The following is a 55,426-nucleotide window of genomic DNA, read 5'->3' as shown; positions in this document are numbered from 1 at the left end:
GCCGCTGCTCCAGCCACCGCTTGCCCGGCACGTCCAGGTAGTTGTCCGGCTCGTCGAGCAGCAGCACCTGCTCGGGCCCGCGCAGCAGCGCCTCCAGCACGAGCCGCTTCTGCTCGCCGCCGGACAGCGTCCTGACCTCGCGGAACCGGGCCCGCTCGAACGGCACGCCGAGCGCGGCGACGGTGACCACGTCCCACAGCACCTCGGCCTCGTAGCCGCCCGCCTCGCCGTAGGCGACGAGCGCGGAGGCGTAGCGCATCTGGGTCGGCTCGTCGTCGGCCTCCATGAGGGCCAGCTCGACGGCGTCCAGCTCGGCGGCGGCGGTGCGCAGCGCGGCCGGGGACGCGGAGAGCAGCAGGTCGCGCACGCTGCTCTCGTCCCGCACGGACCCGACGAACTGGGGCATCACCCCCAACCCGCCCTGCACCCGCACCGAGCCGGCGGCCGGGGACAGGTCCCCGGAGATGATCTTGAGGAGCGTCGACTTGCCGACGCCGTTGGCGCCGACCACCGCCACCACGGAATTCGCGGCGACCTTGAACGAGACGTCGCGGAACAGCTCCCGCCCGTCGGGGAGCCGGTAGGCGAGACCGTTCGCATCGAGGAAACCCACGGGCCCCATGCTCGCTCACCGCGCGAGCGCGGCGCGACGCATTTCCGGCCGGGGCGGGGTTGGTGACCCGATCGTCACCGGGAGCGGTCGCTCGGACGGGTGAGGCGAGGGTCTTCAGGACGGGCCGTCGCGGCGGTCGACAACCGCGACGGTCCCACGCGCGATCCGGGAGCCGAACCCCTCCCCGGTCCACCTCGGAGCAGGCGCTACTTCCAGGTCGTGTGGCTGAACAGCAGCACGACGAGACCGAACGAGATCGACCCGACCCCGTCCCAGAAGGCGCCCAGCGTCATCAGGACGATCCCCAGCGCCAGGAACGCGGCGGTGAGCGCGTAGCCGACCGTGGGCCTGGTCGGCTTGCCGTCGACGAGCGCGGAGGCGAGCGCCGGTTCCTCCCCCGCGAGTCTGGACTCGATCTCCTGCAGCGTCTTGCGTTCCCGCTCGCTCAGCATCGGCGCTCCTCCCGCGGACTCCCAGGCCCCGCACGAGTACCCGGCGGGAAGCGCGCCGACACTCGTCCATCAGCGGGAAAGCGCGACCAGCCTGGACACCGCCCGCAGGTACTTCTTGCGGTAACCGCCGGTGAGCATCTCCTCGGTGAACAGCTCCGACAGCGGCTGCCCGGAGACGGCGACCGGGATGTCCCGGTCGTAGAGCCGGTCACCCAGCGCGACCAGCCGCAACGCGACCGACTGATCGGGCGCGGCGTGCACGCCCTTCAGGTGAACCGCGGTGACCCCGTCGAGCAGCCGCCCGTAGCGGGACGGGTGGACCTTGGCGAGCTTCGCGCACAGCGCCCCGAAGTCGTCCAGCGTCGAGCCGGGCGTGGCCTCGGCCCTGGCGACCAGCTCGTCGTCGCCCATCGGGTCGGGCGCGTCGGGCAGCCCCCGGTGCCGGTAGTCGGGCCCGTCCACCCGGACCACCTCGAACCGCGCGGCCAGCTTCTGGATCTCCCGCAGGAAGTCGGCGGCGGCGAACCGGCCCTCGCCGAGCTTGTCCGGCAGCGTGTTGGAGGTGGCCGCGACCGCGACCCCGGCCTCGGTCAGCTCCTTGATGAGCCTGCCGACCAGCATGGTGTCGCCGGGGTCGTCCAGCTCGAACTCGTCGATCGCGAGCAACCGGTGGTCGCCGAGCCTGCGCACCGTCTCCACGAACCCGAGGGCCCCGACCAGGTTGGTGACCTCGACGAACGTGCCGAACGCCTTGGGACCGGGCACCGCGTGCCACAGCGAGGCCAGCAGGTGCGTCTTGCCCACCCCGAACCCGCCGTCCAGGTACAGCCCCGGCGCGGGACCGCTGTCCCGCTTGCCGAACAGCGACCCGAGCCACCCCTTGCGCTCGCCACCGGCGCCGATCCGCCCGGCGAACTCCGCGCAGGCCGCGACGGCCGCGGCCTGGCTGGGCTCGTCCGGGTTGGGCGCGTAGGTGTCGAAGCGGACCGCGTCGAAGTGCGGTGGCGGGACCATCGCCCCGACTAGTTCGTCCGGTGCGACCTGCGGATCGCGTTCGACCAGGCTGGGGGCGGGCATGGCGGGGAGCCTAACGCCGTGCTGGGATGGGTCGGTGCAGAAGCTGTGGCCGGGGAGCGGCGCGGAGAGCAACATCACGGACGCGGAGCTGGAGCGGCTCTACGACCACCCTGCGGACCTGGACCGCCCGTGGGTGCAGGTCAACTTCGTGGCCAGCGCCGACGGCGCGATGACCGTGGACGGCCGCTCCGGCGGCCTGGGCGGCGCGGCCGACCAGAAGGTGTTCGCCCTGGGCCGCGACCTGGCCGACGTCGTCCTGGTGGGCGCGGGCACCGCCTCGGCCGAGGGCTACCGGGGCGTGGTGGCCGGGAAGGCGCGGGCCGAGCGCAGGGCGCGGCTGGGCCTGGCCCCGATCCCGCCGATCGCGGTGGTGAGCGGCCGGTGCTCGCTGGAGCCGGACTCGCCGCTGCTCACGGACACCCTGGTGCCGCCGATCGTGCTGACCACCTCGGAGGCCCCGGCCCGGCGGCGCGCGGAGCTGTCCGAGGCGGGCGCGGACGTGGTGGTGGCGGGCGAGTCCTCGGTCCACCCCGCGCTGGCCCTGCGCGCGCTGGACGAGCGCGGCCTGCGCCGGGTGGACTGCGAGGGCGGGCCCGCCCTGTTCGCGTCCCTGATCGCGGCGGACCTGGTGGACGTGCTGTGCCTGACCGTGGCCCCGCTGCTGGTGGCGGGCGGCGCGGGCCGGATCGGCGCCGGTGTGCCGTCGGCGGTGCCGCGCGGCATGGAGCTGTCCTCGGCGCTGCACGACGAGGGCTACCTGATGCTCCGCTACGCGCGGGCCAGGTAGCCCACGATCCCGCGCGCGCCCGGACGTCCCGTTCCGGACCGACCGAGTCAGGAGACCGAGTGCCGCTCCCGCTGACCCCGCCCGTGCAGCCGATGCTGGCCACCAGCGCGGACGCCATCCCCGCCACCTCCGACCTGCTCTTCGAGCCCAAGTGGGACGGCTACCGCTGCCTGGTCTTCCGCGACGGCCCCGAGGTGGTCCTCCAGTCCCGCAGCGGCAAGCCGCTGAACCGGTACTTCCCCGAGGTGGAGGCCGCCCTGCGCGACTCCGCGCTCCCGGCCCGCGTGGTGCTGGACGGCGAGCTGGTCGTCTCCCTCGGCGGGCGGCTCGACTTCGACGCCCTCACCGAGCGGATCCACCCGGCGGCGAGCCGGGTCGCGCTGCTCTCCGAGCGGACCCCGGCCGGTTTCGTGGCGTTCGACCTGCTCGCCCTGGGTGACGAGGTCCTGCTCGACCGGCCGACCTCGCACCGGCGGGCGGCCCTGGAGGACGTGCTCACGCCGTCCGGCTCGCTGCACCTGACCCCGTGCACCGGGGACGTCGAGCTGGCGCGGCGCTGGTTCGGCCTGTTCGAGGGCGCGGGCCTGGACGGGGTGGTCGGCAAGCCGGTGGCCGGCGCCTACCTGCCGGGCAAGCGGGCCATGGTGAAGGTCAAGCACGCCAGGACCGCCGAGTGCGTGGTGGCCGGGCTGCGCTGGCACAAGGACACCGAACCCGGCACGGCGGTCGGCTCCCTGCTGCTCGGCCTGCACGACGACGCCGGGGTGCTGCACCACGTCGGCGTGGTCGGCTCGTTCAAGGCGGCCGAGCGCCGGGCGCTGGCCGAGGAGCTGTCCCCGCTGATCACCGGGGGCGAGCACCCCTGGGTCGGCCACTCGGACGGGCGCCGCTCGCCGGGGGAGGAGAACCGCTGGCGCAAGCAGTCCGACTGGACCCCGCTGACCCCCGAGCGCGTCCTGGAGATCTCCTACAGCCAGACCGAGGGCGCGGCGCCCGCCCGGCTGCGCCACAACGGGCAGTTCCGCCGCTGGCGCCCGGACCGGGAGGCCGCCTCCTGCCGCTACGACCAGCTCGACCAGCCCGCCCGCTACGACCTGGCCGCCGTGCTCCGGGGCGAGGTCAGGGAGGCGCCGGACCTCAGCGCCGAGCGCTCCGGGTAGCCCCCACCGACGCGGCCACCACGCACCCCACCGCCACCCACTGCGCCCAGTCGAGCCGCTCCCCCAGCAGCACCAGCCCGGCCAGCGCGGCGGCGGCCGGGCCCAGGCTCATCAGCACCCCGAACGTCTTCGACGGGATCCGCCGCAGCGCCTCCAGCTCCAGCGAGTAGGGCACCACCGACGACAGCAGCGCCACCCCGAGCCCGACCAGCAGCACGTGGGGGTCGACCAGCTGGGCGCCCGCCGACCCGATCCCGAACGGCAGCGCCACCAGCGACCCGACCACCATCGCCAGCGCCAGCCCGCTCCCCCCGCTGGTCCGCCCGCCCACGGCGGCCGACAGCAGGATGTACGCCGCCCAGCACGCGGCGGCGGCCAGCGCGAACGCCACCCCGGCGAACGAGAGCCCGCCGTCCGCCCTGGCCAGCATCAGCACCCCGCCCCCGGCGAGCACAGCCCACACCCCGTCCACCCAGCGCCGGGACCCGAGCACCGCGACGGCCAGCGGCCCGAGGAACTCGATGGTGACCGCCGCGCCCAGCGGGATGCGCTCGATCGCCTGGTAGATGAGCAGGTTCATCGTCCCCAGGACCACCCCGAACCCGCCCACCACCGCCCAGGTCCGCGCGGGCATCCGCACCGACGGCCGCCACACCGCCAGCAGCACGAGCGCGGCCAGCACCAGCCGCAGCGTGACCGCGCCCGCCGACCCGACCTGGGCGAACAGGTTCTTGGCCACGGCCGCCCCCACCTGCACGCTGATCACCCCCACCAGCAGCAGCGCGGTGGGCGGGACGGCGGCGGCCCCCCTCGCCAGCGCGGCGGAGGCGGCGCCCAGGGGCGAGCGGGGGGCGGGACTGCTGTCGACGTGCGCGGTGACCACGCCCCATCCTCCCCCGTGGCTCTCACTGAAGTCTCACCTGGACTGTGTGACTCTTTGCGATGTCCGTCGTCTGAGAGGTGGGAACGACTGTGCCGCGTCGGCGTCACGCCGCCCTGTTCCTGGTGGCACTGAGCGCGCTGGCGGCGTGCAGCGCGGGCCCGTCGACCCGGCCGGTGATCGCCGTGCGTGGTGGCGGGGACGGTCAGGCGCCGCCCACCTCGGCGTCCGGGACGCGGGAGCTGCCCGGTCTGGAGGACTTCGGCGGCCGGATCGACTGGTCCGACTGCACCGCCGTGACCAGGACCAGGATGAGCGGCGACGTCCCCACCGGCGGGCTGACCTACGACTGCGCGCGGTTCAGCGCCAGGCTGGACGCGCCGAGCAGGCCGGGGCGCGGGACGTTGCAGGTCGAGCTGCTGAAGGTCGGGTCGGGCAAGAGCGCGCTGGTCGTGCTCGGCGACCCGGACGGCGAGCCGGGCACCGTCCTTGCCGCCAGGATGGCCGCCGCGCTGCCCGCCGACCTGCTGCGGACGTTCACGCTGATCGGGATGGACCGCCGGGGCACCGGCAGCTCGGACGGCGTGCAGTGCGTGCCGGGGGCGGCTCGGCTGGGGATCGTCGAGTCGGACCCCGGCGTCGCCTCGCAGGAGCGGCTGCTGGAGCACGTCGGGCGGGCCAGCCAGGAGTGCGTGCTGGACATGGAGAACCAGCTGACCGCGCTGGACAGCTGGCGCACGGCCGCCGACCTGGAGCAGCTGCGCGTCGAGCTGAAGGTCGACCACCTGAACGCGATCGGGGTCGGCGACGGCTCGAAGGTGCTGACCACGTACGCCGCGCGGTACCCGTCGGCGGTGGGGCGGTTCGTGCTGGACGGGGCGCCGGACCCGACGCTGGACGTGATGGGCGTCGCCGAGGCCAAGGCGGTGGCGGCGCAGGAGGCGTTCGAGGCGTTCGCCGCGGACTGCGCGGTGCGCGGGTGCGCGCTGGGGGCCGACGCGGAGAAGCGGTTCACGGCGCTGCTGGAGAAGCTGCGGTCGACCCCGCTGCGGGACTCGACCGGGATCGACGTGACGGCGGGCACCGCGACCAGGGCGGTGCTGGTCGGGCTGGCCGACCGGGGGCGCTGGGCGGAGCTGGCCGACGCGCTGGTGTCGGCCGAGGGCGGTGACGGGGCGCCGCTGGTGCGGTTCGTCGCCCCGCTGGTGGGCGGCACCGAGGCGGACCCGCCCCGGCTGGACGCGGGCATCGTGACGACCTGCAACGACACCTCCTCGCGGGTGCCACCCGAGCGGGTGGCGGCGCTGGCGGAGGACTGGGGGAGCAAGCACCCGCTGTTCGGGGCGTGGCACGCGCGGCAGCTGCTGGTGTGCGGGCCGTTCCCGGTGCCGCAGCTGGACAAGGCGCCGAAGCTGGAGCAGGTGCCGCCGGTGCTCGTGGTGAGCACGGCCGCCGACCCGGTGACACCCGAGGCGGGGACCGAGCGGGTCGCCCAGTCGCTGCCCGGCGGGGTGCTGGTCGGCTGGCAGGGCGGTGGGCACGGGGCGCTGGTGAACTCGGCCTGCGCGGCGGGGTTCGCGAAGGACTTCCTGGTCGACGGGAAGACGCCGTCGAACAACACCGTGTGCCCGCCGTGATCGGGACTTGGTGACGGTTGGTGACCGGTCGGGGGTGCGGACGGGGGCTTCGAGAGCCCCGGACGTGCCCCCTCCGGCGTTGTCGGGCCGGTTTTCCGGGGTCCGCTCGGGGGCGCTCGCGGTGCTCACCCCGAACCGTTCCGCGTTCTCGCGGGGTTGTGAGGGGGTGCGCGCGGTGAACGCCCGCGAGGGCTCGCCCCGGACGCGGACCGGCCCCGGCCGCGCGGGGTGCGCGACCGGGGCCGGAACCCGTTCGTCCTCGTCAGCAGCTGGAGCAGCAGCCGCACCCAGGGCCGGTGCAGCCGCCGCAGCAGCCGCAACCCCCGGCCGCGGGCCGCTCCGCCGCCGTGCTCTCTACCGCCATGATTGACCTCCCCGTGTCGAGCGGTCCTACCCGCTCCCGAAGGTATTTCGCCCTCACCGTGCGCTCTACCGCTGCGCAGGGGAAGTACCCTCACCCGATCGCGGAGTGCAGATCACCACGGAGTAGCACTGAGTGGTCACCGGGCTGAGCGTTCCGGCGACACCGGGGTCACTCGGACAGCTCGTCCAGCGCCCGCTGCGCCGCCTCCAGCTCGGTCCGCAGCTGCTCGACGCGGGCCAGGTGCTTCTCCCGCGCCGCGGCGAGCACGCCCTCGACCGCCTCGTGCACCTCGGGCAGCAGCGACCGGGCCGCCTGGGCGACCAGCGCGGCGGAGATGGGCGCCGCGCGCAGGGTGCGCTTGCTGCCGCTCTGCACGTCCACGGTCCACTCGCCGTCGGCGGTGGAGTTGAGCGTGACCGTCACCTCGACGCCCCGGACGGGCTTCTTCGGCGCGGTCTTCGCGGCGGGCTTGGGCTTGGCGGGCGGCGGTTCGGGCGTGTAGATGTGCTCGACCGGGCCCGGTTCCACCGACGCGGCAGCCACCGGGGCGGCGGCGGGCGGCGGCGGGGGCGGGGCGGGCTCCTTCTTGCGGGGGGCGGGTTTCTCCAGGGTGAGCTCGGCCGGGGAGAAGGACAGCTCGTCCCTGGCCCCGGTCGGGCGGACCTGGATGAAGTCGCCCTCGGGCGGGTCGGTGAGCGCCAGCACCTTCGCCGACTTGCCCGCCTCCATCCCCACCGCCGAGGCGGTGAACCACACCGGGGGCTGCCGACCCGCGTCGAGTTCAGCCCGCAGGTGGTCGAGGTCCTCGGGGGACAGACTCTGCTTGGCCTTGGCCATCGGCACCTCCACTGATCAACTTCTTCGGGGTGCAGCTTGCCCTACGGCACCGACATTCCCGGCGGGTGGCTGCCCCTCGCGCACGCGGGGCCACCACTGTGCGACCGCACGACTGCGGAGCGCAAGGAGGCGGTTGGCTTTGCGGCGCAAGGGAAATCGAGCCGGGATCCGCGGGCGGGCGGCCGAGGGGCCGCCGAGTCCACAGTGGATGATCACCAAGGCGGGGCCGGGACGTCAGCCCGCACACCCGCCGCCGCCGTCGTCCCCGTCGCCGCTCTCGTCCTCGCCCTCGACCCGGAGCCGGTACTCGCACCCGTACTCGACCGCGTAGTGCAGGTCGTAGTGGTGCACGATCTTGGGCCCACCGTGCAGGTGCACGTGCTTGACCGTGGGCCGAGGCTCGGGCCCAGGCCGCGCGACCGAGTCGACCCGCCCGTCGAGCGGCCCGCCGACGTACCGGACGACGTAGGAGTCCACCACCTGCCCACCTCCTCGGGACCGACCGACAACCCGGTCCATGGTACGAGAGGAGCAGCGCCCGATCGACCGCCCGACCGGGACTTCCGCCGGTCGGCGCAACTTTCGCGAGGCCGTGAGCAGGGATGACGCCGTACCCGCCTCAAACGATCTTGAAAACACGCACGCGCGCCGGGGACTTCGCCCGCCGAAGCCAAAGCACCTCACCGCGCCGGGCGGGGTCCCGTCACTCCCCGATCTTCTTCGCGCTCAACGTGATCGCGGTCGAGCAGTCCACCACCTGCCCCGCAGCGGCGCTCTGCCCGGTGGTCACCCAGTTCCGGTCGTAGAGCAGCATCCGCCCCCGCCCGGTGGCGTCCTCCTCGTGCAGCAGGTACAGCCCCGCCGCCTGCATGGTGTCCTGCGCGGTCTGGTGGACCATGCCCACCACGTCCGGCACCACGCACGTCTCCACCGGGGACGGCTCGGGCAGTGGAGCGGGCTCCGCCGCGCTGACCGCCGCCGCGCCCACCGAGGTGGCGGGCGTGGTCGTCGTCGTGGGCGTGGCCGCCGCGGTCGGCAGGACCGGCACCCCGGTGGACCGCTCGGCGACCCCGGCGCCACCGCCCCGCAGGTTCGCCACCAGCCCCAGCACGACCAGCACCCCGATCACCCCCGCGACCCACAGCGCGGCACGCGGCGGCTTCGACCCGCTCGGCGGGAACTGCTGGACCACGGCGACCTCCAGGTGAACGGGACACCCGGAGGTCGTGGGCGGCCGGACCGCCGTTACCGGCCCACGCCCCGCCCGCCCGCGTTCCCGCAGCTCACCCGAGCCACCTCCACCCGATCCAGCGACCCCGCCCCGCTCACTCCGCCTTCCGCGCCTTCGACGGCTGCACCCGAGGCGGCTCCCCCGGCATCTTCGGGTAGTCCGGCGGGTAGGGCATCTCCCCCCGCGGATCGTCCGCGTACCACCCCAGCAGCTCCTCGATCCCGAACGCCTCCCCGTCCAACCCGGCGTGCGGGTCACCCACGTCGCTCAGGTAGTCCGGCACCGTCCGCACGTCGAACGCCACCGGGTCCACCTCCCCCAACGTCCCCCACGTCACCGGCGTCGACACCGTCGCCCCCGCCGTCCCCCGCACCGACCACGCCGACGCGATCGTCCGGTCCCGCGCCGCCTGGTTGAAGTCCAGGAACACCTTCCGCCCCCGCTCCTCCTTCCACCACGACGTCGTCGCCAGGTCGGGGACCCGCCGCTCGACCTCGCGCCCCAGCGCGATCACCGCGTGCCGCACCGCCACGAAGTCCCACTCCGGCCGGATGCGCACCGCCACGTGCACGCCGCGCCCGCCGGAGGTCTTCGGGTACCCGGTCATCCCCAGCTCCGCCAGCACCTCCCGCAGCACCCCCGCCACCTCCACCGCCTCGCGGAACCCGGTGCCCGGTTGCGGGTCGAGGTCCACGCGCAGCTCGTCCGGGTGGTCGGTGTCGTCCGCTCGCACGGGCCACGGGTGGAAGTCCAGCGTGCCCAGGTTCGCCGCCCACGCGAGCACCGCCGCCTCGGTCGGCCGCACCTGCTCGGCGGGCCTGCCGGACGGGAAGCGCACCCCGACCGTCCGCACCCACTCGGGCGCGCCCTTGGGCACCCGCTTCTGGTAGAACGCCTCCCCAGCCACCCCGTCCACGAACCGCTTGAGCGTGGTCGGCCGGTCCCGCAGGACGGCCAGCAGGGGGTCCGCGACGGTCAGGTAGTACTCGACCACCTGCCGCTTCGTGATGCCCCGTTCGGGGAAGTAGACCTTGTCCGGGTTGGACACCCGGACCGCGCGCTCGCCAACGGTGAGTTCCAGAGCCTGGGCCACGGCCGGAGCGTAGCGGCGGGGACCGACAGCGGCGCGGCGGAAGATCCCGAAGTCCCGCCTTGCCGGGCCCGCGCGCCCCGCCCTACGTTGGACCGCCGGGAGCCCAACGACGGGAGGCCGCGACCGTGGACCTGAGCCTGTCCGCCGAGCACCGGCAGCTGCGCGAGGTGGCCAGGGCGTTCACCGCCGACCGGATCACCCCGCACGCCGCGCGCTGGGACCGCGACGAGGCCATCGACCGCGACCTGGTGCCCGCGCTGGGGGAACTGGGGTTCCTGGGCGTCGGCGTCGCCGAGGAGCACGGCGGCAGCGGCGGCGACCACCTCGCCTACTGCCTGGTCCTGGAGGAGCTGGCGGCGGGCGACTCGGCGGTGCGCGGCATCGTCTCGGTGTCGCTGGGCCTGGTCGCCAAGACCATCGCGCGCGCGGGCACGGACGCGCAGCGCGAGCGCTGGCTGCCGGGGCTGTGCTCGGGCGCGCTGCTGGGCTGCTTCGCGCTGACCGAGCCCGACACCGGTTCGGACGCCGCCTCCCTCGCCACCTCGGCCACGCGGGTCGCGGGCGGGTGGCGGCTGAGCGGCCGGAAGGTCTTCATCACCAACGGGACGTGGGCGGACGTCGCCCTGGTGCTCGCCCGCACCGGCGGGCCGGGCCCGCGTGGGATCACCGCGTTCCTGACGCCCACCGACTCCCCCGGCTTCACCGCGCGCGAGATCCGGGGCAAGCTCGGGATGCGCGGCCAGGCCACCGCCGAACTGCTGCTCGACGACGTCGAGGTCCCCGACGACGCGGTGCTCGGCGAGGTGGGCGCGGGGTTCGCGCTGGCGATGGCCGCGCTGGACCGGGGCCGCATGTCGGTGGCCGCCGGGTGCGTCGGCGCGGCGCGGGGCGCGCTGGAGGCGGCGCTGCGGTACGCGCGGGAGCGGGAGCAGTTCGGCAGGCCCATCGCCGGGTTCCAGCTGGTGCAGGAGCTGCTGGCGGACATGGCCGTGGAGACCGACGCGGCCAGGCTGCTGACCTGGCGGTGCGCGGACCTGGCCGACCGGGGCGAGCCGTTCCGCACCGAGGCGTCCATGGCGAAGCTGTACGCGAGCGAGGCGTCGGTGCGGGTGGCCGACCGGGCGGTGCAGGTGCTGGGCGGGCACGGGTACCTGGACGACCACCCGGTCGCCAAGCACCTGCGGGACACCAGGGTCACCACGCTGTACGAGGGCACCAGCCAGATCCAGAAGCTGCTGATCGGCAGGGCGCTGACCGGGGTCAGCGCGTTCACCTGAGGGCGTCGGCCCGCTTGGGAGGCAACGGATGGACTTCGCGCTCGACGAGGAGCAGACGCAGGTCCGGGACTGGGTGCGGGAGTTCGTGCGCCGGGAGATCACCCCGCTGGAGCCGGAGGTGCTGCGGCGCGAGCGGGCCGGGCAGCCGGGGCTGACCGGCGACGAGCTGGCCGAGCTCCAGGCCAAGGCCCGCGCGTCGGGGTTCTTCGGCGTGCTCACGCCGCAGGAGTACGGCGGGATGGGGCTGGGCGCGGTGATGGCGGCGCTGCTGGAGACCGAGCTGGGGCGCTCGTTCGTGCCGTTCCGGTTCGGCGGCGCGGCCGACAACATCCTGTTCCACGGCAACGCGGAGCAGAAGGAGCGCTACCTGCTGCCGACGATCTCCGGCGAGCGGCTGTCCTGCTTCGCGATCACCGAGCCGGGCGCAGGGTCGGACGCGAAGGCGATCCGGACGTCCGCGCGGCGCGACGGCGACGACTGGGTGATCAGCGGCGAGAAGACGTTCATCACCGGCGGGCACGAGGCCGACTTCGCGATGGTGTTCGCGGTGACCGACCGGGACAAGGGCGCCGACGGCGGCGTCACCTGCTTCCTGGTGGACCGGGACATGGGGTGGCGGTCGGAGCCGATCTCCACGATGGGCCAGTGGGGTCCGGCGGCGCTGGTGTTCGACGGGGTGCGGGTGCCGTCGGAGAACGTGCTGGGCGAGGTCGGCGGCGGGTTCCGGTTGGCCATGCAGTGGATCGGGCAGGGCCGGTACCTGCTGCCCGCGCGGGCGCTCGGGTCGTGCGAGCGGCTGGTGGAGATGGCGGTCGAGCAGGCGCGGAACCGGGTCACGTTCGGCAAGCCGATCGCCGAGTACCAGGCGATCCAGTGGATGATCGCCGACTCCGCGGTGGAGGTGGAGGCGCTGCGGTGGCTGGTGCTGCACGCGGCGTGGCTGGTCGACCAGGGCGCGGACTCGCGGCACGCGCAGTCGATCGCGAAGCTGTACGGCGGGGTGAAGGCGAACGAGATCGTGGACCGGGTGCTCCAGATCCACGGCGGGATGGGGTACACGCGGGAGCTGCCGGTGGAGCGGTGGTACCGGGAGCTGCGGCTGCTGCGGATCTACGAGGGGACGGACGAGATCCAGCGGCGCACGATCGCGCGGAACCTGCTGAAGGGACACGCGAAGGTCACCGGCTCGCTGGGGTGACCAGGGCGCCGGGTGATCCGGCGGCGGGGTGATCCGGCGGGGCCCGCGACGTGCGCGAGCGGACGGGCGGTGGCGTGGGCCGCCCGCCCGCGTGCTCAGCCCTGCTCGTCCTCGGCGTCCGCCTCGGCCCCGACGGCGGCGATCAGCTGCGCGCACACCCGTCGCAGGTGCGTCCGCATGACCTCGGCGGCCCGCTTCCCGTCACCGGCCTCGATCGCGTCGACCAGCGCCTCGTGGTCGTCCAGCGACGCGTTCTGGTGCGGCGGGTCGTCGCGCAGCGCGCTGCGGAGCAGCACCACCCGCTGCTGGACCAGCTTCACCTGCTCGGTGATCCGGGGGCTGGCCGCCGCGTCCAGCAGGGTGCGGTGGAACGCCAGGTCCAGGTGGTGCGGGAACCGCTTGCCCGCCTTGTGGGTCCGCCGCGACTCGGCGCAGACCGCGCGCATCCCGGCCAGGTCGCCGTCGCTGCGCCGGGCGGCGGCCAGCTCGGCGGCGGCGCACTCCAGCGCGGTGCGCAGCTCGAACAGCGCGGTGACCTCGGCGGCGTCGGCGACGGGCACGTACGCGCCCCGGTTCGGCACGAGGACCAGCAGCCCCTCGGACGCCAGCTGCCGGATCGCCTCGCGCACCGGCCCCCTGCTGATGCCGAGGTTCGCGGCGACCTCGACCTCGTTCAACCGCTGCCCGGCGGCGACCTCACCGGACAGGACGAGCTCGCGCAGGGCGTCCACGGTCTGGCCAGTGAGCCCCAGGGGGGTCGGCGGTGTCACGGAAGTCTCTCTAGCACATCGACTTCTCGTGCTGTTAACTGCCAACAGTTGACAGCTTGCCCCAAACGGACCAGCGCGACCGCCGTCGGACGACGACCCCGGCGCCGGGCTCCGATCACCAAGTGTCAACAGTTGACAGTCAACAGTTGGCAGTTCCAGGCGCCGGTGACCGGCGGTTCAGCGAGGAGGACGGACATGGCGCACGAGCTGGTCGCCGAGGTGTGGCGCGGGGACTTCCTGGAGTCGGTGCACCACGGCTCGGTGGTCGCGCTGGACCCGTCCGGCACGGCGGTGCTCTCGGTCGGCTCGCCCGACGAGGTGTGCTACCCCCGGTCGTCGAACAAGCCGGTCCAGGCGCTCGCGATGCTCCGCGCCGGGCTCGACCTGGACCACGAGCTGCTCGCGCTGGCCTGCGCCAGCCACTCCGGCGAGGACTTCCACGTCGACGGCGTCGAGCGGATCCTGACCGGCGCCGGTCTCGGGTTCGGCGACCTGCGGTGCACGCCCGGCCTGCCGATCGGCGAGCGGGCGCTGGTCGCGCACCACGCGCTGGGGCGGGGCGCCGAGCCCCGGTACATGAACTGCTCCGGCAAGCACGCGGCGATGCTGGCGACCTGCGCGGCGAACGGCTGGTCCACCGCCGACTACCTCGACCCGGCCCACCCGCTGCAGACCGCGATCGCCGGGACCCTCGCGGAGCTGGCGGGCGAGCCGGTGGGCGCGATCGGCGTCGACGGCTGCGGCGCGCCGCTGCTCGGGATCAGCCTCACCGGCCTGGCCAGGGCGTTCGGGGCGATCGCGAGCGCGGAGCCCGGCACGCCCGAGCACCGGGTCGCGACCGCCATGAGCGGGCACCCGGAGTGGGTCGGCGGCACCGGTCGGGACGTGACGGCGCTGATGCGCGCGCTCCCCGGCGCGGTCGCCAAGGACGGCGCGGAGGGCGTGTACGCGATCGGGCTGCCGGACGGCTCGGCGGCGGCCTGCAAGATCGCCGACGGGTCCAGCCGGGCCCGGCCGGTGGTGCTGGCGGCGGCGCTGCGCGCGCTGGGCGCGGACGTGCCGGAGGCGCTGGCCTCGGCGCCGGTGCTCGGCCACGGCAGGCCGGTGGGCGCGATCCGCCCGGCGTTCGCCGCCGTCCCGGCCTGATCGAGGACCAGGGCGTCCGCGCGCTCCACCTGGGGGTGAGCGCGCGGACGCCCGACCGGCCACCGGCCGCCACTGCCCGGTGAATCACCAGAGGCCCCGACCCCGTCGCGGAGCAGCGGCGGGCACCCGAGCAACCGGGCGCCGACGGGGCCGTCCGGAGCCGGGGAAATGTCCGCTGAACAGCGGGAACACCCCCGTTGCCACACGTTCGGCCCACACCGGCCCCACCCGGTCCCGCCGCTCCCGAACCGCTCCTCCGGCTCACTGGCGCGCGATCGCTCCCGCACTACTCTGAGCGCATGGCCAGCGCGCACGCCGCCGACTCACCCGACGACCTGCCGTCGACCAGCGTCGACGACGAGCTGATCGGCCTCGACCCCGACGACCCCGAGACCAGGGCGTTCGCCGCGCACCTCGACCGGATGCGCAGGGAGCGCCCCACCTACACCGTGGAGGGCTCGCTCGCGGGCGTGTCGGACTTCGCCGACTCGGCGAACCGGGCGGGCGGGCTGCGCAGGCAGGGGGCGGTGCTGATCGTGGTGCTGATCCTGCTCGGCGCGGGCGCGGGCGTCTGGTACAGCCTCGGCGACATCCTCGCCACCCTGTTCGACTAGCGGGGCTCGACCTGCGGCCCCGGCCGGCGAGGTCCGTCCCACAGCTCCGACCGGCGGTCGCCCGCGCCGGGCTCGACTAAAATCGGCGTCATGGAACCTGTCACCGGCACCACCCCGAAGGTGGTCCACTCCGAGCTGGAGTGGCGGGAGATCCTGACCCCGAAGGAGTACGCGGTGCTGCGCGACGCGGGCACCGAACCCGCGTGGGTCGGGGAGTACACCGACACCAAGACCGAGGGCGTGTACGACTGCCGGGCGTGCGGCGCCGAGCTGTTCCGCAGCGACACCAAGTTCGAGTCGCACTGCGGCTGGCCCTCGTTCTTCTCGCCGCTGGCGGCCGACCGGGTCATCCTGCGCGAGGACCGGGCGCTCGGCATGGTCCGCACGGAGGTGCTCTGCTCCGCCTGCCACAGCCACCTGGGCCACGTGTTCGAGGGCGAGGGGTACGACACGCCCACCGATCAGCGCTACTGCATCAACTCGATCAGTTTGCGTCTGGTCGAGAAGCCGTCGGTCTAGCAGACTGGACCGCGCTACTCACTCGGGACGTCGAGAGCGTTGGAGGGGTCATGCGCGTGTTCAAGGGGACTGACGGCGAGGGTTCGAGCGGCGTCGACGGGGGTTCTTCCTCCTGACGCGCCACGGCGCCGCACCGGGTGGGCCTCGGACCTCAAGGCTTGCCCAACTCGCTTGTGGCGGGTGTGGCGCAGCGCACACGATTGCCTCGGAACACCGCTGACCGGTTCCCGGTCGGAGGTTCGCGAGGGGGTGGTTCGTGATGCGTCCGTGGGGGCTTTCGGGCCCGGAGTTCTTGGAGCTGTACTGGATCGCGCTGGCCGTCGCGCTGGCACTGGCGGTCCTGGTGAGGTGGTGGCTGCGGGGGACGCGGGGAGCGACCCCCGCAGCCGCGCCAGGCCTGTACGAGCTGGCCCACCTGGTCGGCGGCCCGACGCGGGCGGCCGAGGTGGCCACGGCGGTGCTGCTCGACGCGGGCGCGCTGCGACCGGGCCGGAACCGGACGGTGAGCCGGGTCAAGGGTGCCCAGCCGGGTCACCCGGTGGAGGCCGCGGTGCTCACCGACGCGGCCCGCTACGAGCGGCGCACCCTGCCGCTGCTGCTCACGTCCGTCGCTGACGGCCCCGCCGTGCGGGAGCTGGGCGTGCGACTGGTCCTGGCGGAGCTGCTGATCTCCCCGGAGCGCGCGCGGCGGTGGTTGCGGATCAGCGTGCTGCCGATGCTGCTGGTCGCGCTGGTGGGGGTCGTGCGCTGGGGCAACGGGGTGCGGATCGGCGCCCCGGTCGGCTGGTTGACGTTGCAGCTGCTGCTGACCGGCGTGCTGGTGTTCGTGCTGGGCACGAGGTTCGTGCCGGGCAGGACCGCGCGGGGCGTCGCGACGATCGCGGACGCGCGCGCCAAGGGCCTGGTCGGCGGCTGGGGCTCGTTCGGCCCGACGTCGCCCGCCGTGGAGGCGGTGCTCTTCCACGGGTTCTCGGCGCACCCGGACGCGGAGGTCAGGAACGCCGTCCGGCCGACGGCGCGCTCGCGGAGCCGGGGGTCCGCAGGGCTGGGCGGTGGTGCGGGCGGCATGGCCTACTACGGCGCGGTCGGCGGTTTCGACGGCGGTGGCAGCAGCGGTGGTGGGGATGGCGGCGGCGGGGGCGGCTGCGGTGGTGGGGGCGGCGGCGGTTGCGGTGGGGGCGGCGGCAGCTGACCCCGGTGGGCGGTGGCGGTGGTCCTCGCCGACCACCGCCACCGGCTGCGCGCTACTTGGTGGGCAGGGTGGGGGTGATGGCGTTGGCCAGGGCGGTCGCCGCGTCGCAGGCCTGGTCGAGCGAGGCGTAGTAGACAGCCACGAAGTCGACCCTGGCGGTCTCGCTGACCTCCACTCGCACGGCGCAGGACGTCGATCCTGAGGGCTTGCGATCGAGGAGGGCGGCCCGACCCGCGATCGTGATGTTGCCGACCTCGCTGTCGGGACCGGGCACGGCCTCGCTGAGCCCGAGGGTCGGGAACGCGTTCATCCCCACGGTGATCCTGTTGCCATCCCCCAGGTCGTACTTGCCCACGCAGCTCTCGGGCTCCTGCTTCTTGATCTCGACCAGCGGGAGCTGACCCGCGACCCGCTCGAAGTCGGCGCACAGCTCCAGGTCAGCCAGCCCCGAGCCAGCCTGAGCCGAACCAGCCGTGCTGGTGGGTGCGGCCGGATCCGAAGTCGCCGGGGTGGCCGTTCCCGGCTCGACGGTGGAGCACGCGGACAGGGCGGACACGAGGAGCGCGAGGGCGACAAGCCGGACGTTCTGCACGGTCTTCTTCCGTCTCACTGGGAGTTGAACTTCTCGACACGCGCGTCATCGACCGCGCTGTAGTTCTCCTTGGCCTTCTGCATCGCCTGGAGAGCTTCACCCAAGGCGATCTTGAGTTGATCGATGGCAGGGATCAGCCCGATCGTGCCAGGACCGCCCAAGGCGTTCTCAAGGTTGTACTCGCTCATCCGGACCGCATCCGGACTGGTCCCCAACTTCGTCCTCTGCTGAAGGAGTTCCGTCTGGTACTGGATGCCGTCCAGCTGCTCCAACGCCGTCTTGATCGCGTGGATATAGGCATCAGCCCCGCTCTTGCTGATCGCGAACCCTCCCGATTCGGCGGTCTGCTTAAGCGCGCTCATCCCCGCTGTCATGGACTGCAACGCCGCCATGTTCAACCCCTGCGGTATCACCATCCACCCCCCCCGTGCTCAGTTATTCCAACATTTCCCGCAGGCTACCGGAGCACTTCCCGAAACACCCCCGGCTCAGCACTCCCCCCGACCTACCCTGGTCGCATGACCGACGCGGTGTTCGCCTTGGTGCTCGGCGTCCTGCTCCTCGGCGCGGTGGTGGTCGGGGCGCGGCTCAAGCGGGTCGCCGGGACGGCGCCGCAGCGGGTGCTCACCTTCGAGGAGGTCGGGTACCTGGGTGGTGGGCCGGTGCGGGCGGTCGAGGTGGCGTTGGCCTCCTTGGTCGGGCAGAACCGGGTTCGGGTGTCCGGTGGAGGCGTCGTGGCGGTGGACCTCCCCGAGGAGCGGGAGGAGCCGAGCGCGCTCGCGGCCGAGCTGCTGGCCGGGCTGGACCGGCCGCGCGGGGTGGGTGAGCTGCTGGTCGGGGCCGCTGCCTCCGGACCCGCGCGGGCCATCGGGCGGGAACTGGTGCGCGCTGGGCTGCTCGTGCCGCCGCGCGCCCGGTTGCGGCGGGCCGCGCTGGCGGTGGCGCCGCTGCTCGTCCCGGCCGCGCTGTCGGTGGTGCGGCTGGGCGCGGTCGGGGTCGTCGGGCTGGTGCTGACCGGCGTCGCTGCGGTGGTGCTGCTGCTGGGCGCTCCCCCGGTGCTGACGCGGGCCGGGTCTCGGGCGCTCGCGGACGCCACCGCCGGGCTCGCACCGGTCGGCCCCGCCGAGGTCGCGGCCCGGTTCGGGCTGGCCGCCGCGGTGCGCGGGTCGGTTCGGGAAGCGCCGCGCGAACAGCCTGGGACGCGGGCGGAAACAGCCGTGTTCGACGGCGAGCGGGCGGAACCGATCGGGGAACCGGAGACGTCCCATGGGCAGCTGCCCAGGCGCAGGCGCCCCGTCGAGGTGGAGCCGCAGCGCTGGCAGCGGGGCAGCGGTCTGCTCGCCGCGGGCGGCTGGTTCGTCGGCGGTTGGCTGGCCGCCGAGTGGGTGGAGGACTGGGATGGCGACTTCGGCGGCGGCGGCGACGCGGGCTGACGAGCTGACCACCGAGCAGCTGGCCTGCCTGGCCGGTGGGCCGAGGCGGGTCGTGGAGGTGGCGGTGCTCGCGCTGGTGCGCGCGGGCGCGGTGCGGGTCGGGCGGGACGGCGTGGTCAGCGCGGTGCGCGGGACCTCGCCGCGCACCGGGGCGCAGGCCGCGGTCCTCGCGCACGTCGGGCGCACCCTCGGCGACGTGGTGGAGGAGGCCTCGGACAGCATCGGGGCCCGCGCGGTGCGCGACGAGGTGCTGGCGCGCGGGCTGCTGCGCCCGCCCGCGTTCCAGGAGCGGGTGCGGACGGTCCGCGTGGTGCTGGTGATGCTGGCCTGCCTGCTCGCGGGCTCGCTCGTGGTGATGCCCGAGCACTTCGCGGCGAAGCTGGCGCTGCTGGTGGCGCTGCTGCTGGTGCGGTACGGGCTGGGGTTCTGGAAGGGCATGGTCAACGGCCGGGGCCGGGCGGTGCTGCGGGACGCGCCGGGCGCCATCGCCGGGCGGGTCGACTGGTCGGAGCGGGTGATCGCGCTCGTGGGGTTGCAGGGCCGGTTCCAGGGGCGGCCCGCGCACGAGTTCACCGTGGTGCCGGAGAGCGCGGTGCGCACGATGCGGGCGCCGCGCAACGCGGCGAAGGCGGGCGCGGCCTCGGGCGGTGGCGCGCACTACGCGGCGGACAGCGGGTGGTCCGGCAGCGGGTGGAGCGACCGCAGCGACGGCGGCGGCACGGACTCGTCGGGCGGGTCGGACGGAGGGTCGGACGGCGGCTCCGACAGCGGCGGCGGGTGCGGGGGCGGCTGTGGTGGCGGTGGCGACTGAGCTTCCGGTAGAAGACGCCCGAGCGGTCCGGGAGTCCCTGCGGGGGACGGCCGCCGAGCGGTGGGAGGGCTGGCGTGGCGGTGTCGGCGCGAACCGGGTGGCTGCACGCGGAGGAGCTGGCCTGCTTGGCCGGTGGGCCGAGGCGGGTGGCCGAGGTCGCGGTGGCCGGGCTGGTGCGCTCGGGCGCGGTGCGGCTGTCGCGGGACGGCGTGGTGCACCCGGTTCCGGGGGTGGGCGCGCGGACCGCGCCGCAGGCAGCCGTGCTGGGACTGGGCGGGCGCCCGCTGGCCGAGGTGGTGGCGCGGGTGGGCGCGGGCGAGGGGCGCGCGGTGCGCGCGGACCTGGTGGCGCGCGGGCTGATGCGCGCGCCGGGACCGCTGAAGGCGCTGCGGTGGGCCCAGCGGCTGGTGCTGGTGCTGATCTTCCTCGCGGTGGGCGCGGCGATCCTGGCGGACGAGCTGCTCGGGGTGTTCGCGGCGACGGGCTTCGGCGGGGTCGTGCTCGCCTGGGCGCTGTCGCTGTTCCAGGACCGGGTGCGGCGGCCGGGCAGGCGGGCGCTCCGGGAGGCGCGCGGGCAGGTGGGGCGGCGGGCGGCGGAACCGCCGGACCTGCCCGAGCGGGTGATCGCGCTGCACGGGCTGCGCGGGCGGTACCGGCTGGCGCCCGCGCACACCCTGGTCGGCGTCCCGGCGAGCGCGGTGACGTCGCTGCCGGTGCCCGGTGAGAAGCGGAAGTCCGATCCCGAGCTGGAGTTCGAGGGCGCGGACGGCGACGGGGACTCCTCGTGCGGCACCGGCGGGGACGGTGGCGGCGGTGGAGACGGTGGCGGTGGCGGGGACGGCGGTGGCGGCGGGGACTGACCGGCCGCTCCGGTGAGCTGGTCGGGACGAGCGGGAGAGGACGGGCATGGCGAGTGCGGTTCGGGCCGAGCAGCTGCACCCCGAGGAGGTGGCCTGCCTGGTGGGCGGGCCCCGGCGGGTCGCCGAGGTGGCGGTCGCGGCGCTGTCGCGGGCCGGGGTGGTGCGGGTCTCCCGGAACGGCGTGGTGAGCGCGGTGTCCGGCGGCGGCGCGCGGACCGGGCCGCAGGCCGCCGTGCTGGCGCGCTCCGGGCAGGCGCTCGGTGACGTGGTGGTGGGCGTGGCAGCCGGGGACGAGGCGCGCTCGGTGCGGCCGGAGCTGGTGCGGCGCGGGCTGATGCGGACGCCGGGGCGGCAGCGTGCGCTGTTCTGGGCGCGCCCGCTGGTGTTCCTGGTGGTCGTGCTCGCCGCGGTGTGCGCGTTCGCGCTGGAGCTGCTCGTCCCGGTCGCGCTGGCCGTGCTGGCGCTCGGGGTGGTGCTGAACGTCGTGCTGGCACTGCGCCAGGGACCGCTGACCGGTGCGGGCAAGCGGGTGCTGCGGCAGGCTCGACAGGTGCCCGCCGGGCTCCCGGACGGGCCGGAGCGGATCGTCGCGGCCAGGGGGCTGCTCGGGCGGCACGACCGGAAGCGGGCGCACGACCTGGTCGGCGTCCCCGCAGGCGCGGTGAAGTCCCTGACCAGGTCGGGGCGACCCCCGTCCAGCAGGCGCGCGGACTCCTCGTCCGGCGGGGCGTCGTGCAGCAGCGGGTGCGGTGGCGGATTCTCGTCGGACGGCGGTTCCGGCGGCGGTTCGTGCGGTTCCGGCGACTCCGGCGGCGGTGGTGGTTGTGGTGGTGGCGGCGGTGACTGACCGGTCGCCGGATCGGGAGGGGAGCGCGGTGGAGCGGCTGGGCGTTGGCATCGGGTGGCGGTCGGAGATCGACCTGACGGTGGAGCGGTTGCCCGGCGTCGACTTCGTCGAGGTGGTCGCGGAGAACCTGCGGCCGGGCCGGTTGCCCGAGTCGGTGCGGCTGCTGCGCGAGCGCGGAGTCCCGGTGCTGCCGCACGCGGTGTCGCTCTCGCTCGGCGGGGCCGACCCGGTGGACCAGGCTCGGGTGGCGCACCTGGGCGCGCTGGCCGAGGAGCTGGGCGCGCCGCTGGTCAGCGACCACGTGTGCTTCGTGCGCGCGGGCGGGCTGGACTCCGGGCACCTGATGCCGGTGCCGCGCACCCGCGAGGCGCTGGACGTGCTGGTGGCCAACGTCAAGGCCGCGCAGGCGATGCTGCCGGTGCCGCTGGCGCTGGAGAACGTGGCCGCGCTGCTGGAGTGGCCGGACAGCGAGCTGAGCGAGGGGCGGTTCCTGGCGGAGCTGGTCGAGCGCACCGGCTGCCACCTGCTGATCGACGTGGCGAACCTGTACGCGAACGCCCGCAACCTCGGCACCGACGTGGAGCGGTTCCTGGACGAGATCCCGCTGGAGCGCCTGGCGTACGTGCACGTCGCGGGCGGCGAGGAGCACGGCGGGGTCTACCACGACACGCACACCGCCCCGGTGCTGCCGCAGGTGCTGGACGTGCTGGCGCGGCTGCGGGAGCGGGTCGACCCGCCCGGCGCGCTGCTGGAGCGGGACGGGGACTACCCGTCGGACGCGGAGCTGGCCGCCGAGCTGGCCGCGATCCGGGCGGTGCTGGGGTGACCGGGCCGCAGCGGGAGCGGTTGGCGGCGGCGCAGGGCGAGCTGCTGCGGGCGCTGCTCGCGGACGGGCCCGCGCCGGGCGGGTTCGACGCGGAGCGGCTGCGGGTGGAGGCCAGGTCGCTGCTGAACAAGCGGCGGTCGGTGGTGGCCTCGATCCGGCCGGACGTCGCCGGGGAGCTGGGCGAGCGGTTCCGGCCGCTGTTCGCCGAGTACGCGCGCGGCAACCCGCGCAGGGACGGCAGCCGGATGCGGGAGGACGCGGCGGCGTTCGCCGAGTGGGCGGCGGCGCGGGGCGAGCTGGCCGCGCTGCGGGCATCCCGGTCCGAGCGGCGGCGGTGGTGGCGGTTCGGGCGGTGACCTCCCGCGTGGAAAGCGCTTGCTCACCGCGTGCGGGCAACCGCCGGACCCGGTCGTCCCGTCCTGGGGTCATGCGGAGGTCCTGGGTGGTGGCGGCGGCGCTGCTCGCGCTGGCGGGGTGCGGTGGCGCGGGTCGGGGGGAGGCCGCCTGCACGCTGATCGGCGCGCTGGCGGGGGTGAGCCTGGACGTGGACCTGCGCGGCGCCGAGTCCGGCTCGCTGCGGGTGTGCGGGGCGGACGGGTGCGCCGACCACCGCGTCGAGCTGCGCGACGAGCGGGTCGTGGTGACCACGAGCTGCACCGGGACGGGGCCGGACGACACCTGCGGCGCGGTGTCCGGGCCGGGCGAGGGCAAGGTCGGGTTCGTCCCGGTGCCCGAGCTGACCGGGGAACCGGTCACCGCGACGCTGGTGCTGCTCGACGCGGCGGGTTCGGAGCTGCTGCGCCACGAGGGCGAGCTGCGCCCGGAGGCGACCCGCCCGAACGGCGAGCACTGCGAGCCGCAGGCCGCGCAGGCGGGCCTGTCCGTTGCGGCGGACGGCGCAGTGACCGCCCGCTAGCCCCGACCAAGCCGGAACCCGCCGGACAGCGGCTGTCCGGTCGCCGCGACCTGCCTAGCGTCGGTGGGGTCAGGGGCGACGTCACGTGAGGTGCACCCGCCGCGACCGGAGGTGACGACGCCTTCCGCTCCCCGCGCAGGGAGGTCGTTCACGTGCGCAGCAGAACCCACCACCGCAGCCCGTTCCGGTCCGGGGCGACGAGATCCGCCCTCCTGTGCGCGGTGCTCGTGCTCGGCGCCGGGCCCGCGACGGCCGCGCCCCAGGAGCCGCCGTCGCGGGCCGGGACCGACTCGGCGCAGGCCCCGCCGCCGACCGAGCACCGGGTCACGCTGATCACCGGCGACCGGGTGCGGTTCGCGGGCGAGCGGGTGCTGTCCGTGGAGCCCGGTCCCGGCCGGGAGCGGTCGGTGGTGCGCTCGCACGCGCGGGACGGGCGGCTGCGGGTCGTGCCCGCCGACGCCGCGCCGCTGCTGGGCGCGGGCAGGCTGGACCCGAGGCTGTTCGACGTGACGGGCCTGGTCGAGGCCGGGTACGACGACGCGCGCCGGGACGACGTGCCGCTGATCGTCACCGGCCCGGACGGCGCGGGCGCGATCGGCGCGGCGGGCCGGGAGCTGCCGCTGCTCGGCGGGCGCGCCACCAGCGTCGCCAAGTCGACCGCCTCGGACGCCTGGCGCGAGCTGCTGGCCGGGCCGGCGGAGCGGCGGGTCTGGCTGGACGGGGTGCGCCGGGTCGGCCTCGACCGGAGCACCGGGCAGATCGGCGCGCCGAGCGCCTGGGCGGACGGGGTCACCGGGACCGGGGTGACGGTCGCGGTGCTCGACACCGGGATCGACGACGCGCACCCGGACCTGGCCGGTTCGGTGGTGGGGCGGGCCAACTTCACCGACGAGCCGGACGGCGACCTGGTCGGGCACGGCACGCACGTCGCGGCCACCACCGCCTCGCGCGGCGCGGTGTACCGGGGCGTCGCGCCGGGCGCGACCCTGCTGGACGGCAAGGTGTGCGGCGCCTCGGGCTGCACCGAGTCGTCCATCGTGGACGGCATGTCCTGGGCGGTGACGCAGGGCGCGGACGTGGTGAACCTGAGCCTGGGCGGCCCGGACACCCCGGAGACCGACCCGCTCGAAGCCGCCGTCGAACTGCTGTCGGACCGGGCGCTGTTCGTGGTGGCGGCGGGCAACAGCGGCAGGCCCGGCAGCGTCGAGTCCCCCGGCAGCGCCGACTCCGCGCTGACCGTGGGCGCGGTGGACCGGCAGGACGGGCTGGCCCCGTTCTCCAGCCGGGGACCGAGGACCGGCGACCGCGCGGTCAAGCCGGACCTGACCGCGCCGGGCGTCGGCGTCGTCGCGGCCCGCTCGGCGACCGCGATCATCGGCGAGCCGGTGGGCGAGGCGCACGCGGCGATGTCCGGCACGTCCATGGCCACCCCGCACGTCGCGGGCGCGGCGGCGCTGCTGCTCCAGCGGCGGCCGGACTGGTCGGGGCAGCGGGTCAAGGCCGCGCTGGTCGGCTCGGCCCGGCCCACCGAGGGGCTGATCGCGTTCGAGCAGGGCGCGGGCCGGGTCGACGTCGCGGCGGCGGGCGCGGTGCGGGTGACCGCCGAACCGGCGAGCCTGGCGCTGGGCTCGCAGCGCTGGCCGCACGACGACGACGCGCCGGTGACCAGGGACCTGGTGTACCGCAACGACTCCGACGCCCCGGTGGAGCTGGCGCTGGCCGCCGAGGTGCTGGCCCCGGACGGCGGCCCGTCGGCGGTGGTCTCGGTCTCCCCCACGACGCTGACCGTTCCCGCAGGCGGCCGGGCCACCGCCCGCGTCACCGCCGACACCCGCCCGTCCGCGCCGGACGGGCTGCACGTCGGCGCGGTCGTCGCGTCCGGCGGCCCGGCCCCGCTGCGCACCGCGCTGAGCGTGGAGCGCGAGCGGGAGAGCTACGACGTCGCCTTCACCGTGCTGGACGAGGGCGGCGCGCCCGCGTCGGACTACTACGCGTCGGTGATCGGCCTGGACAACGAGGTGTTCGCGTTCCCGCACGACCCGGACGGCGCGTTCACCCTGCGCCTGCCCAGGGGCGACTACTACGCGAGCGCCGACGTGACCTCGCCCGGCGGGGCGGTCGCGGTGCTGCCCAGGCCTGCGCTGTCGGTGCGCGCCGCCACCTCCGTGGTGCTGGACGCCCGCGCGGCGCGCCCGGTGGCGATCACCGCGCCGGACCCGGCGGCGCGGGAGGCGCTGGGGGACATCACGGTGGTGCGCAGGCAGGGCGAGCGGCAGGTCAGCTCCAGCACCGCGTTCCTCGGCGGGTTCGGCGCGGAGGTGTCGATCGCGCACAGCGGCCCGGCGCTGCCGGACGAGCAGGTGACCGCGCTGATCGGGGCGCAGCTGCGCGGCGAGCCGGAGGACGGGCTGCCGGTGACCTACCGGTTGGCCTGGGTCGAGCAGGGCAGGTTGCCGACCGGGTTCACCCGACGTGTCGCCGAGGGCGAGCTGGCTCGGGTGCGCGCCGACAACGGTCCGGGCCCGGCGGACCGCGCGTTCGGCCGGGGCGCCAACCCGATCACGCCGGACGGGGTCGGCGGCTGGTCCTGGCAGGCCCCGGTCAGCGCGCCCGGTTCGGCGCTGGACCTGGTCACCACCGCCGACACGGCGTGGAGCTGGAACCTGCTCCAGCACGACCCGACCGGCTCGGCGGAGGCGACGCTGACCTCGCCGGAGCGGTCCTACCGGCCGGGCAGCGCGCAGGTCGAGCGGTTCAACGACCCGGTGTTCTCGCCAGCGCTCCCGCCGTCCCGCAACCCGCTGCTGTCCCGCTCCGGGGACGTGATCGGCCTGGCGGTGCCGGTGTTCGGGGACGGCGCGGGCAACGGCGGCAGCTCCAACGCCGCGTCCGCGCGCACGGTGCTGCTGCGCGACGGCGTGCCGGTCGGGGAGAGCCCGAACGGCGCGAACGGGCTGTTCCCGGTCGAACCGGGGGACGCGCGCTACCGGGTGGAGACGGACGTGGTGCGCGCCGAGGGCGTCTCCGGGTTCACCCGGCGGGTCACGGCGGCCTGGGAGTTCGGCTCGGGCAGCACCGCCGAGCCGACCGCGCTGCCGCTGACCGTGGTCCGGTTCGCCCCGGCGCTGCGCGACGGCGCCACGCCGCCGGGGGCCACCGAGGTGCCGCTGGTCGTGCGGCAGCAGGCCGTGGAGGGCGTGCGGGACCTGGCGGCGCAGGTGTCGTTCGACGGCGGCGGGACCTGGTCGGCGGCCGAGGTCTCCGGTGGCGTGGCGAGGTTCACCGCGCCCGAGGCGGGCGCCGTGTCGCTGCGGGTCACCGGGTCGGACTCGGCGGGCAACCGGTTCGAGCTGGCCGTCGTGGACGCCTGGCGGATCGGCTGACCGGCTCAGGGGCGCTGCCTCGCGCGGCGCCCCCGAGCCGGTGAAGTGCCGCCGCCCGGCCGCTGCGCTCCCGATCTTGGTCTCGCTAGCGTCGTTCCCGGTTGAGGGGGCGGGGTTCCTCCCGGCTCGCCGCCGCCCGCACCGGCGCCGCGCCTCCCGCCGCGCGCAGACCGCGCGCGGCGCCGACACGGGAGGTGTCCGGTTGTGACGTGGAGCGGGAAGCGCGGCGCGGTGCTCGTCACCGCGACCGCACTGCTGGTGGGCGCGACGGGGGTCGCGACCGCAGACCAGCGCGGGGGGCCGCCTGCGCGGCCGGGGTCCGGGGAGCGGACCGAGGTCACGCTGATCACCGGTGACCGGGTGGTGCTGCGCGGCGGCGGGCTCGGCGAGGTCGTGGCCGGGCCGGGCCGGGAGCACCAGGCGTTCCGGGCGATGTCGGCGGGCGGGCGGTTGCACGTGGTGCCGCAGGACGCGGTGCCCGCGCTGGCGGCGGGGAAGCTGGACCCGAGGCTGTTCGACGTGACCGGGCTGGTCGACGCGGGCTACGACGACGCGCGCCGGGACAGCGTGCCGGTGCTCGTCGCGCGGGACGGCGGCGGGCGGGACGGCGGCGGGCGGGCCTCGGCGCTGGAGGTGGGCCGGGAGCTGCCGCTCGCGGGCGCGGTCGCCGCGCGGGCCCCGAAGTCCGGGGCGGCGTTCCCGGAGCTGCTGGCCGATCCGGGCGTGCGGAAGGTGTGGCTGGACGGGGTGATGCGGCCGAGCCTGGACCGCAGCACGAGGCAGATCGGCGCGCCCGCCGCCTGGGCGGCCGGGTACACCGGCGCGGGCGTGAAGGTCGCGGTGCTGGACACCGGCGTCGACGAGCAGCACCCGGAGCTGGCGGGCCGCGAGGTCGCGCGGGCGAACTTCACCGACGCGGCCGAGCACGTGGACGACGTCGGCCACGGCACGCACGTGGCGGCCACGATCGCCTCCAGCGGCGGGACCTACCGGGGTGTGGCCCCGGACGCGGAGCTGCTGGACGGCAAGGTGTGCGTGCGCGACGGCTGCGCCGAGTCCTGGATCCTGGCCGGGACGCAGTGGGCCGTGGACCAGGGCGCGGCCGTGGTCAACCTGAGCCTGGGCGGCGCCGACGCGCCAGGGCTCGACCCGGTCGAGGAGGCCGTGGAGTCGTTGTCCGACCGGGCGCTGTTCGTCGTCGCGGCGGGCAACTCGGGCAGGCCGGGCACGATCGGCTCCCCCGGCTCCGCCGACTCCGCGCTGACCGTGGGCGCGGTGGACCGGCGGGACGGGCTCGCCCCGTTCTCCAGCCAGGGCCCGCGCCTGGGCGACAGCGCCGTGAAGCCGGACGTCACCGCGCCGGGCGCCGACGTCGTCGCCGCCCGCTCCCGGCACGGGGTCGAGGGCACGCCGGTGGACGAGGGGCACGTGTCGATGTCCGGCACGTCCATGGCCACCCCGCACGTCGCGGGTGTCGCCGCGCTGCTCAAGCAGCGGCACCCGGACTGGTCGGGGAGGCGGATCAAGGCCGCGCTGGTGGCCTCGGCGACGCCGAACCCGGCGCTGGTCCCGCACCAGCAGGGCTCCGGCCGCGTGGACGTGGCGCGGGCGCTGGCGCTGGAGGTGTCGGCGGAGCCGTCGAGCCTGGCGCTGGGCGTGCGGGAGTGGCCGCACGACGACGACGAGCCGGTCACGAGGGACCTGGTGTACCGCAACGACTCCGACGCCCCCGTGGTGCTGGACCTGGCGGTGGACGCGGTCGGCCCGGACGGGAGGCCGACCACCGGCGTGCTCACCGCCGCCCCCGCGACGCTGACCGTGCCCGCGGGCGGGACGGCGACGGCGCGGGTCACCGGCGACACCCGCCAGGACGTGCCGGACGGCGCGCACAGCGGCGTGGTCACCGCCTCGTCCGGCGGTGAGGTGCTGGTGCGCACCCCGGTGTCCGTCGAGCGGGCCCCGGAGCGGCACTCGCTCACCGTGCGGCACGTCGGGCGCGACGGCGAGCCCGCCGAGGAGAGCGACACGGCCGTGATCGACCTGGACCAGCCGAGCCCCCGGTACTTCCTCGGCGCGGAGAGCACCGCGACCCTGCCGCCCGGCGAGTACGGGGTCTGGTCCTCGGTGGCCTCGGGCGGTGGCGGGACGCTGCTGACCAGGCCCGCGCTGGTGCTGGACCGCGACACCACCATCACCGTGGACGCGCGCGAGGCCGAGCCGCTGCGGGTGACCCCTCCTGACCAGGAGGCCGAGCCCCTGGTGGGCGGCTACACGATCAACCAGGTCCACGAGGGCCGCACGACGAACTACCACCACCTGTTCCCCGGCGGGTTCCCGGACCGGCTGTGGGTGGGGCGCAACGGCGGGGAGCTGCCCGCCGGGCAGCAGTCCCGGTCGGTGAGCGCCCAGTTCGCGGGCGGGGACGGCTCGTTCTACCGCTTCGGCTGGGAGGAGCCGGGGGTGGAGGCCGGGTTCGTCCGCGAGCCCGAGGCGGGCGAGCTGGCGACCGTGCGCACCACCATCGGCCCCGCGCCCGAGGGGCAGCGGGCCTCGCACGCCGGGAACCCGGTGTTCGGCGACGGCAGCGGGTGGGGCGCGTCCTCCGAGGTGGCCGCGCCGGGTGTCGTCGTGGACCACGTGAACACCGGGCCGGGGTGGCGCTGGACGTACACCCAGAGCGCGGAGGACTTCGCCTGGAGCGCGGGCCAGAGCAGCGGTGACGAGCGCTATCGGGCGGGCCGGACCCACCGGCGCTCCACCAACGAGCCGGTGTTCGGCCCGGTGCTGGCGGACTGGAGCACCCCGCCGCTGGTCAAGGACGGCGGGCAGCTCCGGTTCTCGCTGTCGCTGTTCGGCGACCGGGCGGGCAACCTCGGCGCGTCGGACACCGCGTCGGCGCGGACCGCGCTGGAGCGGAACGGGAAGCCGGTCGGCGAGAGCGCCTGGCCGGGCAGCGGCCAGTTCACGCCCGAACCGGGCGCGGCGGACTACCGGGTGTCCACCGAGGTGGTGCGGACCGGAGGCGCGTCGGACTTCTCGACCCGGCTCAGCGGCGCGTGGACGTTCCGCGCCGACGTCGGGACGGGCCGCGCCGAGCTGCCGCTGACCCTGGTCCGGTTCACGCCCGCGCTGGACCGCGACGGCGCGGCGCGGGCCGGGTTCTCGCTGCTGCCGCTGGAGTTCCAGCGGGCGGGCGGGGCGAGCGGGTTGCGGTCGCTGACCGTGGAGGCGTCCTACGACGACGGGGCGAGCTGGGCGAAGGCCCTGGTGCTGCCGGGCAGCGCGCTGCTGGTCCTGCCGCGCGACCGGGAGTTCGTGTCGCTGCGGGTCAGTGGCGCGGACGGGGCGGGCAACGGGTTCGAGCAGACGGCCCTGCGCGCCTACAGGATCAAGCGTTAGCCGGATCGCGGGGGCGCCCCGGCGTGGGCGCCCCCGCGCGGACCTCGCACGACGACGACGGGGAGCTGATCGACGTGACGGGCAGGAGACGGGGCACGGCCGCGCTGGCGGTCGCGGCGCTGCTGGCGGGTGGCGCGGCGGGACCGGTGGCGACGGCGGAAACCGCTGCCGCGCAAGGGGAGGGGACAGCGCCGACCGAGGTGGTGCTGCTCACCGGGGACCGGGTCGCCCTGGTGGACGGCCGGTTGGCGGGCATCACCCCAGGGGCGGGGCGGGAGCGGATCGCCTTCCACAGCAGCACGTCCGGCGGCCGGGTGCGCGTGGTGCCCGGTGACGCGGCGGCGGCGCTCGCGTCGGGCAAGCTCGACCCGCGCCTGTTCGACGTGACCGCGCTGGCCGCGCGACCGCGCACGGGCGGCGGAATCCCGTTGCTCATCACCAAGAACGGCTCGGACGGGCCGCGCGCCACCTCGCTGAGCTCGACCCGCGAGCTGCCCGACGCGCACGCCGTCGCCGCCCGCGCCCCCGAGTCCGGCGCGGCGTTCCCGGAGCTGCTGGTCGACCCCACCGTGCGCAAGGTGTGGCTGGACGCGGCCCTCAAGCCCGCGCTCGACCGCAGCACCGCCCAGATCGGCGCGCCGCAGGCGTGGCAGGCGGGCCTGACCGGCGCGGGCGTGACGGTCGCGGTGCTCGACACCGGGATCGACGGCGACCACCCCGACCTGCGCGGCAAGGAGGTAGCGCAGGCCAACTTCAGCGAGGAGCCCGACAACGCCGACAACACCGGCCACGGCACGCACGTCGCCGCGACCATCGCGAGCGGCGACGCGCGCTACCGGGGCGTGGCCCCGGACGCGGAACTGCTCGACGCCAAGGTCTGCGACGTGGAGACCTGCCTGGAGTCCTGGATCATCGCCGGGATGCGCTGGGCCGTCGACCAGGGCGCCGACGTGCTCAACCTCAGCCTGGCCTTCTTCGTCGACGAGCAGGGCGAGAGCCCCCTGGAGGACACGATCGACTCGCTGTCCGCGAGCAGCGGCGCGCTGTTCGTGGTCGCGGCGGGCAACAACGGCCACGCGCCCGGCACGCCCGGTGTGGGCGGCTCGGTCAACACGCCCGGCACCGCCGACGCGGCGCTCACCGTGGGCGCGGTGGAGCGGGACGAGAGCCTGGCGGGCTTCTCCAGCCGGGGTCCTCGGCGCGGTGACGGCGGCGTCAAGCCGGACCTCACCGCGCCCGGCGTGGACATCGTGGCCGCGCGGGCCGGGTCCACCGGACGCGTCGCGAAGTCCGGCACCTCCATGGCGACCCCGCACGTCGTCGGCGCGGCGGCCCTGCTCAAGCAGCGGCACCCGGACTGGTCGGGGCAGCGGATCAAGGCCGCCCTGATGGCCTCGGCTCGGCCGAACCCGGCGCTGTACCCCCTGGAGCAGGGCGCCGGTCGGGTCGACGTGCCGCGCGCGCTGGCGCAGACCGTCACCGCCGAACCGGCCACGCTCGCGCTGGGCGTGCAGCGGTGGCCGCACGAGGACGACGAGCCGGTCACGAAGGACCTGGTGTACCGCAACGACTCCGCGTCCCCGATCACCCTGGACCTGACCGTGGAGCAGCACGCGCCGGACGGCACGCCGGTCACGGGCGTCTTCACCGCCTCCCCCGCCGCCCTGACCGTTCCGGCGGGCGGGACCGCCACCACCAGGATCACCGCGACCACCAGGGCCGACACCGGGATCGGCGTGCACAGCGGCACCGTGGTGGCATCGGGCGGGCCGACCGCCGTGCGCACCCCGGTGTCCGTCGACCGCGCCGAGGAGCGGCACGACCTGACCATCCGGCACCTCGGCCCGGACGGCGGGCCGAGCGCGGGCAGCTGGACGTTCGTGTCCCGGATCGACGGCTACCGCGAGGACCGCCTCGGCGGCGGCGAGGGCACGATCTCCCTGCCGCCCGGCGCCTACGCCCTCTCCTCCTTGGTCCGGCACGAGGGCGGCTCGGCCGTGTTCTCCACCCCGCTGCTGGAGCTCGACGGCGACACCACGCTCGTCCTGGACGCCCGCGAGGCCGCGCCGCTGGTGATCACCCCGCCGGAGGCGGGCACCCGTCCCGGACCCGCGAGCATCACCTCGGAGGGGTTCCACGAGGGCAGGCCGAGCGTGACCGGGACGTTCTACCCCGCCGGTTTCCCCGAGGGCCTGCGGATCGGCCGCCTCGAACCCGACGGTCCGCTTGACGAGCAGATCACGTGGATCAACGCCCGGTTCCAGGGCGCCTCGGCGGGCTACCGCTTCGGCTGGCTTCTCGCGGGTGGTTACCCGACCGGCTTCACCCGCGCGCCCGCGCGGAGCGAGCTGGCGACGATCCGCACCGCGATCGGCCCCGTCCCCGCCGGCGCTAGGGCGTCGCTGCGGGGCGGTGTGCCCGCCCCGGACGGCCACGCGGATCACCTCGGGGCGCTGGACGTCCCCGCGCCGGGCTCGCTGGTGGAGCTGGTCACCACCGGGGCGCCGTGGACGTGGGCGTTCACCCAGGATGGCCCCGGTGACTTCTACGCCGCCCGGTCGAGCGGTCCCGAGACGTACCTGGCGGGCCGGACCTACCGGCGCGCGGTGAACACCCCGGTGTTCGCCCCCTCCGCGCGTCCGGGGACGTCCCCGCTGGTCCTGGACGGCGACCGGCTGCGGTTCGAGGTGGCGCTGTTCGGCGACGGCGGCGGCCACACCGGCTACTACGAGGCCACCGAGTCGGCGCGGACCTCGTTGCGCCGCAACGGGGAGCTGGTCGGCGAGAGCGACGAGCCGGGCCGGGTCGGGTTCGCCGTGCCTCCGGGGGCGGCGGACTACCGGGTCGACGCGGAGGCGGTGCGCGCTCCCGAGGGGTCGGACTTCTCCACGCGCACGTCGGGCTCCTGGACGTTCCGCTCCACCGGCGCGCGGGGTGAGCTGCCGCTGACCCTGGTGCGCCCCAAGCCCTCCCTGGACCCGACCGGAGCGGCCAGGCCGGGGCTCTTCCGCGTCCCGCTGGAGTTCCAGCGCCACGGTGGCGCGTCCGGACCACGCGCGTTCACCGGCGAGGTCTCCTACGACGACGGCGCGACCTGGTCGCCGGCCCGCGCGTCCGGGTCCGCGCTCCTGCTGGAGCACCCGCGCGGCAAGCGGTTCGCGTCCCTGCGCGTCACCGGTTCCGACGACGCGGGCAACACCTTCACCCAGACCGTCGTCCGGGCCTACAAGATCAAGGGGTGAGGCACGTGTGGCCCGCGGGGAAGCAGGCGCAGTGCTCCCCCGCGTGGCCACTGCCTCACGGCAGGTTCAGCACCAGCTCGGCGGGCGCGATCATGGTGCCGGTGTAGAACGGCAGCTCCTCGCGCACGTGCCTGCGGGCCTCGGTCGCGCGCAGGGCGCGCATCAGGTCGACGATGCGGTGCAGCTCGTCGGCCTCGAACGCCAGCAGCCACTCGTAGTCGCCCAGGGCGAACGAGGCCACCGTGTTCGCCCGCACGTCCGCGAAGTCCCTGGCCGCGAGGCCGTGGTCGCGCAGCATGGTGCGGCGCTCCTCCTCCGGGAGGATGTACCACTCGTAGGACCGGACGAACGGGTAGACGCAGATGAACTTCCGCGCTTCCTCGCCCGCCAGGAACGCGGGGACGTGGCTGCGGTTGAACTCCGCGGGGCGGTGCAGGCCGACCTGGCTCCACACGGGGGTGGACAGCGCGCCCACCTTCGTGCGGCGGAACCCGGTGTAGGCGGCCTGGACCTGCTCGATCTCCTCGGCGTGCCACCAGATCATGTAGTCCGCGTCGGCGCGCAGACCGGCCAGGTCGTACACGCCGCGCACGGTGACGCCCTTGGCGGCGAGGCCGTCGATGTACTCCTGGGCCTCGGTGGCCGCGTCGGCGCGGTTCTCGCCGAGCGAACCCGGCTGCGGGCCCTTGAAGACCGACCAGGCGGTGTAGCGGATGGTGTTGTTCAGCTCGTTGTAGTTCAGGTCGTCGGACATGGCCCCATCTTCCTCTTGCCGTGCACTCAACTCACCCGGCCGAGGACGTGCGCCGCGACACGCTGCGCGGCCTCGTCCCCGGTCGTGATGCAGGCGGGGATGCCGACGCCGTGCAGCGCGGCACCCGCGACGGCCAGCCCCGGCACGCCCTCCACGGCGCGCTCGACGCCCGCCACCAGGTCGAGGTGCCCGAGCCCGTACTGCGGCAGCCCGCCGCCCCACCGGGTCACGGACGCGTCGACGGGCTCGGCGGTGACGCCGGTCAGCTCGGCGAGGTCCGCGCGCACCGCCGCGACCAGCTCGTCGTCGGGGCGCTGCAACGACTCCACGTCGCCGTGCCTGCCGACGGAGCCGCGCACCAGCAGCGGGTCGGTCCCGAGGTGCGCCCACTTGCGGCTGGAGAAGGTGAAGGCCTTGGCGGTGTACGGGGTGCCGCTCGCGTGCCGCTCGCCCTCGGCCAGCAGCACGCCGGAGCGCTCGGGCAGCTCGGTCCCGGCGGGCAGCGCGAGCGCCACCACGGCCATGGACGCGACCTCGATCCGCCCGAATCCCTCGGCGGCGGCGGGCGCCGCGTCGGCGAGGAGCTTGCGCGCGGACGGCGCGGGCACGGCGAGCACCACGCCGTCGACGTCCAGGTGCTCGGGCGCGGTGGCGGTGCCGATCTCGAGCCGCCAGCCCTCAGCGGTCTTCGCCAGCCCGCGCACCGGGAGCCCGAGCCGCACGTCGGCCTTGGCGGCCTCGGCGAGCGCGTCGACCAGTGCGGCCATGCCGCCGCGCAGCGCGCCGAAGATCGGCGGGCGCGGACCGGGAACCGGTGTCGCGGGCACGGGCATGGCGCGCGCGGCGGCGGCCAGGAGCGAGCCCTCGCCCGCGTCGAGCGCCTCGGCGAGCTGCGGCATGGTGGCGCGCAGGCTCAGCGCGTCCGCGCGACCCGCGTACACCCCGCCCAGCAGCGGCCCGACCAGCCGGTCGGCGACCTCGGGCCCGAACCGCTCGCGCAGCAGCTCGCCGACCAGGACGTCCTCGCCGCCCAGTGCGATCGGCGGCAGCCCCGGCTCGGCGAGCACCCTGGAAAGCGCTTCCTCGGACAGGACGTCCCGCACCGCCTCGGCGGAGGCGGGCACGCCCATCAGGGTGCGCGGCGGCACCGGCCGGACCTGCCCGCCCGCGAGGATCGTGGACGGCGCGCCGGTGGGGTGCACCAGCTCGTCGGCCAGGCCCAGCTCGGCCACCAGGTCGGCGGCCTCGGCTCGGCGGTGCAGGAACGCCTCGGCGCCCACGTCGTACAGCTTCCCGGCCAGCTCGACGGTGCGGAGCTTGCCGCCGAGCAGACCCGCCTGCTCGACCAGGGTGATGGTGGCGCCGGGACCCAGCAGGGCGCGCAGCCGGTAGGCCGCGACCAGACCGGAGATCCCGCCGCCGACGACCGCTACCCGCGTGGTGCTCATCGCGACCGGTGCACCAGCTCGACGGCCTTGGTGATCACGTCCGGGTCGGTGTCCGGCAGGACGCCGTGGCCCAGGTTGAAGATGTGCCCGGAGGCCACCTTGCCCTCCTCCACGATCCGGTCGACCTCGCGCTCCAGCGCGGGGAGCCCGGCGAACAGCAGCGCCGGGTCGAGGTTGCCCTGCACGACGGGCGGCGGCAGGTCGGGCGCGGCCTGGACCATGCGGCGCACCGCGACGTCCAGCGGGGTGCGCCAGTCGACGCCGACGACGTCCGCGCCCGCCTCGCGCATCGCGGGCAGCAGCTCGGTGGTGCCGACGCCGAAGTGGATGCGCGGCACGCCGGTGATGCTCCGCAGCACCCGCTCGGAGTGCGGGAGCACGAAGCTGCGGTAGTCGCGCTCGGACAGCGCGCCCGCCCAGGAGTCGAACAGCTGCACGGCCTTGACGCCCGCCTCGACCTGCACGCGCAGGAACTCGGCGGTGATGTCCGCGATCTTGGCCAGCAGCGCGTGCCACAGGTCGGGGTCCGAGTGCATGAGCGCCTTGGTGCGCTCGTGGTTGCGGCTCGGCCCGCCCTCGACGAGGTAGGAGGCGAGGGTGAACGGGGCGCCCGCGAAGCCGATCAGCGGGACGTCCCCGAGGTCCTTGAGCAGCAGCCCGATGGCGTCGGCGACGGGCCGCACGTGCTCGGCCTCCAGCACCGGCAGGGCCGCGACGTCGTCGCGCGTGCGCACCGGGTGGGCCACGACCGGCCCGGTGCCCGCGACGATGTCCAGGTCGACACCGGCGGCCTTGAGGGGCACGACGATGTCGGAGAAGAGGATCGCGCCGTCCACGTCGTGCCTGCGGACCGGCTGCATCGTGATCTCCCGGACCATCTCCGGGTCGAAGCAGGCGTCCAGCATGGCCGTGCCCGCGCGCAGCGCCCGGTACTCGGGCAGCGAGCGGCCCGCCTGGCGCATGAACCACACGGGGGTCCGGGACGGGGTGCCGCCACGCGCGGCGACCAGCAGCGGGGGTTCGGTCATCTCGGTCATCTCGCCGCCCATCGTCCCACGCGTCGAGAACGCGGTGCGGAGTGGTGGGTGGGTCGTCCATCACGCTGCGTCGCGAGCGGGCGGACCCGACTTGTGGATCTTCGGAGAGCCTGCGGGACACCCGGCGCGCCTGCCCCGCGAGGCGGGTCCGACAGGCATACAGTCGGGCTCGTGACGGGAGACGCTGGGGAGCCCGAGCTGTTCCGGCGCGCGGTGCGGACCCTGAGATCGGTGCGGACCCGGCCCGAGGTCGAACTGGCCGAGGTGCGGGCGCCGCAGCGGTTGGCCCCGTGGGCGTTCGCGCTGACCGCCGAGGTGACCGGCCCCGAGGACGAGCTGTCCACGGGGCGGTTGGTGCTGCTGCACGACCCCGAGGGCGTCGAGGCGTGGTCGGGCTTCTTCCGGGTGGTCGCGTACGTGCGCGTGGAGCTGGACCCGGAGCTGGCATCGGACCCGCTGCTGCCCGAGGTCGGGTGGTCGTGGCTGACCGACTCGCTGGAGCAGGCCGGGGCGGAGTTCACCGCGCTGGGCGGGACGGTGACGCAGACGTCGTCGGTCCGGTTCGGCGAGCTGGCCGACCAGGGGCGCACCGACGACCTGGAGCTGCGGGCGTCCTGGACGGCGGTGGACGCCGAGCTGACCGCGCACGGCAGCGCCTTCTACGACCTGATGGCCACGGCCGTCGGCCTGCCCCCGGTCGGGGTGACCAGCCTGCGCTGAGCAGACGGCCGGGGAGCCCCTGGGACTCCCCGGTCAACTCGCCCTAGTCGTCGTTCGCCCTAGTCGTCGTTCGCGCGCAGCACCCGCAGCGCGTTCGCGCCCGCGAGCTTCGTGCAGTCCTCTTCGCTCCACCCGCGCTCCAGCAGCGCCGCGAACAGGTTCGGGTACCCCGACACGTCCTCCAGCCCGTTCGGCAGGAACGCGACCCCGTCGTAGTCGCCGCCGATCCCGATGTGGTCGATCCCGGCGACCTCGCGGGCGTGCTCGACGTGCGCGACGACGTCCTCGATCCCGACCTCCGGGGTCGGCCCGCCCTCGGTCCACGTCGCGGCGAACCGGTTCCTGGCGTCCAGGTCGTTGTGCCGCTGCCCTGCCTGCGCCATGGCCTCCCGCAGCCGGGCGTCCCAGGCCGCGTAGGCGGGCGACACGAACGCCGGGACGAATGTGACCATGCACACACCCCCGTTGTCGGCCAGGCGCTCCAGGACGGCGTCCGGGACGTTCCTCGGGTGGTCGGCCACGGCCCGGCAGGACGAGTGGCTGAACATGACGGGCCTGGTCGAGACGTCGAGCGCGTCGTTCATCGTCGTCTCGGCGACGTGCGAGAGGTCGACGATCATGCCGATCCGGTTCATCTCGCGCACGACCTCGCGCCCGAACGAGGTCAATCCATTGCTAACCGGTGCGTCCGTGGCCGAATCCGCCCACGGGGTGTTCTCGTTGTGGGTCAGCGTCAGGTACCGGACGCCCAGCCTGCGCAGCCCCCGCAGGACGGCGAGCGAGGAGTTGATGCTGTGCCCGCCCTCGGCCCCGATCAGCGAGGCCACGCGCCCGGAGGCGAACGCCGCCTCGGCCTCGTCCGCGCTGGTGGCGATCGCCAGGTGGTCGGGGTAGCGCCGCGCCAACCGGTGGACGAGGTCGACCTGCTCCACGGTCGTGACCACGGCGGCGTCACCCGGCAGCGAGCACGGGACCCACACGGACCAGAACTGCATCCCCAACCGGCCCTCGCGCAGCCTCCCCAGGTCGGTCTGGAGACTGGGCTGGTGGGCCGTCAGGTCGACGGTGTCGGCTGCGGCACACGGATCGGCGCCCGTTGACTTTTCACCGATTTGCCCTTCGGCACCGAAGTCGCGCAGTGCCCAGGGGAGGTCGTTGTGCCCGTCGACCAGAGGCACCCGTGCCAGCAGTTCTTCGGCGCGCAGACGCGCGGGGAGGGCGGCCACTGGTCAACTCCTGTCTGTCGTCATGAGTCCGGTTCGCGTTACGGGGCCCAGCCGGTTGTCATCCAATCGTGTGACAACGGAGGCCGTCGGTGACAACTCATCGGGGATAGATACCCGATTGATCGTCCCGTAGACCCGCTTGGGCGGCTACGCTGCCCCAGACGACACCACTTTCGGTCGATCAGTGGCGCGGCTGATTGGACGAAAGTCCCGGTGCCGGTCGGGGGGCACGACCGACTCCAGGGAGGTAGTGACGTGGCTGCCGTCGGCTTAGGTCAGGCCGTTCGTACCACGCCAGCCGGCTCGTTGCCGGCAAACATGGTCCCGCACCCGCGGGAGGAGCTTTTTTCGGTGTTGGTGGTCGACGACCACCCGCTGCTGAGGGAGGCGATAAGCGCCCGGCTCACCCAGATGGGAGCCGGGACTGTGCATGAGGCGGCTTCGGTCGCGGAAGCTCGGGCGCGGGCTCTCGCAACCGGACCGTGCGATCTCGCGATCCTCGATCTGGGTCTGCCGGACGGCACCGGCATCGACCTGGTCACGGAACTCCGTGCCCAGGGCTGGCCCCGCATCGTGGTCCTCGCGTCCTCCGACGACCCCTACGCGGTCAGGTCGGCCTTCCAGGCGGGCGCCCAGGCGTACCTCCTGAAGTCCGCCTCTCCGATGGTGGTCACCGACGGGGTGCGCAGGGTCCTCGACGGCGGCGTCTACGCGGACCCGAGCGTGGCTCCCGTGCTGGCTGCGGGAACTCGCGTGCCGGGCACCGACAACACGCCGCGGGAGCTCTCCGCGCGTGAGGTCGAGGTCCTCCAGCTGGTCGCCGATGGCCAGAGCAACAAGGAGATCGGCGAGGCTCTGAGCCTGTCCGCGCTCACGGTGAAGTCTCACCTGTCGCGGATCGGGCGCAAGCTGGGCACCGGGGATCGCGCTCAGATGGTCGCGCTCGCCATGCGGGCGGGCGTGATCCGCTGAACCGCAGGTCGACGCGCTGAACGAGTCGAACACACCCGCGAGTGGTGCGTTCGTCGTAGGGTCATCCGCCGTGGACGTACCCGCCGACGAGCGAACCGATCCGACCGGTGCACAGCCGGTCCCGCTGACGGAACCCGCTGACGGGGTTCCGCCGGTGGTGGCCGACTCCTCGGCACTCCGGCGAGCAGCAGAAGCGCTCGCCGGGGCCGAGGGACCGGTCGCGGTGGACACCGAGCGAGCCTCGGGCTACCGCTACTCGCAACGCGCTTACCTGGTGCAGCTGCGCCGGGAAGGCGCCGGGACCGTGCTGGTCGACCCGATCGCCCTTGGCGGTCGGTTGGATCCGCTGGTCGAGGCGCTCGAGGGGACCGAGTGGGTGCTGCACGCGGCGTCGCAAGACCTGCCGTGCCTCGCCGAACTGGGTCTCAGGCCGAGCGCGTTGTTCGACACCGAGCTGGCGGGCAGGCTGGCCGGTTTCGAACGGGTGGCACTCGGCACGCTCGTCGAGCTGCTGCTGGGCTACAGGTTGGAGAAGGGGCACGGTGCGGCCGACTGGTCGCGCCGTCCCCTCCCCGCCGACTGGCTCAACTACGCGGCGCTCGACGTCGAGCTGCTCGTTCAGCTGCGCGACGTGCTGGAGGAGGAACTGAGGCAGCAGGGCAAGCTGGAGTGGGCTCTGGAGGAGTTCGACGCCGCCAGGACCGCGCCGCTTCCCAAACCGAGGGCGGAGCCTTGGCGACGCACCTCGGGGATCCACCGCATCCGCAGCACCAGGCAGCTCGCCGCTGTCCGGTCGCTGTGGGAGACCCGCGACGCTCTGGCGCGCGAGCGGGACCTGGCCCCCGGCCGGGTGCTTCCCGACAGCGCGCTGGTCGACGCGGCGACCCGCAACCCGGCCGACGAGGCCGCGCTGCTGGCGCTCCCGGTGTTCCGGGGACGCGCCCAGCGGCGCATGGCCGGGACGTGGATGGGCGCGCTGCGCAAGGCGGCGGCGCTGCCCAGGGCGGAGCTGCCTGAGACCGCCCAGCACCACGACGGACCTCCACCGGCGAACCGCTGGGCCGACAAGGACCCGGCGGCGGCGGCACGGCTCGCGGCGGCGCGCACCGCCCTGGCCGAGGTCGCCGAGGCGAACAACCTGCCGGTGGAGAACCTGCTGCTGCCCGACCTGGTGCGCCGCACCTGCTGGCAGCCGCCGTCGGACACCTCGCTCGACGGGGTCACGGCGGCGCTCCGCGAGGGCGGGGCACGTGATTGGCAGATCGGGTTGACGGCACGGGCGCTCACCGAGGCCCTGGCCGCCACTCCGGGCTGAGCGGGACGAAGCACGGGTGCGTCGAGGGCCTGCTGGCAACGGGAGGCCTCCGACCGCCGACACCGCACCGACACCGGCTCGACCGCCGACCAGGCGCCCGGACCGGCCACAACCGAACACCTACCTCCCTGTGCACTCTCCTTCCCTGGAGGGCCGCGCCGGTCCCGCACACCGCTCAGGCGTGCCGTTCCGGCGGTCCGGCTCCTTCGGCGGGAAGCACTGCGGGGAGGTCCGGGCCCGCGCGTCCACCGCGCCGGGCACCGTTCCAGCGCGCCCCCGTCCGGGTGATTTCCCCCCGCGGGCCGCTCGACTTCAGGACAGCTCGTCCAGGGACCGCGCTCAGGCGCCGCCCTCCCTCGCGCCGTTCTCCACCACGCCGCTCTCCCCCGCGCACCCGTCCCCAGCGCACTCACCCCTGGGGCACTCGTCCTCGGCGTGCCCGAACCTGCGGATCGCCACCTCGCGCCGGGCCAGTCGCCGCACGGCGGCCAGCGCCGCGTCCCCCAGCACGGTGCCGACGACCACGCGCTCCAGGGCCTGGTCCAGCTCCGGTTCGGCGCCGTCCCCGATCGCGTAGTCGAGATCGGCCTCGGCCAGTCCGAGGCAGGCCCGCGCGTAGCCGTCGAGCAGGTCCGCGAACCCCTCCTGCCCGACCTCGCGGGCCGTCCCGAGCACTCCGACCAGCGCGCGGAACGCAGGCGACCGGTCGTCCGGCACCCAGCCCTGCCGCTCCAGGAAGGCCACGCCCAGCGCGACGGCCTCCGCGTCCAGGTCCTCGGGCACCGGCGTGACGGCGGCCTCGACGGTGCGCAGCGCCCCCGAGACGCCCTTGCGCTGCTCGCCCAGCGCGGCGAAGACCTCGCCCACGGCGGCGATCGACAGCCCGCCCACGTCGACCATGGCCCGCACCAGCCGCAGCCGGTGCAGGTGATCCTCGCCGTACCGGGCCTGGTTCGGGCTGGTCAGCTCGCCGGGGGGCAGCAGTCCGGCCCGCAGGTAGTACTTGATCGTCGGGACCGGCACCCCGCTCCGCCTGCCCAGCTCAGCGATCCGCATCAAGAAGCCCCTTCCCAGCACGACACCAACATGGGTAACTTAACTATCCGATAGCGGAGAGCGTCACTATCCATACTTGGAGCGAGCCATGCTGATCCGCGCGCTGCGCGCACACCCGCCACTAGCCGTGCTCACCGTCCTCAACACCGCCCTCGTGCCCGTCGCCCTGCTCGGCCTGCTGATCGACGACCGGATCATCGCCGGTAGCCCCATCTGGCTCAAACCGCTCAAGTTCGCGTTATCCCTGGCCCTCTACGGCCTGAGCCTCGCCTGGGCGCTCACCCTGACCACCCGGCTGCGCCGGACCGCCCGCTGGGCGGGCGCGGTCGCGGCGCTGGGCGGCACGATCGAGATCGTGGTCATCGTCGTCCAGGTCGTCCGGGGCAGGCAGAGCCACTTCAACCAGACCACCGAGCTCGACGCCTCGCTGTACGCGTTCATGGGCATGACGATCGCCGTCGTCTGGGTGATGCACGGCCTGCTCTGCGTCGTGCTGCTGACCAGCGGGTTCGAGGACCCGGCGACCGCGACCGCGCTCCGGTTCGGCGCGGTGATCGCATTGGCGGGCATGGCGGTCGGCTTCCTGATGACCACGCCCGCGCGGGGCCAGGACCCGGCGCTGGGCGCGGTCGGCGCGCACAGCGTGGGCGCGCCGGACGGCGGCGGACAGCTCGCGCTGACCGGGTGGAGCACCGAGGCGGGCGACCTGCGCGTGCCGCACTTCATCGGGATGCACGCGCTGCAACTCCTGCCGCTGCTGGTGGCCCTGCTGCCCGCGCCGGCGACCCCGCGCCTGGTGCGCGACCTCGGCGGGGCCTACGCGGGCCTGACCGCGCTCGCCCTGTGGCAGGCGCTGCGCGGCCAGCCGGTGCTGGAGCCGGACGCGGCCACCCTCGCCGGGCTCGCGGCGCTGCTCGCCTGGACCTGGTTCGCGCTGCGGCGGGCGGCGCGCGACCGGAAGCGGTCCTCGGCCGAGCAGGACGGCGCCCCGGCGGTGTCCGCGTGAGCGCCGCGCTGTTCGACCTGGCGTTCCCCCTGGTCGCCCCGTTCTGGGCGCTGATGATCCTCGCGCCGGGGTGGCGCTGGACGGACCGGATCGCGGCGTCCCCGCTGATCGCGCTGCCCGCGCTGGCGGTCTACACCGCGCTCGTCGCCGGGCACCTGCCCGAGTTGTGGGCGACGATGAGCAGCCCGGACCTGGGCGCGCTCCGGGAGTTCGCGGGTTCGGCGTGGGGCGCGTCCGCGATCTGGGCGCAGGTCCTGGCCTGGGACCTGCTGATCGGGGCGTGGGTGTACCGGGAGGGCCGTCGCGCGGGAGCGCACCCGCTGCTGATGGGGCCGCTGCTGCTGCTCACGATCGTGCTGTCGCCGTTCGGGTTCGCGCTGTTCTTGGTCGTGCGGGCGGTCTGTGACGCACGCGACAGGTCACCCTCGGTGGTTACCGACCGGTAACGAAGGCTAGAGTTGCTGTTACCGATCGGTAGGAGTCGCGCCCTCCGGTCGCCAGTTGAATCACGACGATGTGGAGGAGACGCCGTGGCCGCACCAGCAGCGCAGGCGCGCGTTCGCAACGTGGTCTTCGTCGACGGCGTGCGCACGCCGTTCGGCAAGGCCGGCCCGAAGGGGATCTTCGCGGAGACCCGCGCCGACGACCTGGTGGTCAAGGTCATCAGGGAGTTGCTGCGCCGCCACCCGGAGCTCCCCCCGGAGCGCGTCGACGAGGTCGCCATCGCGGCCACCACCCAGATCGGCGACCAGGGCCTGACCATCGGCCGGACCGCCGCGCTGCTGGCGGGCCTGCCCAAGTCGGTGCCCGGCTACTCGATCGACCGGATGTGCGCGGGCGCGATGACGGCCGTGACCACCGCGGCCAGCGGCATCGCGTTCGGCGCGTACGACGTGGCGATCGCGGGCGGCGTCGAGCACATGGGCCGCCACCCGATGGGCGAGGGCGTCGACCCGAACCCGAGGTTCCTGTCGGACAAGATCGTCGACCCGTCCGCCCTGATCATGGGCTCGACGGCGGAGAACCTGCACGACCGGTTCCCGGCGATCACCAAGGAGCGGACCGACGCGTACGCGGCGGCCTCGCAGGCCAAGTACGCCGACGCGCTGAAGAACGGGAAGATCGACCCGGACCTGGTCCCGGTCGCCACCCGCTCCGCCGAGCACGGCTGGGGCCTGGCCACCGCCGACGAGCCTCCCCGCCCCGGCACCAGCGTGGCGGACCTGGCGAAGCTCAAGACCCCGTTCCGCCCGCACGGCCGGGTGACGGCGGGCAACGCGGCAGGCCTGAACGACGGCGCCACCGGCTGCATCCTCGCGGGCGAGGACACCGCCGAGGAGCTGGGCCTGCCGGTCGGGATGCGGCTGGTCAGCTACTCGTTCCTGGGCGTGGAGCCCGAGGTCATGGGCGTGGGCCCGGTGCCCGCGACCGAGAAGGCCCTCGCGCGCGCCGGTCTGACGATCGACGACATCGGCCTGTTCGAGATCAACGAGGCGTTCGCCGTGCAGGTCCTGGCGTTCCTGGACCACTTCGGCATCGCCGACGACGACCCCCGCGTGAACCAGTGGGGCGGTGCGATCGCGGTCGGCCACCCGCTCGCGTCCTCGGGCGTGCGGCTGATGACCCAGCTGTCCCGCCAGTTCGCCGAGCGCCCCGACGTGCGCTACGGCATCACCACCATGTGCATCGGCATCGGCATGGGCGGCACCGTGATCTGGGAGAACCCGCACTGGGACGGAGAGGCCAAGTGACCGCGTTGACGCCTGACCAGGCCAAGGACCTCTTCCCGGACGAGGTCGTCACCAGCGCGCGCACCCGCCTGGTGTCCGTGCCCGGCCTGGACGGCCGGGTCGCCGTGATCACCATCGACAACGGCCACGACCACACGCGCCCGTCGACCTTCGGCCCGCAGGGCCTGGTCAGCCTCGGGCAGGCGTTCGACGAGGCGGCGGCGGCGAACCCGGTGGCCATCGCGGTCACCGGCAAGCCGTTCGTGTTCGCCGTCGGCGCCGACCTGAGCGCCGTGGAGAAGGCCGGGTCGCGCGAGACGGGCCTGACCATCGGCGCGCTCGGCCACGAGGTGTTCCGCAAGTTCACCGACTCCACCGTCCCCACCTTCGCGTTCGTCAACGGCGCGGCGATGGGCGGCGGCCTGGAGCTGGCGCTGTCCTGCCACTACCGGACGGTGTCCTCGAACGCGGCGGCCATCGCGCTGCCCGAGGTGTTCCTCGGCCTGTTCCCCGGCTGGGGCGGCACGCAGCTGCTGCCGAACCTGATCGGCCCGGACGCGGCCGTGACGGTGATCTTCGAGAACGCGCTGAACCAGAACCGGATGCTCAACCCGGCCAAGGCCACCCAGCTCGGGATCTTCGACACCGCGCTCGACTCGGCCGACTACCTGGAGCAGTCGCTGCTCTGGCTGGCGAAGGTCGTGCGCGGCGAGGTGACCCCGGAGCGCAAGGAGATCGACCGGGGCGCGGGCTGGGACGCCGCGCTCGCCCGCGCCAAGGGCATCGTGCACGGCCGCACCAAGGGCGCCGCGCCTGGCGCGCTCAAGGCCCTGGAGCTGCTGGAGCTGGCCCGCGAGAACGACCTCGACCGGGGTTACGCGGCCGAGACCGAGGCGCTGGCCGACCTGGTCATGAGCGACGAGCTGCGGGCGGGCCTGTACTCGTTCAACCTCGTGCAGAAGCGCGCCAAGCGCCCCGCCGGAGCCCCGGACAAGTCGCTGGCCCGCAAGGTCACCAAGGTCGGCATCGTCGGCGCGGGCCTGATGGCCTCGCAGATGGCGCTGCTGTTCGCCCGGCGCCTGGAGGTGCCGGTCGTGCTGACCGACGTCGACCAGGCGCGGGTGGACAAGGGCGTGGGCTACGTGCACGCCGAGGTCGACAAGCTGCTGGGCAAGGGCCGGGTGTCGCCGGACAAGGCGAACCGGCTCAAGGCGCTGGTGTCCGGCTCGCTGGACAAGGCGGCGTTCGCCGACGCGGACTTCGTGATCGAGGCCGTGTTCGAGGACCTGGACGTCAAGAAGAAGGTCTTCGCCGAGGTCGAGGAGCACGTGTCGGCCGAGGCGGTGCTGGCCACCAACACCTCGTCGCTGTCGATCACCGACATGGCGTCCGGGCTCAAGCACCCCGAGCGCGTGGTCGGCTTCCACTTCTTCAACCCGGTCGCGGTCATGCCGCTGCTGGAGATCGTGCGGGCCGAGCGCACCGACGACGCGACCCTCGCGACGGCGTTCGCGGTGGGCAAGCAGCTGAAGAAGTCGTCGGTGCTGGTCAAGGACGCGCCCGCGTTCGTGGTCAACCGGCTGCTGACCCGGTTCATGGGCGAGGTGGTGCGCTCGATCGACGAGGGCACCCCGTTCGAGGTGGCCGACCGGGCGACCGAGTCGCTGGGCCTGCCGATGTCCCCGCTGGTGCTGCTCCAGCTCGTCGGGCCGCCGGTGGCGCTGCACGTGGCCGAGACCATGCACGGGGCGTTCCCCGAGCGGTTCGCGGTCAGCGAGAACATGAAGGCGTTCGTCGCGGCGGGCAAGGCGGCCGTGTGGCAGTGGGACGCGACCGGCAAGCAGACCGTGGACCCCGAGGTCCAGGCGCTGTGGAAGGGCGGCGACGCCCCGCAGACCGGTGACGAGGTCGCCGCGCGGGCGCTGGAGGCGCTGGCCGAGGAGATCCGGACCATGCTCGACGAGGGCGTGGTGGCGGAGGCGCAGGACATCGACCTGTGCATGATCCTGGGCGCGGGCTGGCCGTTCTGGCTGGGCGGCGTGACGCCGTACCTGGACCGGACGGGCATCTCGGAGAAGGTGACCGGCAAGCGGTTCCTGGCGCCGGGGATCGCCTCCGTCCCGGCCTGACCCGGCGGCGCCCGCACGACCCCGGAGCGCCCGGTCCCCTCGTGGGGCCGGGCGCTCCCGCGCGTTCCGGGGGCGGCGACGTGATGGCCGCGCTCTCACGCGCTCGGGGCGCGGGGCCGACCGGCGTTCCGGGGTGGCGCCGGTGGACCTCGCGGCGGGCCCCGGCGCCGCGCTCGCCCGGTGCCGCAGCGCGTTCGCCGCTACTGCGGGCGAGTAACGCGGGGGTGGCATAGGGGTGAGCCGTCCGGCGGAAGGGCGCCGGTGGTCGACCTTGGTGGGCATGAGCGCGATGTCGCACGCGAAGCAGGTCGGCGCCCGGCGGCGGCGCCGGAGCAGGTGCAGACCGGCCAGGCCCGGACCGGTGCAGGTGGAGGAGCTGGCGGCGTTCCTGCGCGCGGACCGGGCCTGGCGCGAGGACGTGCACCGCAGGCTCGTGGCGCGGCTGGACCAGCACCTGGTCAGGGCCGCGCGCGGGGCGGGGTGCGGGCCGATCGCGCTGGTGGCCGAGGAGCTGGCCGGGCAGGCGAGCGTCGACCTGGGGCCTGGGGTGCACTACCGGCTGGCGAAGGCGGTGCACGGGCTGGTGCCGCTGGTCGGGGCGGCGCGGTTGCGGCAGAGCGCGCGGGTGCTGCGGGTGCTCGGGGCGTACCTGTGCGGGGAGGACCTGTCGGCGTGCCCGTGCGCGGAGGCGCTGGCGCGCGACCCGTGGCAGCGGGAGGTGGCGCGGGTGGCGCCGGGGGTGCTGGACGCGGCGGGGTTGTGAGGGCTCGCGGGTCGGCGGGTTCACGGGGTTGTGCAGGCTCACCCGGTCCAGCCCGACGCCGGTCAGCCCGCCGTCCCAGCACCGGTCAGCCATCCGGACGCCGGTCAGCCGGTCCGATGCCGGTCAGCCGGCCGGACATCGGTGGGCCGGCCGGACATCGGTGGGCCGGCCGGACATCGGCGGTCCGGTCAATCCGCCGGGTGCACCCCGACGACCTCGACCAACCGCTCCAGCCCGGCGAAGTCCTTGGTGTTGGCGGTCAGCAGCGGCACCCCGGCGGCCGAGGCCACCGCGGCGATCTGCAGGTCCATCCGCCGGGGCCGGGGGTCGCGCCCGATCCGCCGGACCAGCGCGGCGAGCGTGCCGTAGACCTTGGCCGAGGCGAGGTCGAACGGCAGCACGTCGAACCGGTCGAGCGCCGCGTAGTACCGCTCGGTGCGGGCGTGCCGCTCCACCGGGTCGTCCACGTCGAGCCCGTAGGCCAGCTCGGCGACGGTGACGGCGCTGACCAGCGGCTGGGCGGCGGCGAACTCCCCGAAGTCGATCCGCTCCAGCGCGATCACCACGCAGGTGTCCAGCAGGACGCGCCTCACCGGCGCCACGGGTCGTCCAGCGGGTCGTCGGCGCCGAAGACGGCGTCACCGGAGGCCCGGTCGGCCTCCCAGCGCGCGAGGTCCACGGGCGGCAGCGCCCGGAACGCGCCCTGCAGCTCGCCCAGCGTCGCCCTCGGCCGGAGTTCAGCGGCGTGCGGCACGAGGTCGGCGACCGGCCTGCCGTTGCGCGTGACCACGAACCTCTCCCCCGCCTCGACCCGCCGCATGATCTCGGCGTTGTCGTTGCGGAGCTCGCGCTGCCCGATGCTCGCCACACCCATGCCACCAGGGTAGGCGATGTGCTACAGAAGTGCTACGGTCTCCGCCCCGTGGGCAGCGCAGCGATCAGGGTGGGCACCTCGGGCTGGACGTACCCGGAGTGGCGGGGCGACTTCTACCCGGCCCGGTTGGCCCAGCGGCGCGAGCTGGAGCACCTGGCGGGCCGGTTGGCCTCGGTGGAGGTGAACGGCTCGTTCTACGGCGACCGCACCCCACGCGACTACCGCTCGTGGGCGAACCGCACGCCCGAGGGATTCACGTTCGCGGTAAAGGGCCCGAGGTCGGTGACCCACGTGCACGCGCTGCGCGACGTGAAGGCCCCCTTGGACGCCTTCTCCGCGTCAGGCCCGGAGGAGCTGGGCGCGAAACTCGGCCCGATCCTGTGGCAGCTGCCGCCGTCGCTGCCGTTCGACGCCCGCCTCGCCGATTTCCTGGCGCTGCTCCCCGAGGGCAGGCACGCCGTGGAGCCGAGGCACCCGAGCTTCACCGACCCGGCGTTCCGCGCGCTCCTGGAGCGGCACGGCGTCGCCCTGGTCCTGGCCGACGCGGCGGGCGCCTTCCCGGAGTTCGACCACCGCACCGCGGACTTCCACTACGTGCGCCTGCACGGCGAGCGGGAGCTGTACCGGGGCTCCTACCCGGAGGAGTCCCTGAAGCGCTGGGCAGACCGCGTGTCCACCTTCGAGGGAGACACGTACGTGTACTTCGACAACACGATGGACGGCGCGGCCCCGCACAACGCGGAAACCCTGGCCGCCCTCCTGGGCACAACCCCGACGTGGGCCGCAACCGAACCCGACCCCACCCTGTTCTAACTCCCCGCCTGTTCTCACTCCCCGTCCCCTCACCCCTGCAGGGGAAGCGGATCCCCCCACCGGGCCTCGACCGCCCCGTCGTCCCCCACCAGGAACACCGTGAGCCCCATCCGGGGGAACACCGAGGCCACCGATTCGAGGTTCCGCCGATGGGTCAACCGATCGGGCAGCGCAAGCGCCACGACGTCCCCCGAATGCGCCTGCCGCAGCTGAAGCGCCTTGAACAGGGCGGCGGCGAACTCGACCCGAGCCTGCACGGCGGGCAGCGTCCGCTTGACCTCCCCACCCCGAGCCGGGTCCACGTGCCGACTGCTCGGAAACCCCTTCACCTCGACGTGCAACGTCACCCCACCCCGCTCGACGACCACGTCGGTCCCCCGCTCCCGACCACGCGCGTCGGCGACCCGCACCACCCGCCACCCGTCGGCGAGCAACCACTCCACGAGCCGCTGCTGCACGGCCCGCTCGCTGACGTCGACGACCTCACGCGGCTCAGCGGGCCCCGGTAACCCCCGAACCGCCCGCAAGCTGTCCGGGAGGTGGTTGCGAACGGGCCGCCCGACGTCGTCCCGAACGATCACCCCCGCGGCGGCGAGCTTGCGGCAGACCGCGCTGACCTGCTGGTGGACCACCCCGAGGGCGCGGGCGATCTCAGCATCGGTCATGGCCTCCCCGGAGGCGCGCAGCAGCGCGACAACCCGATCCTCGAACCTCATCACCCGATGATCCCGACAGCGAGCGCCCCCGAACACCGCCACGATGACCCAGTGCCCCCACACCAACCGGACCGATCCACCCGTCTGGAGCAGGCACTGGAGCGGGATGGCCCCGACTGCACGTGGTGCAGGCGCAAGTTCGACCGCAACACCACCCCCACGACGGACCACCTGGTCCCGAAGGCGAAGGGCGGCCCGAGCTGGCTGGAGAACGAACTGGCGGCCTGCCCGAGGTGCAACCGGTCGAGGGGCCACACCTCCCCGGCCGACTGGCTGGCCGAGTGCGAGCGAAGGGGCTGGTCACCGGACGTGGAGAGGGTCACCGCCCTGCTCCAAGCCCTGGAGGCGGCGATAGCGCTGCACGGCGGCCAACGCCGGGCGAGGCACTACCTGGCGACCCAACTCCGCAGACTCAAAAGGGGGACAGACCACCCGCGAAACTAGCTGGATGGGGTGACGCGCCGAGCAAAAGCAGAGCGAACCTCAGAAAATCCCCGCCATGAGATCAACGATCATCGCCTCCACCCTGCTCATCACCGCTCCACTGCTGATGGCGACCAACGCCCCGAGGTGCGACCGGGGTGAGTTCTGCGCGTGGTCCACCACCAACTACGGCGGCACAGCCCGCAGGCTGGACCTGGAAACCGCCAACCCGGACGAGTGCGTCCCCCTACCGGACAACCTGGTGGCCCGCTCCTTCGCCAACCGCCTCAACCGGTTGGTCTCGGTCTACCAGGGAGCGGACTGCTCAACGGAGGCGGACTTCACCACTTACCCCGGCGGCGGCACCTGGGTGCCGGACGCTCCGTTCGTGATCAGGGCGGTCCAGGTGTGGAATTGACCCCTCAGAAGGAATCGCTCCCCCGAAGGGGTGAACAAAAAATTACCCTCAGGCAAGAATAGCGTTGCGTGGACGAACATCGTCGCCCGAACTGCGAGTACCCGCCCTTAGGCGGATATGGATCATGAAGTTCATGCCATTCTATCCTTCCACCGGCCTCGGGGAGGGAACCGCGATGTTCATCCAGCAGGTGGGAGACGTTTCTCCGTCTCCCACCTTATCCCTGCAGATCAGCACTGATCAACTAACCTTGCTCAAAGAACGTTACACAAAAGTCCGCGATTCTGTGCGGCGCTTCGTGGACGAGCACGGCTACATGCTGCGGGGCGCCCCGCTCGCGGCCGACTCGGTCTCCCAGCAAACCGCGACCGCTTTCAAGGAAAACGCGGAAGCAGCTCTTTCCGTGACCGAACTGTTCCTGAAAGAGCTGGAGTCCAACATGGAGCAGCTCGCTGCGGCGATCGCCACCTACGACGAAGCAGAAGAGGGAAACCGGATCGCGATGCAGCAGACCGGGAAGTGATGGCGATGAGGAAAGCACTGTTCGCCGCTGCGGCGTGTTCCCTGCTGTGCGCCGCCTGCACGACCGTCGTCCACGACGCCCGCCCCGTCGCCAGACTCGGGGGCTTCGGCGGCCCGGCAGCCACGGCCGCCAACTCGTCCGCGCCACCGACCGCCGACGCCCGCCCTCAGGTGATCGACCTGGCGAACCGGCAGGCCTGCGAACTGCTCACCGAGCAGCAGCGCAACGACCTGGACATCAACCGCGCGGGCCAGAACCTGCAGATCTCGCTGTTCAGGGCGACCGGCTGCAGCTGGACGGACATCGGCGTGTCCAACATCGTCGTTCCCGTCGTCTCCGAGGGCATCGAGGCCTGGACGAACGGCGAGCGCCAAGGCGAACCTGCGGACATAGACCCGATCGCCGGTTTCCGCGCCATCACCGTCACGCTGCCGAACGATCCCGACCGCTGCGACGTCATGGTCGACACCGCCGACGGGCAGTACCTGGCCACCGCTTTCTCCGTCATCAGCAACACGCCGGAGCGCTACCCGGAGCCCTGTTCCCGAGCGAAGGAGCTCGCAGGCGCCGCCATGCAGAACCTGACGCGCTGACCGGAAGACCACCAGGGGGCCACGAGCATGGGCATGATCAACCACAACTTCCACGCGCGGACGCACAAGGAGCTCTACGAGAGCATCCACGAGCGCGACCGTGCCGTCGTGCACGAGATCGACGCGGCCTGGCAGAAATTCCGGGCCGTGATCAGCACCGCCAAGGCCGACCTGGAGTCGGCCGTCCACGAGGCCGGGGCGGTGTGGGTCGGCGCGGCGGGGGAGCGCTTCACCGGGGCCAACACCCCGCTGGTGAAGTGGGCCGAGGACGTGCACGAAGCCGGGGCCGCCACCCAGAGGTCGTTCCAGAACCAGCACTTCTGCTACACGGGCGCGCTGCACCAGATGCCCGAACCCGTCCAGGTGACCTCGACGGCCAACGACGACTTCTGGGGCGTGCCCGCCGGGCTCACGCACCTGGTCGGCGGGCAGACCGACCAGGACGCGCAGGAGCAGGCCGCCAACGCAGCCAAGCTCGAAGCGGTCCGCGTCATGGAGGGCTACCAGGACGGGGCGTTCGACGCCGTGCACGCGCTCGGCAGGTTCGTCCCACCACCCACCACGACGACCACCACGGTCTACGAATCCCCGATCCCCCCACCACCGCCGGTCCACGCCACCACCTCGCACCCACCTTCGTTACCGGGCAGTCAGCAGCCCGCTCCCCAAGCGGTCGCACCGCAGCAGCAATCCGAGCAGCGGTCCCTCGCTCCCCAGGGCACCACGGAACGATCCTCAGCGGCGCCCGAGGCGCTCTTGCCCTCCCCGCCCACACCAAGCGCCACAACACCACCAACACCGGCGCAGCAGCCCGCTCAGAGCCTCACCGTCCTCCCCCGCATCGGCAGCACCTCCCCGGCGGGCACAACGCTCACCACCGCCGCAGCCAGCCCCACGAGCATCACCAGCCGCCTCAACCCCGGTCTCGGCAGCAGCGTCACGGGCAGCGGATCCCGCACCCTCTCGGGCCCCTCCCCCGTCGACGGTCACACCGCCCCCGGAGGCCCCCACGGGCCCGGCGGAGCCGGTGGCGCGCAAGGCGGAAGCCGCCCGGTGGTCACCCCCGGCGCACCGCTCCCCGCCTCACCGCAGCAGGCCACCCGCCTCCCCGCCTCCGCCACCCCGCCCCCGGCCGGGATGACCGCCCTCCCCCCGAACGGGAGGTCGAACGGGGACAACCAGCACCACAAATCCGCCCCCTACCTCGAAGAGCACCGCGACGTCTGGGGCGCCGACAGCATCCCCAAGGTCAGCCCCCCGGTGATCGGAGACGACCGCCAGTGAGATTCGTCCTCTCCAAGGTGGAGCTGGAGCTCTGCTGGGACCGCCTCGGCCTCGGCGAGCTCCCCACCATCCTGTCCTTCCCCTCCCAAGGCGCCACGCTGGACGAGCGCCGCGCCCTCCACGTCGCGGCCTGGCGCGACCTGGAGCGGCGGGAGCTCGCGAGCGGCAGCGAGCTCAGCCCCTCGGTCGCGGGCAGGCTCCAGCTGCTCGCCGCGCCCGAGCGCGAGGTCGACGCGCGCCTCCGGCTCGACGACGGCCCCCGCGTGCGCGCCCTCGCGGCCACCCGGCGGGGGCACGGGCTGCTCGCCGTCCTGACCTCCGACCGGATCACCGTCACCGACGTCGCCCACCACTCGCTCCCCGAGGCGGTCGTCAACCTGCTGCCCGCGCACCCCGCCCCGCGCGCCCGCTCGATCTCGCTGCTCGCCACCGAGCTGGACGACGCGGTCGAGCGGTCCGACGAGTCGCCCGCCCGGCTGGAGCGCCTGCTGCACGAGGCCGGGCTGGGGCACCAGGACGCGCGGCAGGTCCGCGAGGTGCTCGGGGACGTGCAGCGGACCGGCCAGTTCGGCACCTCCGCGCGCACGAACCGCGCGGGCCGCCGCAGGGGGCCGTACGCGATCAACTTCTACGACACCCCCTGCGGACGCTGGCAGTTCACCCGGCGGCCCTCTCCTGACGGGCGGCAGTGGGCCACGCTCGCGCCCGCCGACCAGCCTCGGCTGGTGAGCGCCGTCGCCGAGCTGCTCGCCGCCACCTGACCCGCCTGTGGTACCCCACTCGCATGAGCGAGAGCGAGACCGACCGCCGCGGTGACAAGTCCTTGGCCGACCTGAAGCAGGCCCTGCGGGACTTCGCCGCCGCCCGCGACTGGGACACCTACCACACGCCGAAGAACCTGGTCATGGCCCTGTCCGGCGAGGTGGGGGAGCTGACCGACCTGTTCCAGTGGCTGACGCCCGAGCAGGCCGCCGCCGCGATGCAGGACCCCGAGTTGGCCTGGAACGTGCGTGACGAGCTGGCCGATGTGGTCCACTACCTGGTGCGGCTGGCCGACAAGCTCGACGTCGACCTGGTCGACGCGGCCTTCGCGAAGATCGAGCGCAACGAGCGCCGCTTCCCCACCGGTGACCTTCGTCCGGTCGAGTGACCGTGCGGGCGCCACTTTCGCCACTGCGAGTGATGAGGATCCGATGCACCCCCAGCCCCCGGCTCTGCTGCACATGCACCAGAAGATCACCATGATGGTGAACCGGTACGAGATCTTCGCCGATGACGGCCAGGGCCAGCCGGGCCGCTTGATCGCGTTCGTCGAGCAGAAGCGCCTGGCGTTCAAGGAGCGCGTGACGATCTACACCGACAGCACCAAGCAGTCGGTTCTGGCCGAGTTCAAGGCGCGCAAGGTCATCGACCTGGGCAGCGCGTACGACGTGGTGGTGGCGGGCGGTCAGTCGATCGGGTTGTTCCGCAAGGACTTCCGCAAGTCGCTGGTGAACTCCACCTGGCACTTCGAGCAGCACGGCGCGGCGCCCGCGGTCGGCAAGGAGCGCAGCCAGGGGCTGGCCGTGCTCCGCAGGGTGTGGGGCTTCATCCCGTTCATCAACAACCTTCCGTTCTTCATGCGCTACCACTTCGACTTCACCAGGGAGAACGGCGCGCCGGTCTTCAGCGTGGACAAGAAGACCTGGCTGCGGGACCACTACCTGATCACCGTCCACGACCCGGCCGCCGACCACCGCATGGTGATCGCCCAGGCCGTCGCCGTGGACGCGCTGCAGAGCCGCTGACGGCGGACGTGCGGCCGGGCCGTTCACGCGCTCGGCCGCACCCCCTCCCGCAGGTGCCACCCCCGCCACGACCCCGCACCGCTGACCAGGCGAAGAGCCGCCGCGAGCGGGTGACCCGCAGGTCCGGAGCGCGGTCGTTGCCTACCGTGGGACGTGGTGCGGCGCGGGCGGGGAGGCCCCGCACGACGAGGGGAGAAGCACGTGATCAGGTGGCAGCAGCGCGGACCGAGGCACCGGGGTGGTCGCCCGCAGGTCGACGAGCTGGTGTGGGTGCCCCTGCTGTTCGCGGGCATCGCGACCGCGTCACTGGTGCTCCTCGTCCTGACCTACGTCTAGAACGCAAAAAAGCCCTGTGGGGGCGCACGGAAAACCATGCACCCCCACAGGGAAAGAATGTTCGGCGGCGTCCTACTCTCCCACACCCTCACGAGTGCAGTACCATCGGCGCTGGAAGGCTTAACTACCGGGTTCGGAATGGGACCGGGTGTTCCCCAACCGCAATGACCACCGAAACACTATGAAGATAACCAACCACACAGCACCACCCTGTCGCGCCCAACCCCCCAACCAGGGGATCAGTCAGCGACCGGTGATGGTCGGTTCGGTTCCTTCAGAACCGCACAGTGGATGCGTAGCGTCTTCATGACAAGTCCTCGGCCTATTAGTACCGGTCAACTCCAACC

General features: G+C 74.2%; 56 protein-coding genes and 1 rRNA gene (1 of these 57 cut by a window edge). 37 read left to right on the top strand and 20 right to left on the bottom strand.

Annotated features, from left to right (window positions below):
* The 3 genes from LV78_RS17625 to zapE form a co-directional block, all read right to left on the bottom strand.
* A protein-coding gene (locus LV78_RS17625) for an ABC-F family ATP-binding cassette domain-containing protein (RefSeq protein WP_253846347.1) crosses the window boundary here: on the bottom strand, positions 1 to 622 show its start. The gene continues 1,007 nt to the left of window position 1, outside the view; only the first 622 of its 1,629 coding nucleotides appear in the window; its start codon is at positions 620 to 622; its stop codon lies beyond the left edge, outside the window.
* Positions 623 to 819: 197 nt separating this feature from the next.
* Positions 820 to 1,065 carry a DUF3040 domain-containing protein gene (locus LV78_RS17620; RefSeq protein ID WP_253846346.1) on the bottom strand — a complete coding sequence of 82 codons (246 nt, stop codon included), beginning with the start codon at positions 1,063 to 1,065 and terminating at the stop codon, positions 820 to 822.
* A 69-nt stretch (positions 1,066 to 1,134) separates the two neighbouring features.
* Positions 1,135 to 2,142 carry a cell division protein ZapE gene (zapE, locus tag LV78_RS17615; protein WP_253846345.1) on the bottom strand — a complete coding sequence of 336 codons (1,008 nt, stop codon included), beginning with the start codon at positions 2,140 to 2,142 and terminating at the stop codon, positions 1,135 to 1,137.
* On the opposite strand from zapE, the gene LV78_RS17610 reads away from it, so the two are divergent.
* Both LV78_RS17610 and LV78_RS17605 read left to right on the top strand, forming a co-directional pair.
* Positions 2,141 to 2,929 (top strand): pyrimidine reductase family protein, encoded by a 789-nt coding sequence (locus tag LV78_RS17610; RefSeq protein ID WP_253846344.1) that lies wholly within the window; start codon positions 2,141 to 2,143, stop codon positions 2,927 to 2,929. The genes zapE and LV78_RS17610 overlap by 2 nt on opposite strands.
* 59 nt (positions 2,930 to 2,988) lie before the next feature.
* A complete protein-coding gene (locus tag LV78_RS17605; RefSeq protein ID WP_253846343.1) occupies positions 2,989 to 4,089 on the top strand; it encodes an ATP-dependent DNA ligase in 1,101 nt (366 codons plus the stop codon).
* Here the strand turns inward: LV78_RS17605 and LV78_RS17600 are convergent.
* Positions 4,067 to 4,972: an EamA family transporter gene (locus tag LV78_RS17600; RefSeq protein WP_253846342.1), complete on the bottom strand. Its 906-nt coding sequence runs from the start codon at positions 4,970 to 4,972 to the stop codon at positions 4,067 to 4,069. The genes LV78_RS17605 and LV78_RS17600 overlap by 23 nt on opposite strands.
* An 89-nt stretch (positions 4,973 to 5,061) precedes the next feature.
* Between LV78_RS17600 and LV78_RS17595 the strand changes: the two genes are divergently transcribed.
* Positions 5,062 to 6,606 (top strand): alpha/beta hydrolase, encoded by a 1,545-nt coding sequence (locus tag LV78_RS17595; RefSeq protein WP_253846341.1) that lies wholly within the window; start codon positions 5,062 to 5,064, stop codon positions 6,604 to 6,606.
* Between the two features lie 532 nt (positions 6,607 to 7,138).
* Here LV78_RS17595 and LV78_RS17590 read toward each other — a convergent pair.
* The 4 genes from LV78_RS17590 to ligD all read right to left on the bottom strand — a co-directional run bounded on the left by LV78_RS17590 (position 7,139) and on the right by ligD (position 10,131).
* Positions 7,139 to 7,807, bottom strand: coding sequence for a DUF6319 family protein (locus LV78_RS17590; RefSeq protein ID WP_253846340.1), 669 nt, complete (start codon positions 7,805 to 7,807; stop codon positions 7,139 to 7,141).
* A 234-nt stretch (positions 7,808 to 8,041) separates the two neighbouring features.
* Positions 8,042 to 8,287 (bottom strand): DUF8847 domain-containing protein, encoded by a 246-nt coding sequence (locus tag LV78_RS17585; protein WP_253846339.1) that lies wholly within the window; start codon positions 8,285 to 8,287, stop codon positions 8,042 to 8,044.
* Positions 8,288 to 8,510: 223 nt separating this feature from the next.
* The gene (locus LV78_RS17580; protein WP_253846338.1) at positions 8,511 to 8,999 is read right to left on the bottom strand and encodes a hypothetical protein; all 489 of its coding nucleotides are present in this window, start codon (positions 8,997 to 8,999) and stop codon (positions 8,511 to 8,513) included.
* Positions 9,000 to 9,132: 133 nt separating this feature from the next.
* Complete coding sequence (gene ligD / locus LV78_RS17575) at positions 9,133 to 10,131, bottom strand: non-homologous end-joining DNA ligase (RefSeq protein WP_253846337.1); 999 nt, start codon at positions 10,129 to 10,131, stop codon at positions 9,133 to 9,135.
* Positions 10,132 to 10,256: 125 nt separating this feature from the next.
* Here ligD and LV78_RS17570 point away from each other — a divergent pair, with 125 nt between their 5' ends.
* Positions 10,257 to 11,408 (top strand): acyl-CoA dehydrogenase family protein, encoded by a 1,152-nt coding sequence (locus LV78_RS17570; protein WP_253846336.1) that lies wholly within the window; start codon positions 10,257 to 10,259, stop codon positions 11,406 to 11,408.
* Between the two features lie 28 nt (positions 11,409 to 11,436).
* Positions 11,437 to 12,606 (top strand): acyl-CoA dehydrogenase family protein, encoded by a 1,170-nt coding sequence (locus tag LV78_RS17565; protein WP_253846335.1) that lies wholly within the window; start codon positions 11,437 to 11,439, stop codon positions 12,604 to 12,606.
* 95 nt (positions 12,607 to 12,701) lie between these two features.
* Here the strand turns inward: LV78_RS17565 and LV78_RS17560 are convergent, their stop codons facing one another.
* The gene (locus tag LV78_RS17560; protein WP_253846334.1) at positions 12,702 to 13,376 is read right to left on the bottom strand and encodes a GntR family transcriptional regulator; all 675 of its coding nucleotides are present in this window, start codon (positions 13,374 to 13,376) and stop codon (positions 12,702 to 12,704) included.
* A 195-nt stretch (positions 13,377 to 13,571) separates the two neighbouring features.
* Between LV78_RS17560 and LV78_RS17555 the strand changes: the two genes are divergently transcribed.
* The 4 genes from LV78_RS17555 (at position 13,572) to LV78_RS40805 (ending at position 16,847) form a co-directional block, all read left to right on the top strand.
* The gene (locus tag LV78_RS17555; protein ID WP_253846333.1) at positions 13,572 to 14,522 is read left to right on the top strand and encodes an asparaginase; all 951 of its coding nucleotides are present in this window, start codon (positions 13,572 to 13,574) and stop codon (positions 14,520 to 14,522) included.
* Between the two features lie 299 nt (positions 14,523 to 14,821).
* A complete protein-coding gene (locus tag LV78_RS17550) occupies positions 14,822 to 15,136 on the top strand; it encodes a hypothetical protein (protein ID WP_253846332.1) in 315 nt (104 codons plus the stop codon).
* A 90-nt stretch (positions 15,137 to 15,226) separates the two neighbouring features.
* A complete protein-coding gene (gene msrB, locus LV78_RS17545) occupies positions 15,227 to 15,655 on the top strand; it encodes a peptide-methionine (R)-S-oxide reductase MsrB (RefSeq protein ID WP_253846331.1) in 429 nt (142 codons plus the stop codon).
* Between the two features lie 259 nt (positions 15,656 to 15,914).
* Positions 15,915 to 16,847, top strand: a complete 933-nt coding sequence (locus LV78_RS40805; protein WP_301306793.1) for a TIGR04222 domain-containing membrane protein — start codon at positions 15,915 to 15,917, stop codon at positions 16,845 to 16,847.
* Positions 16,848 to 16,899: 52 nt separating this feature from the next.
* On the opposite strand, the gene LV78_RS17535 is transcribed toward LV78_RS40805, so the two are convergent.
* Together LV78_RS17535 and LV78_RS17530 are read right to left on the bottom strand one after the other, a co-directional pair.
* Positions 16,900 to 17,457, bottom strand: a complete 558-nt coding sequence (locus LV78_RS17535) for a DUF3558 domain-containing protein (protein ID WP_253846330.1) — start codon at positions 17,455 to 17,457, stop codon at positions 16,900 to 16,902.
* Positions 17,454 to 17,831: a hypothetical protein gene (locus tag LV78_RS17530; protein ID WP_253846329.1), complete on the bottom strand. Its 378-nt coding sequence runs from the start codon at positions 17,829 to 17,831 to the stop codon at positions 17,454 to 17,456. Before LV78_RS17530 ends, LV78_RS17535 begins: the two co-directional genes overlap by 4 nt.
* Before the next feature lie 126 nt (positions 17,832 to 17,957).
* On the opposite strand from LV78_RS17530, the gene LV78_RS17525 reads away from it, so the two are divergent.
* The 10 genes from LV78_RS17525 (at position 17,958) to LV78_RS17475 (ending at position 33,156) form a co-directional block, all read left to right on the top strand.
* Positions 17,958 to 18,872: a TIGR04222 domain-containing membrane protein gene (locus LV78_RS17525; protein WP_253846328.1), complete on the top strand. Its 915-nt coding sequence runs from the start codon at positions 17,958 to 17,960 to the stop codon at positions 18,870 to 18,872.
* Positions 18,838 to 19,683: a TIGR04222 domain-containing membrane protein gene (locus LV78_RS17520; protein ID WP_253846327.1), complete on the top strand. Its 846-nt coding sequence runs from the start codon at positions 18,838 to 18,840 to the stop codon at positions 19,681 to 19,683. Before LV78_RS17525 ends, LV78_RS17520 begins: the two co-directional genes overlap by 35 nt.
* A gap of 74 nt (positions 19,684 to 19,757) precedes the next feature.
* A complete protein-coding gene (locus tag LV78_RS17515) occupies positions 19,758 to 20,543 on the top strand; it encodes a TIGR04222 domain-containing membrane protein (RefSeq protein WP_253846326.1) in 786 nt (261 codons plus the stop codon).
* A 46-nt stretch (positions 20,544 to 20,589) separates the two neighbouring features.
* Positions 20,590 to 21,390, top strand: coding sequence for a TIGR04222 domain-containing membrane protein (locus LV78_RS17510; RefSeq protein ID WP_253846325.1), 801 nt, complete (start codon positions 20,590 to 20,592; stop codon positions 21,388 to 21,390).
* The gene (locus tag LV78_RS17505; RefSeq protein WP_372494941.1) at positions 21,383 to 22,216 is read left to right on the top strand and encodes an MbnB/TglH/ChrH family RiPP precursor modification enzyme; all 834 of its coding nucleotides are present in this window, start codon (positions 21,383 to 21,385) and stop codon (positions 22,214 to 22,216) included. The genes LV78_RS17510 and LV78_RS17505 overlap by 8 nt, the downstream gene beginning before the upstream one ends.
* On the top strand, positions 22,213 to 22,572 hold the full coding sequence (locus tag LV78_RS17500; RefSeq protein ID WP_253846324.1) for an SCO6045 C-terminal-like domain-containing protein: 360 nt from the start codon (positions 22,213 to 22,215) through the stop codon (positions 22,570 to 22,572). The genes LV78_RS17505 and LV78_RS17500 overlap by 4 nt, the downstream gene beginning before the upstream one ends.
* Positions 22,573 to 22,643: 71 nt before the next feature.
* Entirely contained in the window at positions 22,644 to 23,132 is a 489-nt protein-coding gene (locus LV78_RS17495; RefSeq protein ID WP_253846323.1) for a hypothetical protein, read from the top strand.
* Between the two features lie 152 nt (positions 23,133 to 23,284).
* Positions 23,285 to 26,515 carry a S8 family serine peptidase gene (locus LV78_RS17485; RefSeq protein ID WP_308208727.1) on the top strand — a complete coding sequence of 1,077 codons (3,231 nt, stop codon included), beginning with the start codon at positions 23,285 to 23,287 and terminating at the stop codon, positions 26,513 to 26,515.
* A gap of 204 nt (positions 26,516 to 26,719) precedes the next feature.
* Positions 26,720 to 29,914: a S8 family serine peptidase gene (locus LV78_RS17480; RefSeq protein ID WP_253846320.1), complete on the top strand. Its 3,195-nt coding sequence runs from the start codon at positions 26,720 to 26,722 to the stop codon at positions 29,912 to 29,914.
* A gap of 23 nt (positions 29,915 to 29,937) precedes the next feature.
* Positions 29,938 to 33,156: a S8 family serine peptidase gene (locus tag LV78_RS17475; RefSeq protein ID WP_253846319.1), complete on the top strand. Its 3,219-nt coding sequence runs from the start codon at positions 29,938 to 29,940 to the stop codon at positions 33,154 to 33,156.
* A gap of 55 nt (positions 33,157 to 33,211) precedes the next feature.
* Here LV78_RS17475 and hemQ read toward each other — a convergent pair whose 3' ends face one another.
* From hemQ to hemE, 3 genes are read right to left on the bottom strand one after another with little or no spacing between them, the layout of a single operon-like run.
* A complete protein-coding gene (gene hemQ / locus LV78_RS17470) occupies positions 33,212 to 33,910 on the bottom strand; it encodes a hydrogen peroxide-dependent heme synthase (protein WP_253846318.1) in 699 nt (232 codons plus the stop codon).
* Between the two features lie 26 nt (positions 33,911 to 33,936).
* Positions 33,937 to 35,358, bottom strand: coding sequence for a protoporphyrinogen oxidase (gene hemG, locus LV78_RS17465; protein ID WP_253846317.1), 1,422 nt, complete (start codon positions 35,356 to 35,358; stop codon positions 33,937 to 33,939).
* Positions 35,355 to 36,407, bottom strand: a complete 1,053-nt coding sequence (gene hemE / locus LV78_RS17460; protein ID WP_253846316.1) for a uroporphyrinogen decarboxylase — start codon at positions 36,405 to 36,407, stop codon at positions 35,355 to 35,357. The genes hemG and hemE overlap by 4 nt, the downstream gene beginning before the upstream one ends.
* Positions 36,408 to 36,566: 159 nt before the next feature.
* Here hemE and LV78_RS17455 point away from each other — a divergent pair, with 159 nt between their 5' ends.
* On the top strand, positions 36,567 to 37,115 hold the full coding sequence (locus LV78_RS17455; protein ID WP_253846315.1) for a DUF3000 domain-containing protein: 549 nt from the start codon (positions 36,567 to 36,569) through the stop codon (positions 37,113 to 37,115).
* A gap of 59 nt (positions 37,116 to 37,174) precedes the next feature.
* Here LV78_RS17455 and LV78_RS17450 read toward each other — a convergent pair whose 3' ends face one another.
* Positions 37,175 to 38,341: a dipeptidase gene (locus LV78_RS17450; protein ID WP_253846314.1), complete on the bottom strand. Its 1,167-nt coding sequence runs from the start codon at positions 38,339 to 38,341 to the stop codon at positions 37,175 to 37,177.
* Between the two features lie 255 nt (positions 38,342 to 38,596).
* On the opposite strand from LV78_RS17450, the gene LV78_RS17445 reads away from it, so the two are divergent.
* Complete coding sequence (locus LV78_RS17445) at positions 38,597 to 39,313, top strand: response regulator (protein ID WP_015099292.1); 717 nt, start codon at positions 38,597 to 38,599, stop codon at positions 39,311 to 39,313.
* Between the two features lie 70 nt (positions 39,314 to 39,383).
* The gene (locus LV78_RS17440) at positions 39,384 to 40,628 is read left to right on the top strand and encodes an HRDC domain-containing protein (protein WP_253846313.1); all 1,245 of its coding nucleotides are present in this window, start codon (positions 39,384 to 39,386) and stop codon (positions 40,626 to 40,628) included.
* A gap of 339 nt (positions 40,629 to 40,967) precedes the next feature.
* Here the strand turns inward: LV78_RS17440 and LV78_RS17435 are convergent, their stop codons facing one another.
* A complete protein-coding gene (locus LV78_RS17435; protein WP_253846312.1) occupies positions 40,968 to 41,684 on the bottom strand; it encodes a MerR family transcriptional regulator in 717 nt (238 codons plus the stop codon).
* Positions 41,685 to 41,772: 88 nt separating this feature from the next.
* On the opposite strand from LV78_RS17435, the gene LV78_RS17430 reads away from it, so the two are divergent.
* The 5 genes from LV78_RS17430 (at position 41,773) to LV78_RS17410 (ending at position 47,312) form a co-directional block, all read left to right on the top strand.
* Complete coding sequence (locus LV78_RS17430) at positions 41,773 to 42,690, top strand: hypothetical protein (protein ID WP_253846311.1); 918 nt, start codon at positions 41,773 to 41,775, stop codon at positions 42,688 to 42,690.
* The gene (locus LV78_RS17425) at positions 42,687 to 43,136 is read left to right on the top strand and encodes an ABA4-like family protein (protein ID WP_253846310.1); all 450 of its coding nucleotides are present in this window, start codon (positions 42,687 to 42,689) and stop codon (positions 43,134 to 43,136) included. Before LV78_RS17430 ends, LV78_RS17425 begins: the two co-directional genes overlap by 4 nt.
* 84 nt (positions 43,137 to 43,220) lie before the next feature.
* A complete protein-coding gene (locus LV78_RS17420) occupies positions 43,221 to 44,441 on the top strand; it encodes a thiolase family protein (protein ID WP_253846309.1) in 1,221 nt (406 codons plus the stop codon).
* Entirely contained in the window at positions 44,438 to 46,549 is a 2,112-nt protein-coding gene (locus LV78_RS17415) for a 3-hydroxyacyl-CoA dehydrogenase NAD-binding domain-containing protein (protein ID WP_253846308.1), read from the top strand. The genes LV78_RS17420 and LV78_RS17415 overlap by 4 nt, the downstream gene beginning before the upstream one ends.
* Before the next feature lie 280 nt (positions 46,550 to 46,829).
* Positions 46,830 to 47,312 carry a hypothetical protein gene (locus LV78_RS17410; protein WP_253846307.1) on the top strand — a complete coding sequence of 161 codons (483 nt, stop codon included), beginning with the start codon at positions 46,830 to 46,832 and terminating at the stop codon, positions 47,310 to 47,312.
* Positions 47,313 to 47,500: 188 nt separating this feature from the next.
* Here the strand turns inward: LV78_RS17410 and LV78_RS17405 are convergent, their stop codons facing one another.
* Complete coding sequence (locus tag LV78_RS17405; protein WP_443612913.1) at positions 47,501 to 47,905, bottom strand: type II toxin-antitoxin system VapC family toxin; 405 nt, start codon at positions 47,903 to 47,905, stop codon at positions 47,501 to 47,503.
* Complete coding sequence (locus LV78_RS17400) at positions 47,902 to 48,186, bottom strand: type II toxin-antitoxin system Phd/YefM family antitoxin (protein ID WP_253846305.1); 285 nt, start codon at positions 48,184 to 48,186, stop codon at positions 47,902 to 47,904. The genes LV78_RS17405 and LV78_RS17400 overlap by 4 nt, the downstream gene beginning before the upstream one ends.
* 48 nt (positions 48,187 to 48,234) lie before the next feature.
* On the opposite strand from LV78_RS17400, the gene LV78_RS17395 reads away from it, so the two are divergent.
* Positions 48,235 to 48,999, top strand: a complete 765-nt coding sequence (locus tag LV78_RS17395; protein ID WP_253846304.1) for a DUF72 domain-containing protein — start codon at positions 48,235 to 48,237, stop codon at positions 48,997 to 48,999.
* Positions 49,000 to 49,028: 29 nt separating this feature from the next.
* Here LV78_RS17395 and LV78_RS17390 read toward each other — a convergent pair whose 3' ends face one another.
* Positions 49,029 to 49,715, bottom strand: coding sequence for a MarR family transcriptional regulator (locus tag LV78_RS17390; RefSeq protein ID WP_253846303.1), 687 nt, complete (start codon positions 49,713 to 49,715; stop codon positions 49,029 to 49,031).
* A gap of 51 nt (positions 49,716 to 49,766) precedes the next feature.
* On the opposite strand from LV78_RS17390, the gene LV78_RS17385 reads away from it, so the two are divergent.
* From LV78_RS17385 to LV78_RS40800, 9 genes are all read left to right on the top strand, one after another.
* Positions 49,767 to 50,159 (top strand): HNH endonuclease, encoded by a 393-nt coding sequence (locus tag LV78_RS17385; protein WP_253846302.1) that lies wholly within the window; start codon positions 49,767 to 49,769, stop codon positions 50,157 to 50,159.
* A gap of 55 nt (positions 50,160 to 50,214) precedes the next feature.
* Positions 50,215 to 50,556, top strand: a complete 342-nt coding sequence (locus tag LV78_RS17380; protein WP_253846301.1) for a peptidase inhibitor family I36 protein — start codon at positions 50,215 to 50,217, stop codon at positions 50,554 to 50,556.
* Between the two features lie 124 nt (positions 50,557 to 50,680).
* Positions 50,681 to 51,079 carry a PE domain-containing protein gene (locus LV78_RS17375; RefSeq protein WP_253846300.1) on the top strand — a complete coding sequence of 133 codons (399 nt, stop codon included), beginning with the start codon at positions 50,681 to 50,683 and terminating at the stop codon, positions 51,077 to 51,079.
* A gap of 5 nt (positions 51,080 to 51,084) precedes the next feature.
* On the top strand, positions 51,085 to 51,672 hold the full coding sequence (locus tag LV78_RS17370) for a DUF3558 domain-containing protein (RefSeq protein WP_253846299.1): 588 nt from the start codon (positions 51,085 to 51,087) through the stop codon (positions 51,670 to 51,672).
* Positions 51,673 to 51,705: 33 nt separating this feature from the next.
* The gene (locus LV78_RS17365) at positions 51,706 to 52,956 is read left to right on the top strand and encodes a PPE domain-containing protein (protein WP_253846298.1); all 1,251 of its coding nucleotides are present in this window, start codon (positions 51,706 to 51,708) and stop codon (positions 52,954 to 52,956) included.
* On the top strand, positions 52,953 to 53,717 hold the full coding sequence (locus LV78_RS17360) for an ESX secretion-associated protein EspG (RefSeq protein WP_253846297.1): 765 nt from the start codon (positions 52,953 to 52,955) through the stop codon (positions 53,715 to 53,717). The genes LV78_RS17365 and LV78_RS17360 overlap by 4 nt, the downstream gene beginning before the upstream one ends.
* A 23-nt stretch (positions 53,718 to 53,740) precedes the next feature.
* On the top strand, positions 53,741 to 54,106 hold the full coding sequence (locus LV78_RS17355; protein ID WP_253846296.1) for a nucleotide pyrophosphohydrolase: 366 nt from the start codon (positions 53,741 to 53,743) through the stop codon (positions 54,104 to 54,106).
* Positions 54,107 to 54,149: 43 nt separating this feature from the next.
* Positions 54,150 to 54,743, top strand: coding sequence for an LURP-one-related family protein (locus LV78_RS17350; RefSeq protein WP_253846295.1), 594 nt, complete (start codon positions 54,150 to 54,152; stop codon positions 54,741 to 54,743).
* A gap of 201 nt (positions 54,744 to 54,944) precedes the next feature.
* Complete coding sequence (locus LV78_RS40800; protein WP_301306755.1) at positions 54,945 to 55,079, top strand: hypothetical protein; 135 nt, start codon at positions 54,945 to 54,947, stop codon at positions 55,077 to 55,079.
* Positions 55,080 to 55,138: 59 nt separating this feature from the next.
* Here the strand turns inward: LV78_RS40800 and rrf are convergent.
* Positions 55,139 to 55,255 (bottom strand): 5S ribosomal RNA (rrf, locus tag LV78_RS17345).
* Positions 55,256 to 55,426: the final 171 nt, after the last annotated feature.

The sequence above is a fragment of the Actinosynnema pretiosum genome, assembly GCF_024171695.1.
In the GTDB taxonomy this organism is placed as follows: Bacteria; Actinomycetota; Actinomycetes; order Mycobacteriales; family Pseudonocardiaceae; genus Actinosynnema; species Actinosynnema pretiosum.
This window is presented reverse-complemented; position numbering and strand designations above follow the sequence as displayed.

What these genes read in the sequence shown, in the direction of transcription:
- hemE (WP_253846316.1), bottom strand. Translation starts at nt 36,407, where the DNA reads ATGGGCGGCGAGATGACCGAGATGACCGAACCCCCGCTGCTGGTCGCC.
- LV78_RS17510 (WP_253846325.1), top strand. Translation starts at nt 20,590, where the DNA reads ATGGCGAGTGCGGTTCGGGCCGAGCAGCTGCACCCCGAGGAGGTGGCC.
- LV78_RS17355 (WP_253846296.1), top strand. Translation starts at nt 53,741, where the DNA reads ATGAGCGAGAGCGAGACCGACCGCCGCGGTGACAAGTCCTTGGCCGAC.
- LV78_RS17495 (WP_253846323.1), top strand. Translation starts at nt 22,644, where the DNA reads ATGCGGAGGTCCTGGGTGGTGGCGGCGGCGCTGCTCGCGCTGGCGGGG.
- LV78_RS17620 (WP_253846346.1), bottom strand. Translation starts at nt 1,065, where the DNA reads ATGCTGAGCGAGCGGGAACGCAAGACGCTGCAGGAGATCGAGTCCAGA.
- hemQ (WP_253846318.1), bottom strand. Translation starts at nt 33,910, where the DNA reads ATGTCCGACGACCTGAACTACAACGAGCTGAACAACACCATCCGCTAC.
- LV78_RS40805 (WP_301306793.1), top strand. Translation starts at nt 15,915, where the DNA reads ATGCGTCCGTGGGGGCTTTCGGGCCCGGAGTTCTTGGAGCTGTACTGG.
- LV78_RS17375 (WP_253846300.1), top strand. Translation starts at nt 50,681, where the DNA reads ATGAAGTTCATGCCATTCTATCCTTCCACCGGCCTCGGGGAGGGAACC.
- hemG (WP_253846317.1), bottom strand. Translation starts at nt 35,358, where the DNA reads ATGAGCACCACGCGGGTAGCGGTCGTCGGCGGCGGGATCTCCGGTCTG.
- LV78_RS17390 (WP_253846303.1), bottom strand. Translation starts at nt 49,715, where the DNA reads ATGAGGTTCGAGGATCGGGTTGTCGCGCTGCTGCGCGCCTCCGGGGAG.
- LV78_RS17400 (WP_253846305.1), bottom strand. Translation starts at nt 48,186, where the DNA reads ATGGGTGTGGCGAGCATCGGGCAGCGCGAGCTCCGCAACGACAACGCC.
- LV78_RS17565 (WP_253846335.1), top strand. Translation starts at nt 11,437, where the DNA reads ATGGACTTCGCGCTCGACGAGGAGCAGACGCAGGTCCGGGACTGGGTG.
- zapE (WP_253846345.1), bottom strand. Translation starts at nt 2,142, where the DNA reads ATGCCCGCCCCCAGCCTGGTCGAACGCGATCCGCAGGTCGCACCGGAC.
- LV78_RS17520 (WP_253846327.1), top strand. Translation starts at nt 18,838, where the DNA reads ATGGCGACTTCGGCGGCGGCGGCGACGCGGGCTGACGAGCTGACCACC.
- LV78_RS17370 (WP_253846299.1), top strand. Translation starts at nt 51,085, where the DNA reads ATGAGGAAAGCACTGTTCGCCGCTGCGGCGTGTTCCCTGCTGTGCGCC.
- LV78_RS17350 (WP_253846295.1), top strand. Translation starts at nt 54,150, where the DNA reads ATGCACCCCCAGCCCCCGGCTCTGCTGCACATGCACCAGAAGATCACC.
- LV78_RS17525 (WP_253846328.1), top strand. Translation starts at nt 17,958, where the DNA reads ATGACCGACGCGGTGTTCGCCTTGGTGCTCGGCGTCCTGCTCCTCGGC.
- LV78_RS17610 (WP_253846344.1), top strand. Translation starts at nt 2,141, where the DNA reads ATGGCGGGGAGCCTAACGCCGTGCTGGGATGGGTCGGTGCAGAAGCTG.
- msrB (WP_253846331.1), top strand. Translation starts at nt 15,227, where the DNA reads ATGGAACCTGTCACCGGCACCACCCCGAAGGTGGTCCACTCCGAGCTG.
- LV78_RS17590 (WP_253846340.1), bottom strand. Translation starts at nt 7,807, where the DNA reads ATGGCCAAGGCCAAGCAGAGTCTGTCCCCCGAGGACCTCGACCACCTG.
- LV78_RS17365 (WP_253846298.1), top strand. Translation starts at nt 51,706, where the DNA reads ATGATCAACCACAACTTCCACGCGCGGACGCACAAGGAGCTCTACGAG.
- LV78_RS17435 (WP_253846312.1), bottom strand. Translation starts at nt 41,684, where the DNA reads ATGCGGATCGCTGAGCTGGGCAGGCGGAGCGGGGTGCCGGTCCCGACG.
- LV78_RS17430 (WP_253846311.1), top strand. Translation starts at nt 41,773, where the DNA reads ATGCTGATCCGCGCGCTGCGCGCACACCCGCCACTAGCCGTGCTCACC.
- LV78_RS17530 (WP_253846329.1), bottom strand. Translation starts at nt 17,831, where the DNA reads ATGGCGGCGTTGCAGTCCATGACAGCGGGGATGAGCGCGCTTAAGCAG.
- LV78_RS17555 (WP_253846333.1), top strand. Translation starts at nt 13,572, where the DNA reads ATGGCGCACGAGCTGGTCGCCGAGGTGTGGCGCGGGGACTTCCTGGAG.
- LV78_RS17550 (WP_253846332.1), top strand. Translation starts at nt 14,822, where the DNA reads ATGGCCAGCGCGCACGCCGCCGACTCACCCGACGACCTGCCGTCGACC.
- LV78_RS17410 (WP_253846307.1), top strand. Translation starts at nt 46,830, where the DNA reads ATGAGCGCGATGTCGCACGCGAAGCAGGTCGGCGCCCGGCGGCGGCGC.
- LV78_RS17380 (WP_253846301.1), top strand. Translation starts at nt 50,215, where the DNA reads ATGAGATCAACGATCATCGCCTCCACCCTGCTCATCACCGCTCCACTG.